The organism is Amycolatopsis vancoresmycina (genome assembly GCF_000716785.1).
GTDB classification, from domain to species: Bacteria; Actinomycetota; Actinomycetes; order Mycobacteriales; family Pseudonocardiaceae; genus Amycolatopsis; species Amycolatopsis vancoresmycina.
Genome location: NZ_JNYY01000017.1, coordinates 57,672 through 115,342, shown reverse-complemented (window position 1 = coordinate 115,342; position 57,671 = coordinate 57,672). Strand labels below are relative to the sequence as shown.

Here is a 57,671-nt window from a genome sequence, read left to right as displayed (position 1 = left end):
CTTCGGCCTCGGCAGCCGGGTGGTGGTGCCGGTCGGCTGGCGCTGCCGTGAGGTCGACCAGCCGCAGCGCCGCCTCCCCGGGCGGGAGGTACCGCTGGCTGCCGCCGGCTTCGAACACCGTCCGCAGCGCGGGGTGCCGGGCGACCAGGGTGGTGAGCGCCCGGCGCAACGCCGGGACGTCGAGCGGGCCGGTGAGGCGGGCCGCGAGCGGCACGTTGTAGGCCGGGGACTCGGGGGCGTATTCGGCGAGGAACCACAGGCGTTCCTGCGCCGAGGACAGCGGGAACGGGCCGTCGCCGGGCAGCACCGGGACCGGGTCGGCGGGGCCGGCGGTCCGGGCGCGCGCCCACCCGGCCAGCGCCGCCGGGCTGGGGTGTTCGAACACCGCCAGGACGGGGATCTCCACGCCGAGCGCGGCCGACAGCCGGGTCGCGGCGCGGGCGGCGTCGAGGGAATGGCCGCCCGCGGCGAAGAAGTCGTCGCCCGCGGCCAGTGACCGGCCCAGCACGTCCGACCAGATCTCGACGACGACGGCTTCCAGCCCGTCGCGCGGCCCGGGGTCCGCGTCGGCCGCCGGCCGCCGGATCGGCCTTGCGGCCAGCGCGGTGCGGTCGAGTTTCCCGTGCGGTGTCAGGGGGAACTCCGGCAGCGGCAGCAGCAGGTCGGGGATCAGGTAGGCGGGCAGCAGGGTGCCCAGGTGGGTCTTCAGCACACCCGGGCCGACGTGCCCGCCGGAAGCCGGATCGGGCAGGTAGTAGCCGACGAGCCGGCCCTCGCGGGCGACGACGGCCGCGGCCGGCACGCCGGGGTGCGCGGTGAGGGCGGCTTCGGCCTCGGCGGGCTCGACGCGGTGGCCGCGGATCTTCAGCTGCGCGTCCGCGCGCCCGAGGTGCCGCAACCGTCCACTGTGGTCGAAGCGGGCCAGGTCGCCGGTGCGGTACCAGCGTTCGCCGCCGTCGCCGGGCACGAACCGCTCGGCGGTCGCGGCGGGGCGGGCGGCGTAGCCGAGGGCCACGCCCGCCCCGGACAGCCGGATCTCGCCGACGGCACCGACCGGGACCCGCGCCCCGGTGGCGGTCGTCAGGGCCAGGGTGGTGCCGGGGATCGGCCGTCCGATGCCGATGGGTCCGTCGCCGACGCGCCCGGCCGTCGACCACACGGTCGTTTCGGTGGGGCCGTAGAGGTTCCACAGTTCGGCGCCGTGCGCGCGGAGTTCGGCCGCCAGGTCCGCGGGAAGCGCCTCGCCGCCGCACAGCGCGCGGAAGCCCGGCCAGGGCCGCCACCCGGCGTCGAGGAGCAGCCGCCAGGTGGCCGGGGTGCCCTGGAGCACGTCGCAGTCGGCGGCCTCCAGCAACCGGGCGAGCGCGACGCCGTCGTGCGTGGTGGCCGGCTCGGCCAGCGTGACGCAGGCGCCGGCGGTGAGCGGGCCGAAGAGTTCGAGCGCGGCGATGTCGAAGGTGAACGGCGTGACGGCGACCAGGCGGCTGCGCGCGGTCAGGCCGGGCTCGTGGCCGGTCATCGCGGCCAGAAACGCGGTCAGCGCGGAGTGCGGGACGGTGACGCCCTTGGGTTCGCCGGTGCTGCCGGAGGTGAACAGCACGTAGGCTGGGCCGTCCACTTCGGACACGGATGGCGCAGCGGTGCCGCCGTCGGATCCGGCGTCGACGGGCAGGACCGGCGCGAAGGTGATGCGCCCGGCCGATTCCGCGTCCGCCAGCACCACGGCGATTCCGGCGATCTCCGCCATCCGCGCCAGCCGGGCTTCCGGGGCGGCCGGATCCAGGGGCACGTACGCGGCCCCGGCGAGCCCGCAGCCCAGCAGGGCCGCGACCGCCGACGCGGACCGCCCGGCGCAGATGCCGACCGCGGCCCCCGGCGTGACGCCCGCCGACCGCAGCCGCGCGGCGACGCCGGTGGCGGCCTGCCAGAGCTGCCCGTAGGTCTGCACCGAGCCGTCTTCGGCGGCGATCGCCGGGCGGTCCGGGTCGGCCGCGGCCGTCCGCGCGACCGCGGCCGGCACCGATTCCCCCGCCCACGGCGCGGATCCGCCGCCCCAGGTGCGCAGGCGCCGGGCGTCGGCGTCGGTCAGGACCGTCTCGAGCACGACGTCCGGGTCCGCGGTCATCGCGGTCAGCAGCTCGGCGAAGTGCGCGAGCATCCCGGCCACGGACTCCCGGTCGAACAGCGCCGTGTCGTACTCGGCGAACCCGCCGATCCCGCCGTCGTCGCCGTCGGCGAGCCACAGCGCCAGGTCGAACCGCGCGACCGGCAGCTCGGCGGCCACCGGCCGCACCCGCAGGCCGGGCAGGGCCGGCCGCGGCGGGGTGGCCGTGTTCAGCGCGAGCAGGGTCTGGACCACCGGATTGCGGGACAGGTCCCGCTCCGGCGCGAGCGCCTCCACGAGCTTTTCGAACGGCAGGTCCTGGTGCGCGAACGCCGCCAGGCACGTCCGCCGCACCCGCGCCAGCAGGTCCCGGGCGGTCGGCTCGCCGGACAGGTCGGCCCGCAGCACCACCGTGTTGGCGAAGCTGCCCACCGTGCGTTCGACGTCGGGGTGCGGGCGACCGGCGACCGGCGTCCCGAACAGGACGTCGTGCTGCCCGCTGTAGGCCGACAGCGTGGCGGCGAACGCCGCCGACAGCACCATGAACTCGGTGCAGCCCGCGGAGGCGGCCAGCGTCCGGATGCGGGCGGCCGTCCCGGCCGGGATCGTGACCGGCACCGAAGCGCCCTCGAACGACTGGCGCGGCGGCCGCGGCCGGTCGGCCGGCAGCTCCAGCACGAGCGGCGCACCGTCCAATGTGGAGCGCCAGAAGCCGGTGAGGGTGTCCAGGGCGGTCCCGGTCAGCCGGTTCCGCTGCCAGTGCGCGAAATCGCCGTACGGCACGACGGTGCCGAGCGTCCGGCCGGAATAGGCCGCGCCCAGCTCGTCGGCCAGGATCGCCACCGACCAGCCGTCCGCCGCGATGTGGTGGACGACGACGGAGAGCACGTGCTCCTGCTCGCCGACGCGGGCCAGCAGCGCCCGGACCGGGACGTCGTGCGCGAGGTCGAACGGCCGCCGCGCGAAGCCGGGGTCGGGCTGCTCGGCGTACTCCAGTGTGGCCGGTGCGGCGGGAACGGCGAACAGCCCGTCGTCGCGTTCCTCGATGACCGAGCGGAGGGCTTCGTGGCGGGCCATGACCGTGTCCCACGCGCCGGCCAGCCGGGCGGCGTCGAGCGGCCCGGTGATCCGGACCGCCAGCGGCAGGTGGTAGGCCGGGGAACCGGGTTCCAGGCGCGCCAGGAACCACAGCCGCTCCTGGGCGTGCGACAGGGGCGCCGGACGCGGTCCCGGCTCGATCGCCCCGGCCGACGGCGCCGGCCCGGCCGCCGCCACGACGTTCGCCAGCGCGGCGAGCGTCGTGCGGGTGAACACTTCGGCCAGGTCGACCTCGGCGCCGAGCCGGGCGGCCAGCCGGGAGACCAGGCGCGAGGCGAGCAGCGAATGGCCGCCCAGGGCGAAGAAGTCGTCGTCCGGCCCGATCGCGGCCGGGTCCAGGTCCAGGAGTTCCGCCCAGATCCGCGCGACGGCGTCCTCGGTCCCGGTCCGCGGCCGCCCCGGCCCGGCGTGCTCGGCCCACTGCGGTGCGGGCAGCCGGGCCGGGTCGAGCTTGCCGTTTCGGGTCAGCGGAAGGGCGTCGACGACCGCCAGCGAGGCGGGGACCAGGTAGGACGGCAGCACCTCGGCCAGCCAGGGCCGCAGATCCCCGCCGCCGTCGGTGACCACGTACGCGGCCAGCCGGTTGTCCGTGGGGGAGAGCCGGTGCGGGACCACGGCGGCCGCGAAGACCGCGGGGTGCCGCGTGAGCACGGCCTCGATCTCGCCCGGCTCGACCCGGTGGCCCCGGATCTTGACCTGCGCGTCGACGCGGCCGCGGAACAGCAGCGTGCCGTCGCCGAGCTCGCGGGCCAGGTCGCCGGTCCGGTACCACCGGCCGCCGTCCGGGCCCGGCACGAACCGCTCGGCCGTCTGAGCCGCCTGGCCGGTGTAGCCGCGGGCCAGTCCGGGACCGCCGAGCCACACCTCGCCGACCGCGCCGGGCGGCACCGGGTAGCCGTCGGCGTCGCGCAGCTCCACCCGGCTGCCGTTGACCGCGCGCCCGATCGGCACGCCCGGCAGCCCGCTGTCCACTTCGGACACCGGATGCGCGGTGACGCAGGTGGTGGCTTCGGCCGGCCCGTACCCGTTGATCACGGTCAGGCCGGGCGCGGCCGCCAGTGCCCGCCGGACGTGGGACACCGACAGCGCCTCGCCGCCGATCAGCACGGTCCGCAGGCCGCGCAGCGCGGCCGGGTCCTCGTCCACGATCGCGTGGAACAGCGCGGTGGCCATGACGGCGGCGGTGACGCCGTGCGCCCGGACGGCCGCGCTGATCGCCTCGGCGGTGAAGGCCAGTTCGGGGTGCACCACGCCGCGGGCGCCGTGCAGCAGCGTCCCCCAGATTTCCCAGGTGGCGGCGTCGAAGGACACCGACGACAGCCAGAGCAGCGTCCGGTCCGGGCCCAGCCCGCTGTAGCCGCCGGGCCGGACGAGGTCGACGACGCCGCGGTGGGTGAGGGCCACGGCCTTGGGACGGCCGGTGGAACCGGACGTGAAGATCTGCGCGGCCAGGGTGTCCGGGTGCACGAAGGTTTCCGGCGCGGTGTCCGGCTGCCCGGCCCATTCCCCGGGCCGGTCGATCGCCAGGGTGCTGGTCGCAGCGAGGAACTCCGGGACCGGCGAGGCGGTGATCGCGTGGGTGATCCCGGCGTCGGCGAGCATGCGGTCCAGGCGCTCGCGCGGCTGACCGGCGTCGAGCGGGACGTAGTGGCCGCCGGCCTTCAGCACGGCCAGGCAGGCGACGGCGAAGTCCGCGGACCGCGGCAGGCACACCCCGACCGGGGTTTCCGGGCCGGCGCCGCGGTCGCGCAGTGCCCGGGCGATCCGGTTGGTGAGCCGGTCCAGGTCGCGGTAGGCGAGGGTGCGGTCGCCGTCGACGATCGCCGTCGCGTCCGGGTTCGCGGCGACCACCTCGGCGAACAGGCCGACGACCGTCCCGGTCACCGCCGTGGGGGGTTCGGCCGGGTCCGGCGTCAGCGGCAGCGCACCGAGCGGCCGGTCCGGATCGGCCACCGCTTCGGCCAGCAGCGCGGTGAAGCAGGCGGCGATCGAGCCGACGGTGGCCGCGTCGAGCAGGTCGGCGCGGTACTCCCACGCGAGACGCAGGGTGTCGCCGTCCGCCTCGACCAGGCAGCCGAGGTCGAACTTGGCCTCGGCGGCGTCGAGCGGCACCGCTTCGGCGCGCAGCCCGGCGAACAACCCGGCGACGTCGAGGCGGGGTTGCAGGGTGAGCCCGACGTCGAACAGCGGCGCCCGCCCGGGAAGCCGCTTCGCACCGCTCTCGGCGACAATGCGCTCCAGCGGTGCCGCCTGGTGGGCGAGCGCCTCGCGGGTGCGATCGCGGACCTGCTCCAGCAAGGCCGCGAAGCCGCTGTCGGCGGCACAGGACGTGCGCAGCGGCAGCGTGTTGACGAAGCAGCCGACCAGCGCGGCGGTTTCGGGCCGGGTGCGGCCGGAGACCGGGACGCCGATGATCTGGTCGCGGGCGCCGGTGAAGCGGTGCAGGACGGCGGCCAGCCCGGCGTGCAGCACGGTGAACACCGTGGTCCGGGCGGTGCGGGCGCGGTCCCGGAGCTGCCGGGTGAGGGCGGGCGGGAGTTCGGTGCGGTGCGTCGCGGCCGGGCCCGCCTCGGTCACCGGACGCGGGTGGTCGGCCGGGAGGTTCAGCGGCTCGGGCGGGTCCGCGAGGGCGCGCCGCCAGTACCCGGCCGCCGCGTCGGCCTGCGCGCGGGCGTCGGCGCCGGCCTCCCAGACCGCGTAGTCGCCGCACTGGACCGGAAGCGGCGCCCGGCTTTGTTCGCCGCGGTAGGCCGCGGCGAGGTCGGCGAGCAGGATCGGCAGCGACCAGGCGTCGGCGGCGATGTGGTGCACGGCGACCAGGAGCAGGTGCTCGCCGGGCGCGACCGGCCACAGGATCGCCCGCACCGGCGGGGCGGCGGCGAGGTCGAAGGCCTCCGCGGCGGCCACCCGCAGTGCGTCGGCCGGGGCCACGCCGTTGGGCTCCCGGACCTCCAGCCGCAGGCTCGCCTCCGCGTGGACGCGCTGCACCGGAACCCCGTCCATCGCGGGGAAAACGGTGCGGAGCGCCTCGTGCCGGGTGGCGACCGCGGTCAGCGCACGCCGGAGCGCCGGGACGTCCAGCTCGCCGTGCAGGCGCAGCGCGGCCGGCATCGTGTAGCGCGAGCTGTGCGGCGCCAGCCGGTGGAGCAGCCAGATGCGGCGCTGGGCGGCGGTCGCCGGGAACGTCGTGACGCCGCGCTCGGCGTCGGCCCGCAGGCGCTCGGCCAGCAGGCGCCGGGGAACGGACAGGTCGGTCATGCTCCACTCACCTCGTCGGTCAGCAGCCGGACGACGTCGCCGGGCAGCGCGGCGATGCGCGCGGCGAGGGCGGCGGGGTCCTCGTGGGCACGGGGCAGGGCGGTGATCGGCGCGACCGGGACGGCCACCGCGGGCAGGGCTTCGACGAGCCCGGCGACGGTCGGGTGGCTGAACAGCGCGACCACGGGCACGTCGAGCCCGAGCGCGCCGCCGATCTGCAGCGCGGCCTGCGCGGCCAGCAGCGAATGCGCCCCGAGGTCGAAGAAGTCGTCGTGCCGTCCGACGCGGCGGCCGCCGAGCAGCTTGCCGAGGATGCCGGCCACGGTGCGTTCGCGGTCGCCGTCCGGGGGTTCGAAGCCGGGCCCGCGCACGGATTCCGGCAGCGGCAGCGCGCGGCGGTCGAGCTTCCCGTTGACGGTGACCGGCCAGCCGTCCAGGACGACGACGGCCGAGGGCACCATCGGAGCCGGGAGGAGCGCCCGCAGGCGCGCCCGGAGGTCGGGCGGGCCGCCGGGACCGGCGGGGACGACGTACCCGACCAGCACCGGCTGCCCGCCGATCCGCCGCAGCGTCACCAGCGCCGAGGCCACTTCCGGCTGCGCCGCCAGCGCGGCCTGCACCTCGCCGAGCTCGATACGCACGCCGCGCAGCTTCACCTGCTGGTCGCGGCGGCCCAGGAACCGGAGGAACCCGTCCGGCCGGTACCGCACGACGTCCCCGGTGCGGTACATCCGGGCGCCCGGCCGTCCGGCGAACGGATCCGGCACGAACGCCTCCGCGGTGGCGGCGGGCCGCCCGAGGTAGCCGCGGGCCAGGCCGGCGCCGCCGGCGAAGAGCTCGCCCGGCACGCCGACCGGGACCGCCCGGCCGTCGGCGTCCAGCACCCTGACCGGGCAGTTCGGCACCGCGCGGCCGATCGGCACCATGCCGGTACCGGTGCCGTCCGGGTCGAGTTCGTGCACGGTCGCGAAGATCGTGGCTTCCGTCGGGCCGTAGCCGTTGACGACCGACAGCCCCGGCGCCGCGGCGGCGATGCGGCGCAGCAGCGGTTCGGGGGTCGGCTCCACGCTCACCACGAGTTTCCGCAGCGACAGCCGCGAAACCCGGGCCTCCAGCGCGTTCAGGGCGAAGGGCGGGACGTAGGCGTGGGTGATCCCGCGTTCGCCGAGCCAGTCCACGTACCGCTCGGCGTGCGGCCGGACCGCGGCGGGCACGACGTCGACCGTGGCCCCGGCGCGCAGGGCACCGAAGATCTCGAACACGGAGACGTCGAAGCCGCCGCTCGTCCACCACGCGCAGACGTCGCCGGCTTCGCACGCCAGAGCGTCGAGCAGGTTGACGACACCGGTGTGGGTGACGCAAACCCCCTTCGGTTCGCCCGTGGAGCCCGACGTGTACATGACGTAGGCGGCGTTGTCCGGACGCGCGATCTTGCGCGGCGCATCGAGTTCGAAGTCCGGCTCGGTCCAGTCCACAGTGGACACTCCGCCGATGCGGCCCGCCAGTGCGGCCGCCTCCGGTCCGGGACCGGCGAGCAGGCTGATCCCCGCGTCCCGGGCGAGGGCCACGAGCCGGGCGGCCGGGTGGTCGGGGTCCAGGGGAACGTAGGCCGCGCCCGCCTTGAGCACCGCGAGGACCGCCGCGACGAACTCGGCGGAGCGGCCGGCCAGGACCCCGACCCGGTCCTCCGAGCCGGCGCCGAGCTCGCGCAGGCGGGCGGCCAGGGTGTCGCTCCAGCTCTTCAGCCGCCCGTAGGAGACGGCACGGTCGCCGTCCCGGACCGCGAGGGCGTGCGGATCCTGCCGATCGACCGCTTCGTGGAAGAGTTCGCCTGATACCGCGGTGCGCGGCGCGTTCCAGGTGGTTTCGACGGCGGTGCGTTCGGCGGGCAGCAGCAGGTCGATCTCCGCGGCGGTGGTCGCCGGGTTCGCGACGGCCTGGCCGAGCAGCGCGGCGAAGTGCCCGGTGAACCGGGCGGCGGTGTCGGCGTCCCAGAGCGCGGTGTCGTAGGTGAGCCCGCAGCGCAGCGTGCCGGCCGTGCGGACGAGCTCCAGTGACACGTCGAGCTGCGCGCCGGTGACCGCGACCGGCCGCGGGGTGAGCCGGAGGCCGCCGGCCTCGGCGGATCCGGCGTCGAGCAGCAGCGCGGCCAGCGGGTCGCCCGCCGGGGCCTGCTGCAGCGCGAACAACGTCTGGAACAGCGGGCTGCGGCCGGGATCCCGGTCGGGCTGGGCCAGCTCGACCAGGCGCGGCAGCGGGATCCGCTGCCCGGACAGGGCCTCCCGCACGCGGGCCGCGACGTGCCGGACCGTGTCGAGGAACGTGCCGCCGGTGGTGAGCTCGCACCGCACCGGCACCACGTTGACGGCGAGCCCGAGCACCCCGGCGGTGTCCCCGGTCAGCCGGCCCGGCGCCGGCGCGCCGACGACGAGGTCGGCGGCACCGGTGTAGGCGTGCAGGAGCCAGGTGTAGGCAGCGAGCAGCACGGTGTAGGGGGAGACGTGCTCCGCCGCGGCCAGCGCGTCGACCGCGCGGGCCGTTTCCGGCGGCAGGTCCTGCAGGTGCCGTGCCCCGGCGAACCCCTGGACCGCGGGCCGGGGCCGGTCGGTGGGCAGGTCGAGCGGTTCCGGGGGATCGGCCAGGCGACGGCGCCAGCGTTCGTGCGCCAGCCGGGCCTCGGCGGTGGCCAGGTAGGCGCGTTCGGCCTGGACCGCGGCGGTCATGGCCGGCGCGGGTCCGGTGTCCGGCACGCCTTCGAGGAGCTCGCGGACCAGGGCGGTCAGCGACCACAGGTCCGCGACGATGTGGTGGACGGCGAGCGCCAGCACGTGCCGCCCGGCGTCCAGGCGCCAGTGGCGGATCCGCCACAGCGGCCCGGTTTCCAGGTCGAAGGGGGCGTCGGCCATGGTCCGGAGCAGACTGTCCACACGGGACTCGGGCCACCCGGCGGCGTCGATCGACGCCCAGTCCACAGAGGACTCGCCGGTGATCCGGTGCGGTTCGCCGTCGCGCACGCCGAAGCGGGTGCGCAGGGCGGCGTGCCGCGCGATCGCGGCGTCCAGGGCGGCGGCGAAGCGGTCTTCGTCGAAGGGACCGGCGATGTCCACCGCGTGGCCGATGTGGTACGCCGTGGACTCCGGGGCCAGGCGGTGCAGGAACCACATCGCGCGTTCGCCCTCGGTCAGCGCGCCGGTGACGCGGTCGGCCGGGGTGGCCTCGGCCGCCGTCGCGGAGGCGGCGAGGGTGCGCAGGTCGGCGCCCGCCATCAGGTCCGGCAGGTGCAGCCGGACACCGGCCGCTTCGGCCCGCACCGCGAGCTCCGCGGCCTTGACCGAGTCGAGCCCGAGCGCGGCCAGCGGCACGTCGGGGTCGAGGTCCGCCAGGCCCAGCACCGTCGCGGCGGACTCCCGCAGCCCTTCGGCGGCCGGGTCGTCGTCGAACAGCACCGGCAGCTCGCCCGCCGCCAGCGCCCGGCGGCACTCGGCGCGCCGGACCTTCCCGCTCGACGTCTTCGGCAGGCCGCCCTTGCCCAGCAGCACGATCCGGCGCACCGCCACGCCGTGCTCCGCGAGCACGGCGGTCCGCACCGCGTCCGCGATCCCGGTCAGCGGCACCGGTTTCGGGCCCTGCACTTCGTGCACGACCGCCAGTGCCTCCTCGCCGCCGAGCTCGACGGCGATCGCCGCGCCGCAGCCGGGCCGCAGCGCCGGGTGCGCGGCCGCCGCCGTGAGCTCGACGTCGTCCGGGGCGATGTTGCGGCCGCGGACGACGATCAGGTCCTTGTGCCGCCCGGTGACGTACAGCGCGCCGCCGTGCCGGAACCCCAGGTCGCCGGTGCGGACCCGGCCGTCGGCGAACACGCCGTCGTCGCGGCCGCCCCAGTACCCGGCGGCGACCGACGGCCCGGAGACGGTGATCTCGCCGATCGTCCCGTCGGCGGCGGGCGCCCCGCTGGCCGGGTCGATGATCGCGACCCCGCCGTCGGACGGCGGCGTTCCGCAGGACACCAGCTGCCGCGCGGGGCCGCCGCCGGTGGCCGGCTGCGCGCGGCCGGTGGCCAGTGCACCGGCCGAGAACGCCGTGACCTCGGGATCCTCGTCGAAGCGCACCCCGGTCACCATGAGCGTCGCCTCGGCCAGCCCGTAGCACGGGAAGTACGCCCGCCGCCGGAATCCCGCGACGGCGAAGGCGTCGGCGAAAGCCTCCAAAGTGGCCGGACGCACCTGCTCGGCGCCGGTGAAGGCGACCGTCCACCGGCTCAGGTCCATGGCCTCGCGCTGCTCCGGCGTCGTCTTGCGGACCGCGAGGTCGTAGGCGAAGTTCGGGCCGCCGCTGGTGGTCGCGCGGTGGTCGGAGACCGCGCGCAGCCACCGCGCCGGCTCGCGCAGGAAGCTCAACGGCGACATCAGCGTCACCGGGAAGCCGGCGAACACCGGCTGCAGGATCCCGCCGATCAGCCCCATGTCGTGGTACGGCGGCAGCCAGATCACCCCGCGGCTCTCGGCGGTGTGCCCGAACCGGTCGCGGATGAAGGCGGAGTTGTGCAGCAGGTTGGCGTGCGTGATCACGACACCCTTGGGCTGCCCGGTGGAGCCGGAGGTGTACTGCAGGAACGCGATCCGGTCCGCGTTGTGCCGCACCCCCGGCCGGGCGCCGGCGGCCGGGGCGGTGTCGGTGGCGAGCCACGCCGCCGGCACCCCGGCTTCGCGCAGCACCGGTTCGAGCAGGGCGCGCGCCGGGTCCAGGAACGCCGCCCCGGTCAGCACCGCGGCCGGGGTGGCGTCGGCGGCGATCCCGGTCAGGCGCGCGGCCTGCCGCGAGTCGAGCGGGGGATAGGCGGGCACCGCGATGATCCCGGCGTACAGGCAGCCGAAGAACCCGGCGACGTAGTCGAGCCCCGGCGGGTACAGCAGCAGCGCCCGCTCGCCGGCGCGGCAGGTGCCGTCGAGCAGCGCCGCGATGGCCCGCGCCCGCGCGTCCAGCTCGGCGTAGGTGATTGCGGCCGCGGTGCCGTCGTCCCCCAGGAACGTCAGCGCTTCGCGGCCCGGCTGCTCGGCGCCGCGGCGGACGAGCAGCTCGGCGAGGGTTTCGGAAGGCGTCACAGTGACCTCAAGGTGTTGAGGCGGGAGCGTTCCAGCTGTTCCAGCACCCCGACGGCCTTGGCCGAGCTCGACGCGCTCATCCGCAGGCTGACGACGTGGTCGCCGTCGAACCGCGCGCAGACGCCCTTGTGGGCGTCGTAGGTGGCTTCGACGGCGGTGATGAACTCTTCGCGCCGCGCGGCCGGCGGCCCGGTCAGGGTCGGGAAGACCTCGCGCAGCTCGCGGAAGCGGCGGATGAGCAGGTCGTGGTCCTCGGACATGACGCCGGACAGCCCGACCGGCAGGTGCGGCGGCGCCATCGCCGGCCGGACCGCCCCGCGGTAGTCGCCGGGCGGGAAGTCGGCGGCGAACCGCATGGCGTCGCGGGACGCCGACATCGCGGCGGTCGCGAACTCCAGGGCCTCGTCGGCATCTTCGGCCCGGCCGGCGTTGAGGGCCGACTGGAAGCAGCCCAGCCCGAGCACGATGCCCTGGATCAGCGGGAAGAACACGTGGTGGCCGCTGCGCCAGCGCCGGTGCGGGTCCAGCGGGGCCGTCCCGGCCGGGGCCTGGGCGGGCCGCGGTGCGACGGCGGGCAGGCCGAGGGCGTAGGCGAGGACGGCCTCGATGCCGTGCCGCAGCCGTCCCCACTGCTCGTCGTCCAGCGTCGTGCCGCAGCGGACGGCCTCGCGCAGAACCGTGCGGTAGCCGACGAGCGCGCAGTGGGCGAGCAGTTCGGGCGCGGCGTCGGTGGCCCGGAAGACGCCGAAGAACCCGTCGTGCACGGCGAAGTGCTGTTCCTTGCGGGTCAGGACGCCGGTGAACGCCGACCGGTCCAGCTTGGTCCCCGGCGGCCGCACCGGAACGGCCGCCAGCCGGGCCAGCAGCCCGGCGTCGTCCAGCGCCCGGGTGGCGACGAGCGGGCCGAGCTCGGCGACGGCGTCGGTGACCGGCCCGGCCCGCAGCGAGCCGACGTCGGCGGGCAGGAAGGCCGGGCGCAGCATCACGAGTTTCATCGCCCGGCCTCCGCGACGTCCGGCAGGGCGGCCCGGTCGAGCTTGCCGTTCGCGTGCCGCGGCAGGGCCGCCAGCCGCACGATCCGCGACGGCAGGAACGAGACGGGCAGCCGCGGGGCGAGGTGCGCGCGGACGGCGGCGTCGGACAACCGGACGCCGGGCACCAGGCTGAGGTAGGCGACCAGGACCGGCTCGCCCGCCGTGGTGCCCAGCGCGGCGGCCGCCTCGGCGACGTCCGGGTGGGCGCGCAGCGCGGCCTCGACCTCGCCCAGCTCCACCCGGTGCCCGCGGACCTTGACCTGGGAATCGGCCCGGCCGTGGAACTCCAGGGCCCCGTGCTCGTTCCGGCGGACCAGGTCGCCGGTGCGGTACATCCGGGTGCCGGACCCGGCCGGGTCCGGCAGGAAGCGTTCGGCGGTCAGCCCCGGCCGCAGCTGGTAGCCGCGGGCCACGTTGCCGCCGCCGAGGAACAGCTCCCCGACCTCGCCGTCGGCGACCGGGGCGAAGGCGTCGTCGAGCACGTGGGCGTGCGTGCCGGCGATGGCGTGCCCGATCGGCACCCGCCCGTCGGGGACGTCGTCGCGGATCAGGTGCGTCACGGCCCAGACGGCGACCTCGGTCGGCCCGTAGTTGTTCTCCAGCAGGCACTCCGGCAGCAGGGCGCGGTGCCGGGCGGCCAGCGACGGCGGCAGCACTTCGCCGCCGACGATCGCGCAGCGCAGGCCGGCCAGCGGCGCCGGGTCGGTGCCGAGGACCAGGTCGTAGAGCGCCGGGGTGCAGTCGAGGTGCGTGGCCCCGTACAGCTGGATCAGCTCCCGCAGCCGTCCCGGGTCGCGGTGGTCGCCGTCGGCCGGGACGATCAGGGCGCCGCCGCTGGTCAGGGTCCACCACAGGCCGACACCGGAGGCGTCGAAGGAGAACGAGATCGGCAGCAGGAACGCCTCCGGCCACGGCCGGTCGGGCACGCGCTGGGCGAGCGTGGCCAGCGCGAGCTGCCGGTGGGTGACCATGACGCCCTTGGGCGTGCCGGTCGAGCCCGACGTGTAGAGCACGTAGGCCAGGTTGTCCGGGGTGGCCTCGCGGGACGGCGGCTCGTCGGCGACCCCGCCCGCACCGTCGGCCGCGACCAGCCGGCGCGGGCCCACCGGGATCTGGCCGAGCAGCCGGCCGGGGGCGACGACCACATCGGCTCCCGACTCGTCCAGCATCAGCACGGTCCGCTCTTCGGGCAGCGCGGGATCGACGGGCACGTAGGCGGCCCCGGCCTTGAGCACGCCGAGCAACGCGACGACGGTGTCGGCGCTGCGGTCGGCGACGACGCCGACCCGGTGCTCGGGCCGGACGCCCTCGGCCCGCAGGGTGCGGGCCAGGTGGTTGGCGCGCCGGTCCAGCGTGCGGTAGTCGAGGACGTCGTCGCCGGCGATGACCGCGACCGCCGTGGGCGTCTTCGCGGCCTGCTGCTCGAACTGCCGGTGGACGAAACCGTGGGTGTCGTCGGGGACCTCGTGGGTGAGCGGGCAGGTCTCGTACATCGCCCCGCCGTCGGCGTCGCTGATGTAGTACTGCTTCCACTCGAAGTTCGACGGGTCGCCGTAGTTGCCCATGAACGGGTGCGGTTCGATCGTGTCCCACGCCGCGAGCCGCTCGCGGATCCGGCGCCGCGCGACCATCCCGGCCGGGCTGCCGCCTTCGATGCCCGCGAAGACGTTGCGCGGCTGGAACAGCATGACCAGGCCGTCCCCGAGGTTGCGGCTGCGGCGGGCGACGTGCGTCGGGGCGGCGGCGAAGACGAACATCGGGACGCCGTGGAAGGAGAACTCCCAGCGGCTGTGTTCCGGCGCCACCGGGATCTCGTCGGGCCACGGCCGGTCGTCGGTCTCGGCCAGCCGGCGCAGCACGGTCCAGAACCGGCGGCCGTGCTCGGCGTGCCCGGCGCCGGGTTCGGGGGCGAAGAAGGCGGCCAGCGCCATCCGGCGGTGGGCGAAGGGCCGGGAGGCGTCCAGGAAGGCGACCAGGTCGTCGCGCACCGCGGACAGGTCGCCGTCCTCGCCGACCCAGGTGCCGAACAGCTCGCCCAGGTGCAGGGCGTTGCGGCCGAAGTGGCAGGGGTACTCGGCGTGCCCGACGTCGGCGCGGAACACCTCCGCGGACCGGACCAGCCACGCCGGGGCGTCCTGCGGCAGCTCGGCCCGGTCGGCTCTGAACAGCCGCTTGCCGGGGATCTCGGGCAGCAGGACGCCGGCGGTCCGCTCAGCCATAGCGCTGGTCCAGCTCGGCGGTGATCACGGGCTGGTGGTAGACGCATTCGCCGGACAGCACGACCGAGCCGTGCAGGCGGTGCTTGGGGATGAACAGCTTGTCGCCGGCGCGGAACTTGTGCATGCCGGAGAAGCAGTTCCAGAACTCCATCTCGCCGCTTTCGATGACCAGCAACCGGTCGTCGTCGTGCACGTGGGTGGTGGAGCACTCCTCCCAGGACTCGACGAACGTGTCGAGGGCGACCGGGACGTGGTGCTCGTCGATGGCGGCCTGCAGCCGTTCGGCCTTGGCCCGGTAGGCCTCGGCGCTGTCGATCCAGCGCAGCTGCACGGTCAGGTCGTCGTGGTGGACGTCCAGCAGGAGCGCGTATTCCCGGGCACCGCGGTCGAAGGCGGCCAAAGCCGCCGGGCCGAAGCGGTGGGACAGCGGTTCGAGGACGGTGCGCGTGATCGCTTCGACGGTTGCGGCGGTCTCCGCCTCGGGCGCGGTGCGGGCCATGGCGGCCTCGGTGCGGGAGGAGTCCGCCGGGCCGGCGAGTTCGGCCAGCCGGGCGCCGTGCCCGCCGATCAGCGCCAGCGAGTCCAGGGTGCGCACGCACATGGCCCCGAGGAATTCGAAGACCCGGCCGGGATCGCGGGCGGCGCCGCTCAGGTGGTTCATCGCGGCCAATGTGGACGGCAGGTAGTACTGGTAGTAGCGGTGCGGTTCGAGGCCGAACCCGCACGCGTCCAGGACGGCACCCAGGACGTCGTCGATCGGGTGCGGCTCGCGGCGCGCGCTGGTCATGGCCGCGAGCGCGTTGCCGGCCGGGATCATCAGCGGGCTGACCCGCAGCGGGGCGTTGAGGGTGCCGGCCAGCAGCTGGACCGCCGTCATCTTCGCGGCCTCGCCGGCGGCTTTCGCCCCGGCCACCAGGCCGACGAGCGCTTCGGCGGCGGTGCCGCGCCGTTCGGCCAGGTCGGTCAGCAGGCCACGCAGGCCGGCCACGTCCGGCTCGGGCCGGTCGGCGGCCTGCTCGGCGACGGCCTCCCGGACGAAGCCGAACAGGTGCTCCTCCAGCAGGGGCCGCACGAGCTCGCCGAGCACGCGGTTGCGTTCGCCGTAGAACAGCCGGTGCTCGTCCCACCGCTCGGGAGTCATGTCCGCCGCGTACATCGGCTTGGCGGTGTCGTGGATGTTCAGCAGCATGCGGTGCCCGATCAGGGCGGACAGCTGCGAGGCGTCGGCGCGCCCGAAGGGGCGGTCGAACCGCAGGAAGCTGAGGTCCTCGGGCCGCACCGGCCGGCGGTAGGGGTCGTCGTCGATCTCGAGTTCTTCGAATCGCGCGCTGCGGAAAAGGGGGTTGGCGCAGTAGGCGGTGAGGTAGTCGGAGAGTGCACCCGCGGAGAATTCGGCGGGCAGCTCCGCGGAGTAGTCGCCGGGCTTCGTCTTGAGAATCAGGGTCACGGTGTCCCCCTTGCGATGTCTGCGGAAGGTTGCCCGATCGCGCCCCGGCGGCGGCTCGCCCCCGGCACGAAAGGTATGTTCACCAGCGCTTACGTTGGACAGCAAGGGTTTGCCCACTAGTGGACAACTTCGGCGGGCGGGCCGGTATTGTCCACTAGTGGGCACGGTGGGACGGATTTTTACGGCTAATATCCAGGGCGGCGGGGAATGGTTCAGTCGTCCGGGATGCCGGGGCCGCTGAGGGCGGGCACGGTGGCTTCCGGCCGCCACAGGGAGCGAGCCGCGGTGCGGAACTGGGCGAGTTTCGCCAGCACTGTTTCACCGGCCGGGGTGTGGCCCCAGACGCTGATCCCGCGGTGGGTCGCCGGCTCCCAGGTGCGTTCGTCGACGGTGACCGGGTTCCAGCCCACCTCCCATTCGAACCCGGACGGCGTGCGGGCGTAGTAGGACAGCTCGCGGTCGTTCGTGTGCTGGCCGACCGAGAGCGCCATGCCGAAGCCGAGGTCCCGGACGCGCTGGTAGGACCGGGTGAGGTCGTCGAGCTCGGCGACCTGGATGTTCAGGTGCTGCACGCGGGTGCGGACCGGGTCGATCCGCAGCCCGCGCGTGGCCGCGATGGCGACGGAGTGGTGGCGGTGGTTCACGCGCAGGAACCGGATCTTCAGCTTGACGCCGCTGATGGTTTCGTCGATGTAGTCCGACAGCCGGGCGTCGAAGACCGTGTCGTAGTACCCGCGCAGCTGGTGGGGCCGGGTGGTGGTGAGCGCGACGTGCCCGAGGCCGCCTTCGCCGGTGACGAACCCGGCCGAGCGCAGCACCGGCGGGGCGGCGGCGAGCACCGGCGCCACGAAGATCTCCTGCGCGAGGCCCTTCGGGCCGGGGAACCGCCAGAGCCGTTCCACCCCGCGCAGCGCGGCTTCCTCGGCGGTGCCCTCGGTGACCGGGACGCCGTGGCCGGTGACCCGGGCGAGGATCCGGTCGAACGTCTCGTGGTCGTCGACCTGCCAGCCGAGGGCGGTGACGTCTTCGGCGGGCCCGGACCGGAGCAGGAAACGGCACTGGCGCTCGTCGAGCCGGAACCGGAGCGCGCCGGTGTCGAGCTCGTCGGCGTGCATGCCGATGGCGTCGGCGCCGAAGCGGCGCCAGTCGGCGAAGCGGCGGGTCTCGATGACGACGTAACCCAGGTGGACGGCGCCGAAGACGGTCATGCGGGCTCCCCGGTGAGGAAGGCGGTGACGGCGGCGTTGAACAGCGGCGCCTGCTCCCACTGCACCCAGTGGCCGGTGCGGGGCACCAGCAGCAGCGTGCAGTCGGGGAGCGTGGTGGCCAGCCGGAACCCGCCGGACGGGCGGTTGACCCGGTCCTCGGTGCCCCACACCACCAGGGTTTTCGTCGGGAGGCGGCGCAGCCGCGGATCGCGGGTGAGGTCCGTCCGCCAGAGGGCGCGCACGCCGGCCGGGCGCCGCAGCGGCGGGTTGGCGACGACCTCGGGGTCGATGCTGGCCTGGTACCGCTGCTCGATCAGCTCGTCCGGCACCGAACGTCCATTGTGGACGAGATAGCCGCGGACGAACGCCTCGAGCTTGGCCCGCGACGGGCCGTCCCCGGTGTAGTAGGACAGCAGCCGGTTCAGGCCGGCGGTGGGCAGCTCGCGGGTGGTGCCGATGCCGCCGGGCCCCAGCAGCACCAGCCGGCCGACCCGCCCGGGGGTGTCCAGCGCCAGCCGCAGCGCGGCCGCACCGCCGTAGGAGTTGCCGACCAGGTGCGCGGTTTCGAGGCCGAGCGCGTCGAGCAGGCCGCGGACGCCGTCGGCCAGCGAGCCGAACGGATCCCGCCGGTCGATGTCCTTCGTGGACCGTCCGTAGCCGGGCAGGTCCGGGACGACGACCCGGAACCGCCGGGCCAGCGCCTCGATGTTGGCCTGGTAGTTGGCGGCCCCGGTGGCCCCGGGACCACCACCGTGCAGCAGCACGACGGCGGGCCCGGCCCCGGCTTCGGCGACGAAGATTTCGCGGTCGCCGGCGCGGACGGTGCGTTCGGTGCGGGTGGTCATGCGGGCTGCTTCCTCGGGACGGTGGTGGGTGGCGGGGCGAGCGGCCGGCCGGCGGCGTAGACGAAACCGTCGGGCCGGAGGGCGACGGTGTCCGTGCGGTGCCGGGCGAGCCAGGCGGTGAGGACGCCGTCGACGTCGACGAGGCATCCGGCGCGGGCGGCCGATCCCGCTGGCAGGACGGCGAAGGAGACCGTCCACTGAGGATCGGAGGCGCCGAGGACGACCCAGCGGCCCGCGGTCACGTCGTCGAGGCGGCGGCGCCGGCCGTCGGGGTCGAGGACCCACGGCTGGGGTACTTTGCGGCCCGCCGCCCGGTGCCGCGGGCCGAAGAACCCGTGCCGGTAGCGGGCTTCCGGCACCCAGCTGGACTCGACGAGCAGCCGGTGCACGAGCGGGACCCGGCCGATCCGGCGGCCCAGCAGGTCGCGGGCCTTCGCCACGGCCGGGCGCCGCTCGGTGATGACGCGGCCGACCCGGGCGGCCCGGCGGGTGACCGCCCGGACGTGCGGCCTGCGCTCGGTTTCGTAGGTGTCCAGCACCGCCGGGGGCAGCTCGCCGGTGATCACCGACGCGAGTTTCCAGCACAGGTTCGCCGCGTCGCGCACCCCCGCGGCCATGCCCTGCCCGATCCACGGCGGCATCGCGTGCGCCGCGTCGCCGGCGAGGAACACCCGTCCCGCGCGCCAGCGGGCGGCGCAGCGGAGGTGGTGGCGGTAGACCACCGCGCGCTGCAGCGTCACGTGCTCGCCGGTGATGCCGTAGCGGCCGAGCAGGCGCCACACCGCGGCGTCGCCCGCCAGCTCGGTCTCGTCCTCGCCCGGCAGCACCGGGAACTCCCAGCGGTGGTGGCCCAGCGGCGTCGGGCAGTCGACGGCGGGCCGGGCCGGGTCGCAGTGGAAGCGCAGCCGGTCGTGCCCGGGCCACGGGCGGCGCACCTGCGTGTCGACGACGACCCAGCGGGTTTCGTGGGTGCGCCCGTCGAAGCCGATGCCCAGCTGCCCGCGGATCGGGCTCGACCCGCCGTCCGCGGCGATCACCCAGGACGCCCGCACGCGCTCGAGGCGGTCCCCGGCGGCCAGCAGCAGTTCGGCGCCGCCGGTGTCCTGCCGGACGCGCAGGCATTCGTGGCCCAGCCGGAGTTCGACGTCCGGGAACCGGGTGACGCCCGCGCGCAGCGTCTGCTCCAGCGCGGGCTGGTAGAGGAACAGCTGCGGGGGATAGCCGTGCCCGGCGGTGCGGAACTTCGCGGCCAGGAACGGCTCGCCCGCCCGGTCGGTGAACTCGATCGGCAGGCCGGCCAGCATGTCGCGGGCCAGCTCGCCGGCGAGGCCGGTCTGCTGCCAGATCCGCAGCACCTCCTCGTCGGTGGAGATGGCGCGGGCCCGCGGGTGGATCTCGGCGTCGCGCTCGATCACCACCACCCGCAGCCCGCGGGCGCCGAGCAGGTTCGCCGCGGTGACGCCGGTCGGGCCGTACCCGACGACGGCCACGTCGTACGAGGGGATGTCGGACACTCGGCGCGCCTCCTGTAGTGATCACTCCGGTAACTAATGGAATGGTCGCTACAGTAAGCTCGGGTCCGGACCCGGTCAAGGAGGAAAACGCGATGCCCGACGAGCGCAGTGGACGGCGGCGGCGCGCCAACGGTGAGGAGTCCCGGCGGAAGATCCTCGACGCCGCGGCCGAGATCGCCGGCGAACGCGGCTACGACGGCACGAGCATCGCCCAGGTCAGCGCCCGCTGCGGGCTGCCGGCCAGCTCGATCTACTGGCACTTCAAGGACAAGGACGAGCTGATCGCCGCGGTCATCGAACGCAGCTTCGACCGCTGGCTGGCCGCGTTCACCCTGCCCGGCGGCGACGGGCCGCCGGAAGCCCGTGCCGTGGACCTGGCCGGCCGCATCGGCAAGGCGCTGCTGGACACCCCGGACTTCCTGCGCCTCGGCCTGCTGCTGACGCTGGAACGCCGTCCCGAGGAACCCAGTGCCCGCCGCAAGTTCCTCGAAGTCCGCGAAATCGCGCACCGGCGCCTGGTCGGGATCATCGGCGAACTCGCGCCCGGCCTGGCCGCCGGGCAGGCGCGGCTGCTGGCCGTCTACGCGATGTCGGCGGCCGACGGGTTCTTCATCGCCCGGGAGATCGGCGGCGACAGCGTCGACCTGAACGGGCTGTTCGAACTGCACGCCCGGGTGCTGCTCGACGCCGTCGCCCGGCTCGCCGCGGAGCACCCGGACGGCTGACGCGCGTCCGGGCTCACTCTTCGCTGGTCGCCGAAAGGTAGGCCGCGAAGTCGTCGGTGAACCGCAGGAGGAGGTCGTAGAAGGTCCGGCGGTCCTCCGGTGCCCAGCCGGACAGCGCGTCGCCGAACCAGCCGAGCAGCGTGGTGAAGTACCGGTCGGCGATCTCGGCGCCCTCGGGGGTCAGCTCGACCAGCCGGGCGCGCCGGTCGTCGGGGTCGGCGAGGCCGCGCACGAGCCGCCGCCGTTCGAGCACGTGCAGGTGCCGCGTGACGTGCGGCCCGGCGACCTGCATCCGCTCCGCGATCTCACCGACGCGCAGCGCCTTGCCGGTCATGTGCAGCGAAACCAGGATCGACAGCCCGGGCCGGTCGAGGTCGGCCCCGATCTGCCGCATCGCGCGTTCGCCGAGCCCGCTGCGGTTCATCAGGGTGCCCAGCTGCAGGATCCGGGGCAGCACGGACCGCAGCTCGCCGGTTTCTGTGTCGCCCATCACACCTCTTAGATAGCTAACTTAGGTATATAGTTGACCGGGTCGGGGGTGATCGAGGGGCATTGTCGCACCTCCACTTTGCATACCTAACTTAGCTAAAGGAGTTGCCGTGAAGAAGATCCTGATCTCGGGTGTGAGCATCGCCGGCCCCGCGCTGGCCTTCTGGCTGCGCCAGGCCGGCTTCGCGGTCACCCTCGTGGAGAAGGCGCCGCACCTGCGCGCCGGGGGATACCCGATCGACATCCGCGGCACGGCCCTGGACGCCGTCCGGCGGATGGGCATCCTGCCGCGCCTGCGGGACCTGCACATCTCCACGCGGCGGCTGACCTTCCTCGACGCCGACGGCACCGAAGTGGCGTCGCTGGACCCGAACGTGGTCATCGGCGGCATCGACGGCGAAGACCTCGAAATCCGCCGCGGCGACCTGATCCACGCGCTGTACGACCTGGTGCGCGACGACGCCGACGTCCGGTTCGGCGACACCGTCGAAACCCTTGCGCAGCACGGCGACGGCGTCGACGTCACGTTCCGGAGCGGCCGCGAGGAAACCTACGACCTGGTGATCGGCGCCGACGGCCTGCATTCGAACACCCGCGGGCTGGTGCTCGGCGACGAGGCGCAGTTCCACCGCTACCTGGGCTACAGCTTCGCCGGGTTCACCATGCCGAACGACTTCGGGCTGTCCCGCGAGGGCGTCACGTGGACCACGCCTGGCAAGGGCGCGGCGCTGTACGCGGTGCTCGACAGCGAGGAGGTCCACGGTTTCCTGGTGTTCGCCCGGCCGGAGGCGCCGATCGAGGCGTTCCGCAACCCCGAAGCCCAGCGCGACCTGATCACCCGGACCTTCGATGGCGACGGCTGGGAGGTCCCGCGCCTGGTACAGGCGATGCGCGAAGCCGACGACCTGTTCTTCGACGTCGTCAGCCAGATCCACCTGCCGCGCTGGTCGGCGGGCCGCGTCGCGCTGGTCGGCGACGCCGCGTACGCACCGTCGTTCCTCACCGGCCAGGGCACCAGCCTCGCCCTCGTGGGCGCGTACGTGCTCGGCCACGCACTGGCCACCATCCCGGACCACGAGGCGGCCTTCGCCGCGTACGAAAACCGGCTGCGGGACTTCGTCGAGCGCAACCAGGCGATGGTGGGCGAGGGCCAGGCGACGCTCTTCCCGGCGACGGCGGAGGCACTCGAAGAGCGCAACGCCGCGCTCCGGCAGCTGTCCTCGGCGCCGCAGCGCACGCCGCGGCCGGAGCATTCGGCGCTGACGCTGCCGGATTTCCCGGTGCGGGTGGGTTAGGGGCGCAGTGCGCCGACGATCAGGTCCAGCATCCGGCCGGTCCGTGCCGGGTCCGGTTCGCTCCCGGTGGACAGGAACACGCCCAGCAGGAGCAGCGTGACGTCCTCCGGGTCGGCGGCGCGCAGGGTGCCCGCCGCTGCCCCCGCGTCGAGGATCGAGCCGATCGCGGCCGTGATGCGCTGCCGCGTCACCGGGGTGGCGATGCGGCCCGACGCCACGCCGGCGCGCAGGACGTCCGCCATCCCGCGTTTGGTGGCCACGAACGCCGCGTAGCGGTCCATCCAGGCGCGGAGCGCCTGCTCCGGCGGCAGCTGCTCGAGCAGGGCCGGGGCGCCGGCCGTGACGTCGTCGAGCTCCGCGGCGTAGACGGCTTCGACCAGGGCCTCGCGGGTCGGGAAGTGCCGGTAGAGCGTGCCGATCCCCACGCCGGCCTCGCGGGCGACGGCTTCGAGGGCGACGGTTCCGTCGGCGGCGGCGAACGCGGCTCGCGCGACCGCGACGAGCTTGTCCCGGTTGCGGCGCGCGTCGGAGCGCACGGGTCGGCCGGGTTCGGACGACGGCAAAGCGGAGGCACCTCCGGTTGTGCTACGGTTCGGCTTGAACGGAGGTTCCTCCGCTTCACCCATCATCGCACGAGGACGGGGACACCCATGCCTTCCACCGCACGCGCCGCGCTCGCCGGCCGCACCGTCTTCCGCGTCGGCTTCGGCGCGATGCAGCTCGACCGCCTGAGTGACGACCGCGCCGCGGCCCTCGCGCTGCTGCGCCGCGCCGTCGAGCTCGGCGTCGACCACGTCGACACCGCCCAGTTCTACGGCAACGGCTTCGTCAACGACGTCCTGCGCGACGCGCTCCGGGCCGGCGACGACTTCCTGGTCGCCAGCAAGGTCGGCGCCGACCCGGACCCCGGCGCCCCGCGGCCGATCCGGCTCGCGCAGCACCCCGAAAACCTGCGCGCGAGCGTGGAGGACAACCTCCGCGCGCTCGGGCTCGACTGCATCCCGCTGGTGAACCTGCGCCGCGCCGACCGGGGGCCCGGCCTGCTCGCCGAGGGCGACCAGCTCGTCGACCTCGACGACCAGCTCGCGACGATGACGGCCCTGCGCGACGAGGGCAAGATCGGCGCGATCGGGCTCAGCAGCGTCACCCTCGACGTCCTGCGCCGCGCCCTGCCGGCCGGCATCGCCTGCGTCCAGAACGCCTACAGCCTGGTCAGCCGCGACGACGAGGACATGCTCGAGCTGTGCGTCGCGGAGGACATCGCGTGGGTCCCGTTCTTCCCGCTGGGCGGCGCGTTCCCCGGGCTGCCGAAGGTGACCGAGGAGCCCGCGGTGCAGGCCGCCGCGCGGGCCCTCGGCCACACCCCGGAGCAGATCGGCCTGGCGTGGCTGCTGCAGCACGCCCCGAACGTCCACCTGATCCCGGGCACCGCGAGCCGGCCGCACCTCGAAGCCAACATCGCCGCCGCCGGGATCGCGTTCGACGAAGACACCCTGGCCGCGCTGGACGCGATCCCGACCCGGTCGATGGACGCCGCTCTGGGCTGACCGTCAGGAAGCCGGGATCAGCAGGATGGGGTAGGTGCGCGGGACGACGCAGAGGGCGTTGGTGGCGAACATCGCGAGCGAGCTGCCGACGCACCGCAGCGGCACGGGCACGGGTTCGGACTGCGCCGAAGCGACGCCCTCCGCTCCGAAGAGGACTCCGGTCGTCAACACCAGGGCACCGATCGTGGCAGTGATGCGTCGCATGGCGATTCTCCTGTTCTGCAGCCGGTTTCCGTCCTGCGGGGACTGCCCGGGAACCGGCCCGGCGGAACGGAACCGCGCCCCAAGGCACCGAGTCGGGTGACCCCCACTCGAACCTCACCAGAGCGACGCCCAGCGGTCGTGAGTGGTAAGGCGAGTTAGAACTCGCCTTAACACTCACGACCACTCGGCCGGGCCGGCGCCGGTCAGACCTCCGAGGCCGATGAATGCTGGGCGGCGAAACCGGCCAGCTCGGCCCGGTCGCGGACCGACGTCTTCATCAGCAACGCCGCCACGTGCTTTTCCACCGTCCGCGGGGAAATGTGCAGCCGGGCCGCCAGCGCCTTGTTGCTGAGGCGGAACGCCAGCAGCTCGAAGACCTCGTACTCGCGCAGGGTCACGCCGATCGCGCGCAGGCTCTCCGGCACCCGTTCCGTCCCCGTGCGGCGCTGCTGCACCGAGGCCCCGGCCCGGCGCAGCAGGGCCCGGCACGCGCTGGCCGCCGGGATCACGTCCGCGCCGTGGAACCGGCTTTCGGCTTCGCGGAGCCAGTCCGCCGGTTCGCCCCAGCCGTGGTCGACCGCCGGTTCCGCGGCCAGGCGCAGGCCCAGCGGGCGGGCGATGCCGAACGGGGCGGCCGCCTGCGCCGCCCGGTGCATCGCCGTCGCGGCCGCCTCGGGTGCGTCGCCGCGGCCGTGCAGGACCGCCTCGGCCAGCAGGACGAACTGGCGGTTCCAGCGCATCCCGCCGGCCGCGCCGGCGGCGATGCGGCGGTGCTCGTCCCAGCCTGCGTCCCCGGCGATGACGTCGAGCAGCAGCTTCAGCCCGTGCGTGCCCGCCAGGTGGAACGTGCTCTGCTGGCGGGCCTGGTCGGCCGCGAGCGTCTCGAGTTCCGCGCGGGCCGTGTCGCGGTCCTCCTCCAGCAGGGAGCAGAACACCTGCGCGAGGCCGCGGGCGAGCGGCGCTTCGGGACCGGTGTCCCCGCCGTCGCGCCGGAACTCGGCGAGGGCGGACTCCATCCCGCGCCGGTCGCCGCGGTGGCCCGCCAGCACCGCCTGCGCCATCTGGACGTACCGGCTGACCGCGAACAGCTTGATCCGCGACGCCTCCGCGTAGCACGCGTCGAGCCGGTGCTCGGCTTCGCCGAACCGGCCGCACAGCACGGAATTGAGGCCCAGCACCGCTTCCGCGTTGTAGGCCAGGCTGATCCCGCCCGTGCGCAACGCCTCGGCGCGCGCGGTCTCCAAACCGGACGGGTCCGCTTCGGACAGCCAGGCGTTGCCGCCCAGGCCGACCAGCGCGTAGTTGCGCCAGTTCGTCAGCCGGTGGTCGGCGGCGCTGTCGAGCATCCGCCGGAAGCACTCGTCCGACTCGGCCATGTCCCGCTCGCGCACGACGAACCCGACCGCGTACAGCGCCTGGCACGCCGTCGACGGCGAGCCGATCCGCTCGGCGCCGTCGACCGCGCGGCGGGCCAGCTCTTCGCTGCGGCGCACCCGGTCGGGCGCCGGGCCGGACATCGACAGGTACGCGTCCACCGCGTCGACCGCGACGGACTCCTCGTCCAGCCCCGCTTCCGGGAGCAGCGCCCGGGCCGCGGCGACCTGCTCGAACCCCTCCGCCCAGCGGCCGGCGACCTGCGCCGCCCACGCCAGCCGCACGTGGACGCGGATCTGGCGGGCGCCGTCCCGGCCGTCGGCGGGCCGCAGCGAGCCGGCGACCTTCACCGCGCGGTCGAACTGGCCGGCCTCCGCCAGCGCGAACAGCAGCAGCTCCAGCAGGTCCCGGTACCGCCCGGACTGTTCGCCGCGGCGGCCGGCGTCGTCGCCGAGCAGGTTCACCGCGTGCTCCAGCACGGCGATCGCCGACCCCGGTGCGCCTTCGGCGAGCGCGCGGCGGGCGGCTTCGCGGTACAGGTCGGCGGCCGCCCAGCGGTCCCCGGCGCCCAGGCGCAGCGACGCGGCGAGGCTGCACAGCTCACCCGGCAGGTCGGGGTGCAGCTCGACCACGGCGTCGGCCGCCTTCGCCGACAGGGCCACGCGTTCGGCCGGGTTGAGCAGGGTCAGCAGGGCTTCGGCGGTGAGCGGGTGGCGGAAGGCGTACCAGTCTTCGCCGCGTTCGTCCGCGATGAGCAGCTGCGCGGCGACGGCGGACTGCAGGTGTCCGAAAAGGCTGTGGTCGTCCAGTTCGCTCACCCGCTGGACCACCGAAAGCGGGAACCGCCGGCCGAGCACCGCGGCGATGGCCAGGAGCTGCTTGCCGCGTTCGCCGAGGCGGTCGGCGCGGCGGGTGATGATGGTGACGAGGGTCGAGGGCACCGCGCCCCGGCTGTGCCCGGTGAACCGCCAGCCCGCCGCGCCGTTCACCAGCTCGCCCGCGGCCACCATGCTGTGCAGCAGTTCCTCGACGACCAGCGGGTTGCCCGCGCTGTCGGCGAAGAGACGTTCGGCCACCTCGGCGGACACCTGGCCCGGCTCGGCGCCGAGCGACGACGCCACCACCTCCCGCACTTCGGCGGGGCCGAGGCTGTCCAGCGGCATGAGGAACCCCTCGCCGCGCCGGGCGACGGCGTGGGCCGACTCCAGCGCGGGCGAGGGTTCGGCGCGCAGCGTGGCCAGGACGACCACGGGCTGCGTGCGGACGTTGGCGGCCAGGTACTCCACCACGGCGAGGGTTTCGACGTCGGAGTCCTGCAGGTCGTCGACGACGAAGAGGCAGCCGCGGCCCGCCCCGGCCAGCCCGGTGAGCCGCAGCGTCGCCTCGGCCAGCACGACCAGCGAGGAGTCGCCCGCGGTGTCGGCGCCGGCGGCCCAGTCCGGGATCAGCCTGCCCAGCACCGACCGGTACGGCCCGAGCTGCTCGACCAGCTCGTGGCCGCCGGTGCGGGCCAGTGACAGCAGTGCCTCGGTGAGCGCCCGGAACGGTACGGCGGGCCCGGTGGTGCTGCCGCGTCCCCGCAACACCACCAGCCCCGCGTCCAGGGCGCGGCCCACCGCTTCGGCGGCGAGCCGGGTTTTGCCTATCCCGGGTTCCCCCGTGACGAACACGGCCGAGCCGGACGAGCGGCGAGCGTCGGCCAACACCCGCTCGATCTCGTCGATCTCCGTTCCTCGGCCGACGAGAGCGGGGGCACGGGTGCGCATGCGCCAACCTTAGAGACCGGAGTCACGGATTCGGTGGTCTTCCGGTGGAGATTCCACTGTTCGGACGGCAAGATTTCGCATGTTGTCACGCTTTGTGCCGTTCCGCATACGTCACGCGTGCGTGTGGTTGCTCACCACGGTGCTGATGTCCATCGTGACCACCGCGGCGGTGGCCACGCCGAGGGTCAGGCCGGCGAGAATCCCCGCCCGGACACCGATCTTCGTTCTGCCGGCGGGCTCCGCGCCCGGGGTGGCGTCGCCGAGCGGGTTGTCCACCTCGGAGCCGGCGGAGGTCGGGTCGAATTCGCCGGCGTTGGTGTCGTTGCGCATCTGCACTCCCAGGATGAGGTGTTCCGAGGCAATTACTGAGGGCGTCCCGACGGCTCCAAGAGGAGAACCGACGGAACTTGTTCGGCAAAACCGACCCGCAACAACCCGAAACCGATACCCCCGGTTCCGGTCAGCAGGCCAGGGCTCGCTACGCCGTGCGGAGTACCGCACTGGAGCCCGTGTCCTTCGATGGCGCCCACGAGGCGCGAGGTCGCCCTCCGCAGCGCGGAGACCGACGGTTCGTGTCCCTGCCCGGCCAGCACCACGAGCGCTTCCAGGGTGCCGAGCTCGCCGTGGCAGAGGGATTGGTCGGCGGACGGCGGCCGGGCGGCCACCGCGGCCGAGAAGCTGTCCGCCGCCTGGGTGGCCGCGCCGGGCGGCGGCCCGGCGGCCCCGCGCGCGGCGGCCGCGGCGAGGATCCGGCCGGCCACGCCCGAGCACCAGCCCGGATCACCGGACACGGGATCCACCGCGGTCCGGCCGCCCCGGCCGAGTGCCCAGTCGACACCCGCCGCGCCCCACAGGAAGCCGGGGGAAGCCGGGCGCGGGGCACCGGCGAGGCGCCGGGCGAGCGTGGCGGCCAGTTCGGCCGCTTCCGCCAGCCCGCTTTCCGCGTGCACGGCGTGCATCGCGGCGAGCGCGCCCGCGGTGCCTTCGCCGACGCCCGCGGGCGCGGCCGTGTCGGCGGCGGCCGTCGCGGCGATCGCGGCGGGCAGGCAGGCGGCGAGGGCGCTGTCCCCGAGCAGCGACGCCAGGCGGGCGAGGGCGTAGCAGATGCCGCCCAGGCCGAAGAACCCGCCGGACCCGACTTCGCGGGCCAGCTCGGGGTGTTCGGCGAGCACCTCGACGAGCATCGGCAGCGTGCGCACGGCCTTCGCGGCCAGTTCGGAGTACCGGGCGGTGCCGGTCAGCTTGCCCAGCTGGGCCAGGAACAGCGCGGTGCCGCAGTAGCCCTCGGCGAGCCCGGCGCCCATCGGCAGCACCAGCCAGTGCCTGCCGTCCAGCAGTTCCAGGCCGACCCAGTTGGCCCGGCCGTCGTCGTGGGCGGCGCGGGCGACGAGGTCGTCACCGATCGCCGACGCCAGCGCGAGCAGGTGCTGGCTGTCGGGCACGACGGCGGCGACCGCGCCGGGCAGCGGCGCCCCCGCGCGGTGGCGGACCTCCGGGCGGCGGGTGGCGAGCGTGGCCTCGACGAACCACTCCTGCTCGCGCAGGTCCTCGGCGCACAGCTGCGCGATCTTCGCGCGGGCCTGGTCGAGGCCGCTGGCGGCGAGCAGGCCGGGCAGCACCGCGCCGGTGCCGGTGGTGACGTCGACCGACCCCGCGGCGGCGGTGAACACCGGCACGTCGCTGGCGCACAGCTCGGTGATCTCGTGGGGCACGAGCGCGGGCAGGTGGGCCTTCCCGTGGTCGTCGGCGAGCGAGGCGAACGCCTCGGGCCGGGCGGTGCCCCCGGTGAGGTGCGCCGGGTGCGTCGCGGCGGTCAGCAGCGTCGCGTAGACCTGCGTCGGCCGCATGACCAGGCGGATCTCCTCGCCGCCGAACGCGTCCAGCACGCCGCCGAGCAGCTCGTCGCGGCGGTCCACCAGGGACTCGTAGGCGGCGCGGAACCCGCTCAGCAGGCTCTGCCGGTACATCCCGGCGTCGACCTCGGTGCCGGCGAGCACCGGGCGGTTCGCGCCGCCGGCGTAGGGGAGCGGCCCGCGGGCCAGGCGCATGGCGTCGGTCCCGGCGCCGACCCAGTGCGGCACCTCCACCGGGCTCGGCTCGCCGTTGCCGCCGCCGAACGCCGACACGTCGAGCGCGCCGTGCTCGCCGAGCATCAGCGTGGGCAGCAGGGCGGTGCGGGCGACCGAGCGGCGCAGCGCGGCGGCGGCCGGGTCCGGGCCGTTGCGGGTGAGGGCGGTGAACGCCGGGTGGAACAGGGTTTCGACGTCGACGAGCATCGGCTGGTCGCCGGCGGCGATGAGGTTCTCGCAGTGCATGTCGGTGGCGTCGAGGGCGTAGAGGAGGGCGAGCAGCGCGCCCTGGCGGCGGTAGAACAGCTCGACCCCGGCCTGGTCGGCGCACGGCCGCGCGGGCACGTACTCGGCCCAGCCGTAGCCGTCGCGGGCCAGCACGCCCAGCGGTCGCGGCGCGAGCCCGGGCCGCGCCTGCGCGAACCAGCGCAGCAGGTCGCCCCACTTGGCGAGCAGGCCGAGCGGCCGCGGCTTGTAGACGAGCCGCCGTCCGTCGGCGAAGCCGAGCACGGCGACCGCGCGGCCGCCGGAGTGCACGTCGCCGGCGCCCAGCGTCAGCTCGGCCAGTTCGGCCGCGCTACCCGCCAGGAGGCCGGCGCGCAGGGCGTCGCGGTCCGCGGCGAACCGCGTGAGCAGCTCCGCGACGGCGTCGGCGGTGCGCAGGCAGGTCTGGGCGAGCAGCCGGGCCAGCACCGGGTGGCGGGCCAGCACACCGGTGAGGTGACCGCGGCTGCCGAGCAGGCGCAGGAAGTCGACGAAGCGGTCGCGCCCGGTGGCGCCGCGCAGCAGGCCGGCCTTCTTCGCGGTGTGCAGTTCCAGCACGAAGGTGCGGGCCGCGAGGGCGGTGAGCTGCCCGGCGAGCCAGCTCTCGACACCCGCCCACACGCGTTCCGCGGCGGGCACCCGCTGCACGAGGAGGACACGGGTGGCGGTCAGGAACGGAAGCACGGCGTGCCGGAAGACGAGGTGGTCGTCGGCGCCGGCCGGAGCGGGCCAGTCACCTTCGGCGGGCAGGGCGGCCAGGACCTCGTCGGCGAGCAGCGCCCAGGCGGGCCGCGCACCGGCCTCACCGGGGAGGCGGGCGGCGGTCCACCACGCCGGTGCCTCGCGGGGGGCCTGCTCGGGACGTTCCACTGTCTGGCTCACGCCGATGAGACTCGCATCCTGGGAGATGCGGGCGCATGGGTAACTCCTACCCAGATTGGGTACCCAGGTCTGGGGTCTGCCTTCGATCCCGGTCGCTCACCGCCGTCCCGCGAGCGCCGGTGCGGTGAGTTCGGCCAGGTCACGGCGGTGCACGGCCCGCACGGGCACGGTCGTGGCCAGCGCCGCCACGTGCCCGCCGGGCACCGGCAGCGACCGCAGATGCACGGGCTCCTTCGGCCATCCGGGGACCCCCGCACGGGCGAGGGGCCCCCGCACGTCCACCCGCGCCGGGGCGGCCGCCAGCCCCAGCCCGGCGAGTTTCATCGCCGCCTCCTTGCGCGTCCACGCCGTCAGCAGGCGCCCGGCCCGCTCCGCCGGAGGCGCGGCCGCGAACTCCCGGTGCTCGGCCGCCGACAGGACCACCCCGGCCAGCCCGGCCGGGTCGGCCGCCAGGGCCGGGTCCTCGATGTCCGCTCCGACCAGCCCGGCCGCCGCCGTCGCGAGCAGCAGCCACCGGCCGGTGTGCGACACCGAAAACGACGGGGCCCCGGCCAGCCGCGGCCGGCCGTGCGCGGGGTCGGCGCAGTGCTCGCACGACCGGTCGATCACCACCTCCGACGGCGGCACGCCGAGCACCGACGCGCCCCAGAGGCGTTGCAGCGCACGGGAAGCCGTGAACACGTCCGCGGCCGCCAGCCGGGCGGCGCGGGCGCGTTCGGACTCCGACAGCACCCCGAGCCACTCCGGCCGGGAGCGGACCGGCACCAGCCAGACGTCGACGATCATGGCGCCTGCGGCAGCAGCAGGGCGGCCCGCGGCACGGGCAGCTCGTCCGACGGTGAGCCCAGCTCCGCCAGCAGGTGCGCGACGGCCGCCGCGAGCTGGTCGTCCTCGCCCGGCAGGAGCCGGTCCGGGGCCGGCACCACGGCCAGGTCGGGCTCGACGCCGTGGTTCTCCAGCGACCCGCCCGCGTCGCCGAACCGGTAGCGGAACTCCGGCTGCGTCGTCACCGTGCCGTCGACCAGCCGGTGCCGCGGCCAGGTCGCGATCACCCCGCCCCAGCTGCGCCTGCCGATCAGCGGGCCCAGCCCGAGCGCGCGGAAGACGTGCGCGAAGATCTCGCCGTCGGACCCGGTGTGCTCGTTGAGCAGGGTCGCCATCGGGCCGCGGGGCGACTCCGTGGGGTACGGCGCCGTCCCGCTCCACCGGCCGTGCTCGGTGCCGGTGCGGCGCCGGGCCAGCCGGTCGAGCAGCAGCGGCGACACGTGGCCGCCGGTGTTGAACCGGACGTCCACGATCAGGCCGTCGCGGTCGAGCTCGGTCAGGAACCCGCGGACGAAGTCGGCGTACCCGCTGCGCGTCATGTCGGGCACGTGCAGGTAGCCCAGCCGCTCGCCCGACACCGCCCGCACGTAGGCGCGGTTGCCCTCGGCCCAGTCCAGGTACCGCGCCCGCGCTTCGCTCGCGCACGCCCGCACGACCACGCGGTGCTCGGCCGCGCCGCGCCGGACGGTCAGCTCCACCTCGCGGTCGGCCTGGCCGACCAGGAGCTCGCCCGGACCCGCCGGGCCGACCCGGCGGCCGTTGACCGCGACCACGGCGTCGCCCGCGCGGATGTCGGCGCCCAGCCGGGCGCACGGCGAACCGGCCTTCGGGTTCCACGGGTCGCCGCGCAGGATCCGCGCGATCCGCCATTGCGAGCCGTCCGCGGTGGTGTCCCAGTCGACGCCGAGGAAGCCCTGCGCCTCGTCCGGCCCGGTGCGGTACTCGCCGCCGCGCTCGAACGCGTGCGATGTGCCGAGCTCGCCGTGCAGCTCCCAGATCAGGTCCGAGAGCTCGGCGCGGCACGACACCAGCTCCGCGAGCGGCGCGTACCGGTCGTAGACGGCGTCCCAGTCGAGGCCGGACATCCGCGCGTCCCAATAGCCTTCGCGCTGCAGCCGCCACGCTTCGCGGAACATCTGCCGCCACTCCGCGGACGGGTCGAACGGCACCTTGACGCGGCCGAGGTCGACCCAGCCGGTGGCCGGGCCCGGTTCCTCGCCGTCGGGCGGGTCGCCGGCGGCGTCAGCGCGCAGCACCCGCAGCCGGCTGTCGGTGCGGTGCAGCACGACGTCGCCGCGGACGTCCAACTCGTCGACCGGGCCGAGGCAGCCCGCGGTGACCCGGCCGGAGGCCAGCTCCACCAGGGATACCGTGCCCTCGGCGCCGGAGTCCGGGTGTGCCGGGTCGGGCGCGGAAAGGGGCACCGACAGCAGCAGCACGCGGCCGGGGAGGGCGCCGATGTCGCTGTAGCGCCCTTCGGGCACCGGGAACGCCGCGACCCGCCGGGAAATGCCGTCGAAGTCGATCTCGACCCGGCCGTCGCCGCGCGGGGCGGGCAGGGCCTGCCCGGGCACGGCGGCCCGCGTCTCGAACGGCGACTCCTCGTCCGCCCGCAGCGTGATCAGGTACGGCCGCGACCCGAACGGGAACCCGACGTCGAATTGGACCTGGTCCAGCTCCGGCGTGAGGTCGCGCTGGCCGAGGAAGTACAGGTACCGCCCGGACGGGTCGAACGCCGGGCGCGCGTCGCGCACCACCGGCTCGGTGACCCGGTGGGTGCGCCCGGACGCGGTGTCGGCGAGCTTGATCGACGACGTGCGCGGCGACTCCGGGAACGTGTAGGCCAGCCAGCGGCCGTCGGGCGACCACGCGAGGTCCTCGATGCGCTCGTGCCGGCTCGCGTCGAGCAGCCGGGGCCGGGGGAGCACGTCGGCGGTGTCCACGATCCACACGCGCTGGCGGCTGGTCGCGAAGGCGACGAGCCCGGACGCGGGGGAGGCGGTCAGCTCGGTGATGTGCCCGACGCCGCCGGCCACGAGCACCGGGGCGTCCTCGCCGCCCTCGGCGTCCAGCAGCACGATCCGCTCGTCCGGGCTCTCGTCGGCGGCCACCGCGACCAGCTGCCGCCCGCCGGCCAGCCACCGCAGCAGCCGGTAGCGGACGCCGTCGGCGCTGCCGTGCCCGCGGACCGGCCCGGCCCAGTGCGCGAAGGTGAACGCCTTCCCGCGCGCGGTCACCGCGAGCCGGGTGCCGTCGGGGCTCAGGCGCGCGCCGTCGAGGTATTCGCCCGCGGGGGCGAACCGGCGGCCGCGCTGCGGCGCCGCGCCGCCCAGATCGACCTCCACCGGCCGCGCGCCGAGCTCGTCCAGCAGGTGCAGCCGGGCGCCCGCGGTGTAGACCAAGCGGGTGCCGTCGGTGGTGAGCCCACGCGCGTAGTGGTCGTGGTGGTCGGTGTGGCGGCGCAGGTCGGTGCCGTCGGGCAGGCACGAGTAGACGTTGCCGATGCCCTCGTGGTCGCTGATGAAGTGCACGCGGCCGCCGGCCCAGCACGGGTCGGCGACGTTCCCGGGCAGCGCGACGAGCCGCGTGAACGGCCCGGACTCCTGCTCGGCGTACCACAGCTCGCCGGTGCCGCCGCCCCGATAACGCTTCCACCGCGCGGGATCCGCGGTGTTGCGGCCGACGACGACCCCGCCGTCGCCGAAGGCGATCGTGTCGGCCGGGCCGAGCCGCAGCGGCCGCGCGGGACCGCCCGCCGACGGCACCGAGAACAGGCGCGCGCCGAAGCCGGACGGCTGCTCGGCGTCGGTCGCGTAGAGCACCTCGCCGGTGTGCGGGTGCCAGCCGACGGTGAGGCAGCGGCCCGCCTGGTGGGTCAGCCGCCGGGGGTGGCCGCCCTCGGCGGGCATGACGTAGACCTCGGCCGGCCCGTCGTCGGTGCCGACGAACGCGATTTCCGTGCCGTCCGGGGAAATCCGCGGCCGGCGCGCTTCGCCGGGGCCCGCGGTCAGCCGGTGCGCCCGGCCGCCCTCGGCGGGCACCGACCACAGGTCGTCCTCGCACGCGAAGTACAGGGTGCCGCCGGAGACCGCGGGCGTCCGCAGGTACCCGGCCCGCCCGGTCACGACCGGGCCTCGATGCGCTCGCGGATCCGCTCGGCCAGCTCGCGGCGGCGGTCCCCGGCGGACGCCTGGTGCGCCCGGACGTCCTCGTCGGACAGCGTCCAGTAGCACGCCGTGCGCCATTCGCCGACGGTGTAGGAATCCCGTTCGCACCGGACCTGGTGCTGGGCTTCGAGGGCCTCGGCGGACAGGAACATGGTGTTGTGCGTGAGGACCTGGTTGACGATCACGCGCATGTTCAGCTCGTCGCGCAGGTGCTGGTGCACGGCGTAGACGGCGAGCGCGCCCAGCCCGCGGTCGCGCGGCAGCACGCCGAAGGACAGCTCGCAGCGCTGCGCGCGCCAGTCGATCGAGGTGATCCACGCGAAGCCCATCACGCGGTCGCGCGGGCCGCACACGGTGAACATCCGCTTGGTGCGGTGCTCCTCGGTGATGGTGCGCAGCTGCCGGGCCTGCAGGCCGTCGTCGTCGGAGCCGACGGCGAAGTCGGTGAGGTTGGCCGTGAACCGCGCTTCGCGCAGCAGTTCCGTGCGCAGCGGGATGTCCTCCTCGGTGAAGTGGCGGACGGTCACGATCGGCATGACTCCTCCTTCACCAGGACCAGGACGTCGTGGAAGGCGTGGCCGGCGTAGCGGTGACCGGGCAGCACGCCGGTGCGCGCGAACCCGGCCCCGGTGAACGCGGCGGCGCCGGTTTCGGGGACCAGCGCGACGAACGACGTCCGGCGCTGGTAGGTGGCGAGGTGCCCGAGCAGCGCGCGCACCGGCTCGGGGCCGGCCGACGTGCTCGAGACGTACGCCTGGCGCGGCTGCGCCCGGTTCGGCACGCAGCCGACCAGCGCGCCGCCCGCGGCGTACACCTGGGCCTCGCGGCGGGTGAGCTCGCGCACGAGCAGGGCGTCGTTCTGGGTCACCGGGTCGGTGCCGAGGAACCCGCGCGCGGCGTCACCCGCGCGGCGCAGGCCCCGCGCGGCCTCGGCGGGCGAAAGCGGTCTCAGCTCAGTCATGGCGGTTCATCCCCCAGATCTCCCGTGCGGCGGGTGCGCCGTCGAACCAGACGGCCGCCGGGACGACCGCCTCGCGCCGGAACCCGGCCGCGGTCAGTGCCCCGGTGCCCGGCCGGGCGGCCGGGGTGACCCAGCCGTGCAGGCGGCGCAGGTTCAGGCCGGTGAAGCCGTGCTCGATCGCCCCGGCCAGTATCGCGTCCACATCGGACAGTCCGCTGTGGACACCGATTTCCAGGCGGGCCCGCCGGTGCACCCAGTCGATGCCGGTGTAGCGGACGAAAGCGTCGTCGGTGACGCACAGCTCCTCGTCGTGGCCGGCCGGCTCGGGGACCTCCGCCGGTTCGGCGAGGACGGGCCAGTCCGGCATCGGCAGGCCCAGCAGCTCGCCGGGGAGCCACGGCCCGGTCAGCAGGTCGCGGTCGGTGCCGCGGTATCCGCGCAGGTTCATGACTCCGCCCAGAGCTGGGAGAAGAAGACCGTGCCGCGGCGACGGCCTTCGTGGGTGGTCACGCCGGCGAGCGTGCCCTCTTCGGTGAGGCCGGCGGACCGCGCGAAGGCGAGCCCCACCGGGTCGAACTCGGGGAACCGGACCGAAAGCCGCACCACCTCGTGCCGCCACCGCAGGGCCCGCACGATCTCGCGGTAGGCGTCGCGCCACCAGTGCGCCGGCGCGCCGGCGCGCAGGCGCAGGTGCAGCAGGTAGTGGCAGCCGTGTTCGCTGCCCTCCTGTTCGAGGGCGTACAGGCCGGCGGGTTCGCCGTCGGCGAGGAGCACGCGCGTGTCGTCGCCGAGGAGCTCGAGGATCTCCCACTCCGGCCGCGTGGCGGGCCGGTCGGTGCGGAAGTAGAAGCCGGGTTCGGCGAACATCGCGAGCACGGCGGACCGGTCGGGCGCCGCGCAGGCGCGGGCCGACCAGCGCGGCAGCGCGCGGTCCGCCGGGGTGGCGGCGGGCGGTGCGGCGGGCGCGATCGAGGTCATGGCCCCTCCCGGGCTGGTGGACGAAGCTGGCGGGTGAGTGGTCTGCCGCGGCTGGTCGTGAGTGGGAAACAGGGTTAGAACACTGTTTCCCACTCACGACCCTCCGGCGGATCGGCGGGGCGGCGGCGCTTCCGGTGTGGTGCGCCGCCGACCCGCCGGGAGGTCACGCCTCCTTGACGGCGACCTTCGACGCTTCCTTGACCGCGACCTTGGACGCCTCCTTGACGGCGACCTTGGAGGCCTCCTTCACGGCGACCTTCGACGCGACCTTGCTGGCGACCTTCGAAGCTTCCTTCGACATGCGTGTTTCCTCATTCCGTTGATGGGATTCCCCGCAGATCCCGGTCCGCGATTCCTGCGTTCCGGTGGGGCCAACCCAGATTCACCGACGAACCGTTGCCGGTCAAGGAAAACTCCGCACCGACCGGTGTCATGTTCGTGCCACGGAGAACGTGCCACCGCCAGGGGCTAACCATTTCCGCCCTGGCCGCCCACCATCGGCGTACCACGACGATTCACGGTTGGAGGGTCGGATGCCTGTCGCGAAAAGCGCGAACCTCTGCTGGGGGCAGCACCACCACCTGCTGCGGTACCTGCGGGTGCCGGCGCAGTCGCGGCACGAGGCGCACATCGGCACCAGCTACCCGCTGCCCGCGGGCTGCACGGTCGCGGCCGTCCGCGCCACGCTGACGCACCTGGTGCGCCGGCACGAGGTCCTGCGCACGGTCTACGACCTGACCGGCACCGCGGCCGACGGGCGCGCCTGGCCGCGCCAGGTCGTGCAGCCGCCGGCCCCGCAGCCGGTGGTCGAGGCGACCGCGGAGGACGCCGTGGACGTCATCGCCCGCCTCACCCGTACCCCGTTCGACCTGGCCCGCGAGTGGCCCTTGCGGGCCTGCGTGGTCACCGCCGGTGGCCGGCTGGTGCGCCTGCACCTGGTCTTCAACCACCTGGCCTTCGACGACGTCGCCCTCGACCGCCTGGCCGCCGAGCTCGACGAGCTCCTGGCCGCGCGCACCGAGGGCAGGCCCGCGGTGCTGGACCCGGTCGAACACCAGCCGGTGGACCTCGCCCGCTTCGAGGAGAGCCGCACCGACGCCGACGTCGGACCCGCACTCGGCCACTGGCGCGATCTCGCCGGGAAGCTCCCGGCGGACGTCTTCTCGAAGCGCCGGAAGGCTTCCGGGGCCGCACACAGCGGCTCCCTCACCGTCCCGTCGCTGTTGCCGGCCGCCCGGGCGATCGCCGCGCGCGAGCACGTGTGGCCCTCGGCCGTGCACCTGGCCGCCTATGCCGTCACGCTCGCCGCGTACACCGGGGAAACGCTGGTCGCGCACCGGATGTACACCAGCCAGCGGGACGCCAGCGGCTTCGGCGGCGCCGTCACGTGCCTGTCCTACCCGACGCCGGTGCTCGCCGACCTCGGCGGCGATCCGCGGTTCTCGGCCGTGGTGAAGGAGTCCGCCACCCGCGTCAGCCAGGCGATGGCGAACGCGCACGTGCCCTACGACCGCGTGTACGAGCTGATCGCCGAGAAGGGCGTGCGCGTGGTCGCGGAGCTGAACTTCCTCGACAACGCCCCGCGGTCCTGCCGCACCAAACGCGACCGGTACGCGGTCAACGCGGCACCGGCCGACTGGGCACAGGCCGGTTCGGACAGCTACCTGCGCGTCTACGAATGGGCCGACGGCATCACCCTCGCCCTGCAGGCCCTGGACGCGGTGATGGACGCCGACGCCGTCGAGCAGTTCCTGCGCGGCTACGCCCGGCTCGTCGAGGCCCACCGCGACCCCGGTACCGATCTGCGCGTCAGCGAGGCCGCCGCGCTCATCGGCTTCACCCCGGCCACGCCGCAACCAGAGGCGCCCGCCGAACCCGAGCCGGCCGGAACCGCGCCCGCCGAACGCGTCCTCACCGAGGTCGTCGCGCAGGTCAACGGCCTCGGCGACGTCGACCCGGCCCGCAGCTACCTCGGCGCGGGCGGGCGCGTGCTGCGCCTGCCCCGCGTGGTCGAGGCCCTGCACGAGCGCGGCTGGTCGGCCGGGCTCGTCCCGTTCACCACCGCCCGCCCGCTGTCCGCGCTCGCGCACGAGCTCGTGCCGGCCCGCGGCTGAGCCGAAGATCGGAGGAAATCATGTCCCTGCTCGAAGCACCCCGCCTGGAACGGGTGGCGTCGTTCGTGCCGGAGACGAGCCTGCCGGTCGCCGACCTGGCCGGCCCGCTCGGCCTCGACGCGACGCAGCTGCGCTTCTTCACCCGCTTCCTCGGCCTCGACCGCGTCGCCGTCGCCGACGGCCTCGAACTGGCCGACCTGCTGGCCGGCGCGGGGGAGCGCGTGCTGGCCGGGGCCGACCGCGACTCGGTCCGGTTCCTGGTCCACGCGCACACCATGCAGCACGTCGCCGTCGCCACCCCCGGCCTGCTGGAGGACGTGCGGCAGCGGCTGCGGCTGCACCGCGCGACCGCGTTCAGCCTGTCGCACCTCAACTGCGTGATCGGGATCCACGCCCTGCACGTGGCCCGGTCCCTGCTGGCCACCGCGGCGCCGGGCGACCGCGTGCTCGTGCTGACCGGCGACAAGGTGCTGATGCACGAGGCCCGGCTGATCCGCGACACCACCATCCAGGGCGACGGCGCCGCCGCGGTGCTGCTCGGCCCGGACCCGCGCGGCGACCGCGTCCTCGGGCGCGCGCTCACCGTGCTGGGCCAGTTCTACCGCGGTATCGACTGCGACGAAGCACTGCAGCTGCAGTACAAGCACGTCTACCCGGACGCGCTCGCCCAGGTCATGCAGGACGCCCTCGACGACGCCCGGGTCGAGGCCGCGGACATCGCCGCCATCCTGCCGCACAACGTCAACAAGCTGTCCTGGAAACGCATCACCGGCGTGCTCGGCGTGCCGCGCGACCGCGTGTTCCTGGACAACGTCGGGAAGTACGCCCACTGCTACAGCTCCGACCCGTTCATCAACCTGGCGGCGGCGCGCGCGGACGGGCGGGTCGATCCGGGGGACCTCGTGCTGCTGGCTTCGGCCGGCCTCGGGGCGACCTTCGCGGCGGCCGTCGTCGAGATCGGAGAAGGGAACCAGGGATGAATTTCGTGGCACGGCTGAAGAAGGACCTCACCGGCGACGCCGGTGCGCGGTTCGTCTTCGTCAACAACTTCGAGGTGGAACGCAGCTGGGCGGTGGGCGAGCCGAAACTGCCCGGCGCCGGCATCTCGTTCGCGGGGGCCACGGTCAACCGCATGGAGGAGATGGGCGCGCTGCTCGCCGGCGAGGGCGACCTGGTGGTGCTCAAGGCACCCATGGACGCCGCGTTCGCCGGCTACCTCGCCCGGATCGGCGCGGCCGACGGCACCACGCTGATCGCCGAGCACAACGACCCGGACGCGATGGTGACCGAGGACGCGCTCAACTCGCCGGAGCTGCTGTCCCGGCTGCGGGAGCTGGCCGACGGCAACACCTACCTGATGCCGCTGGGCATCTCGGCGTCGGAGGAGGCGCTGGCCAAGGAAAGCGGCCTGCCGCTGGCCGGGTCGACCGCGCAGATCTGCAAGGCGGTCAACGGCAAGGTGTTCAGCCGCGGCCTGGTCGACTCGCTCGGCCTGCGCCAGGTGCCCGGCCGGGTGGTGCACACGGTCGGCGAGCTGCGCGAGGCCCTCACCGCGCAGCTGGCGCTGGGCGGCCGGGTCGTCGTGAAGGAGTCGCTCGGCGTCTCCGGGCGCGGCATGGTCGTGGTCGAGGACGAGCGCGGCGCGAACCGGCTGCTGCGCCTGATCGAGCGCCGCGGCGCCGACGCGCCCGCGAACCTGGTCGTCGAGTCCTGGATCGAGCACGCCCAGGACCTCAACTACCAGTTCGTCGTCTCCCGCACCGGCGGCGTCCGGTTCGAGACGGTCAAGGCCGCCGTGCTCAAGAACGGTGTCCACCAGGGCCACCGCTTCCCGGTGGAGCTGCCGCCGGTCGCCGCGCGCGAACTCGCCGAAGCCGTCGAGAAGATCGGGCGCTCGCTGCACGACGAAGGCTTCTTCGGCATGGTCGGTGTCGACGCGATGCTCGCCGCCGACGGCACGCTCTACCCGTGCCTGGAGATCAACGCCCGGTTCAACATGTCGACCTACCAGAGCCGGATCGCCGAGAAGTTCATCCCCGAAGGCCGGCACGCGATCGCCGCGACCTTCTCGCTGAAGCTGCAGCGCGAGCACACCTTCGCCGAGGTCGAGACCGCGCTCGGCGACCTGTTCTTCACCGGCGCCGGCGACACCGGCGTGCTGGTCAACAACTTCGCGACGCTCAACGCCGCGGCCACCGGCGAGGGCTCCTTCCACGGCCGTCTCTACGCGATCTGCGTCGGGGACTCGCCCGAGGAGGCCCTCGCCGTCCGGACCGAGGCCGAGCGCCGCCTGGCGGAAATGGCAGGAACCGAAGCATGACCGGCATCGACTACCAGGACCTGGCCGCGCGCTTCGGCACGCCGCTGTACGTCTACGACGGCGACGTCCTGCACGCCACCATCACCGGCCTGCGCGCGGTGCTGCACCCGGCGATCGAGGTCTTCTACTCCCTCAAGGCGAACCCGAACATCAGCGTCTTCGCGGCCCTGCACGCCGGTGGCGCGCGGGCCGAGGTTTCGTCCATTGTGGAGCTCCAGACGGTCCTCAAGGCCGGGGCCCGCCCGGACGACATCATCTTCCTCGGCCCGGGCAAGAGCCAAGAGGAGCTGCGGGCGTGCCTGGACACCGGCGTCTACGCGATCGTCTGCGAATCCTTCGACGAGCTGGACGACATCGAACGGCTCGGCGCCGAGCTCGGGAAGCAGCAGCGGGTGCTGCTGCGGATCAACCCCACCTGCGCGATCAGCGGGTCGCGGCTCACCATGGGCGGCAAGCCCCGCCAGTTCGGCATCGACGAGGCCCAGGTCCTCGCCGCCGGGCCGCGGCTGGCGGAGTACCGCCACGCCGACGTCGCCGGCATCCAGGTCTACATGGGCACGCGCATCCTCGACGCCGAGGTGATCGGCAAGAACACGCGCTACGCACTGGACCTGGCCGAGCGGGTCGTCGCGGAGACCGGGATCCGGCTGGAGGCCGTCGACATCGGCGGCGGCCTGGGGGTCGCCTACTTCGAGGGCGAGGACGACCTCGAAGCGGCCGCTGTGGCCGCGGAAATCAACCCGATGCTGGCGGCGTTCCACCGGGCGCACCCGGCGACCCGGCTGATCATGGAGTCCGGCCGGTTCCTGGCCGGCCGCGCCGGGGTCTACGTGCTCGGCGTCCGGTACGTCAAGGAGTCGATGGGGGAGCGGTTCGCGATCGCGGACGGCGGCACCCACCACCACATGGCCGCGGTCGGCATCGGCTCGTTCGTCAAGCGCAACTTCCCGGCCGTGCTGCTCACCCCGCGCGCGGCGGGCGACGACACCGACGACACCGTCGAGCCGGGCCCGTGGACCGTCACCGGCCCGCTGTGCACGCCCAACGACACCTTGCTCAAGCAGGTGAAACTGCCCGACCTGCGCCCCGGCGACCTGGTCGGTGTCCTGAACTCCGGCGCCTACGGGCCGTCGGCCTCGCCCGGGCTGTTCCTCAGCCACGGGTTCCCCGCCGAGGTGCTCGTCCGCGGGGGTGCGGCCTTCCTGGTCCGCGACCGCGACGAGCCCGCGGACCTGCTGCGCAAGCAGCACCTGCACCAGCCCACCACCAGCACGGAAAGCGAGCCGAGATGAACCGCACCGAGATCGTCGCCCACCTGGAGATCGCCCTGTCCGCCGTGCTCAACAAGGAGATCGGCGGCGTCACCCCGGAGCTGCGCCTGTTCGAGGACCTGGCGCTCGACTCCACCAGCGTCATCGAGCTGCTGATGAGCCTCGAGGACACGATCGGCCTCGAGATCGACCCGGACGAGCTCGGCCCGGAGGTCTTCCGCACGGTCGGCAGCCTGACCGACTACATCGAGTCGGCCTTCGCCAGGGCCGCCGCGGCGGTCTGAGCCATGTCCCTCCAAACGCTCGCGCCGCCGGGCCGGGCGGCGGTACCCCCGCGCCCGGCCGGGGTGCACCTGAGCGGCGTCACGCACCGGGTGTTCGCCGAACGCGCCAAGCCGGTGTTCGGGATGCGCCCGGAGCTGGCCCGGCTCATGGTCGAGACCTTCGGCGCCGCGGCGGACCAGGAGGACTTCCTGGCCCGCACCGGCAACGGGTTCATCGAAATGACCGAGGCCCTGCTGGCGGACGCGGACGCCCCGCTGCCGCCGCTGGACGCGGTGGTGCTCGCCTACCACTCGCCCGACCTGTACCACTCCGAGGTCGCGGGCTGCTACCTCGCCGGGCGCCTGCCCGGCAACCCGGAGCCGTGCTCGGTCGCCGGGCCGGGGCCGGGGGCGGCGTTCACCGCGCTGCGCCTGCTGGACGGCATGTGCCGGCTCGGCGAGGCGAGTTCGGCGGCGCTGCTGGTGTTCGACCAGAACGCCGTGCTGTGGGACAGCGGCCACCCGGCCACCCACCGGCCCGACGCGGCGGTGCTGCTGCGGGCCGGCGCAACTGGCGACGTCGCCGTGACGGAGCTGGCGGAGGTGCGGCTCGACGAGTCCGGGCCGCACACCCCCACCCTCGCCTTGGCCGACGTGCTCTACCGGCACCCGGGCGTCCGGGTGCTGGCCGGCGCGGGCCTGGCCCAGCGGCTCGCGGGCACGCCGTACGCGAGCCGCGTCGAAGCGGTCCCGGACCTGTGGTGCACCGGTGTGTGGGCGGGCCTCGCCCGCGTCTGGCCGCTGCGCGAACCGGTGCTGCTGGCCGACTTCGAACCGGCGGGCGGCACGTTCTGCAGCTGCCTGCTCGTGCCGGGAAGGGAGCACTGATGGACACGGGGCTGTCCCGGGTCGCCGTGCGGCTGCCCGGCCGCGTCGAGGCCGTCGACGACGTGCTCGTGCGGTCGGGCGCCAAACCCCTGGAGCGGCGGATGTTCGGCCGCATCTACGGCCTGCGCGACAGCCCGGTGCTCGCGCCGGGCGAGCGGATGGCGGACCACCTGGCCGAGGCCGGGCGGACCGCGCTCGGCGGCGGGGCGGCGAGCCTCGTGCTCTACGGCCACACCCTGCTCATCGCCGAGCTGGACCTGTGCGGGGAGTTCCCGGACCGGCTGCGCGACGCGCTCGGCCTGCCGGGCGTCCCGTTCTTCGGGGTCTCGCACGTGAACTGCACGTCGGTGCTGCGCTCGGTCGAACTGGCCCGGCGCTACCTGGCCCGCCCCGGCGCGGCCCCGGACGACCGCGTGCTCGTCCTCGGCGGCGACCAGGGCAGCGCGAGTGACCGCGGCCGCTACATCCCGGGCACGACCGTCGCGGGCGACACGGCCGCGGCGCTCGTCGTGTCCCGCGGCCCGGCGCGCTACCGCTACCTCGGCGGCGCGAGCGCCCGCGACACCCGGTTCCACCGCAGCCTGCGGATGACCAAGGAGGAGTTCACGCTCTTCGGCAAGGTCTGCTGCGAGCAGGCGGTGGCGGTCGTGGCCGCCGCGGCCCGCGCCGCCGGGCTCGGACTGTCCGATGTGGACTGGGTGCTGCCGGACCTGTCCAACCGGATGTTCTGGCGCACCTTCAGCGGCCTGTCCGGGTTCCCGTTCGAGAAGATCCCGCTGGACCTGGTCGCCGAGCGCGGGCACAACTTCGGGGTCGACTCGCTGCTCGCGCTGCAGCACGCCGACGCGGCCGGACGGCTGCGTCCCGGGCAGCGCTGCGCCCTGGTCTCCGTGGGCCAGGGCGCCTACTTCCAGTCGGTGATCGTCGAGGTCGTGGAGGAGAAGTGACCACCAGCCTGCTCGAATGCGAGCGAACCGCACGCAGCGACGGCCTCGCCGCCGGTCTCGCCGCGGCCCTGCCCGCCACCCCGGCCGACCGGCTGGCCCCCGGCCGGTACGCGGCCGTGCCCGCCGCGGCCGTGCCCGAAGGCGCCGAAGTGCGCACGCACAGCCTGGCCGATCGCGAGGACATCGTCTTCCTCGCCTGCCCGGGCCGTCCCCGCGAGGAGCGGGACGCGCTCGAGCTGGCCGACCTCGGCCGGCGCCTGGCCGCGGTCCGGCTGGGCGTGCTGCGCTCGGTGCTCGACCACGTCGTCGAGCACCTGTCGAACCGCACGTCGGGCGACGAACCGCTGATCCGCAAGCAGCTCGTGGCCGGCGCGATCGGCGACGTGATGGCCGCGGTGGAACGGCTGCGCGCCCAGGTGCGCTCGCAGCGGCACCCGGCCGCCGTCGCCGACGTCCACCGCGAGCTGGACGAACTGGGCTGGCGGGTGGCCCAGCACCTCGGCGCCTCGGGCTTCCTGGCCACCTCACCCGCGCGGTCGCTCTACGTCTCGGCCCTGGTGGCCGGCACCTGGGTGGACCGGGAACCGGAAGGAGAACCGGCATGATCGAGCTGAGCGAACGCGTCCGCGCGGTCCGCGACCTGAGCCGGGAGGCAGCGACGGACCTGCGGTCGCGCGCCCTGGCCATCGACGTCGACCCGGACGCGATGGAGGAGCACTACAACTCGCCGGTGTTCGAGATGGTGCGGCAGGCCGACACGCCGCCGCAGTACCGCGAGTCGCTGCCGTCGACGCCGCTGCTGCGCGCGATGGAACGCGGCTCGTGCCTGGAGAACGTGGCCGGGCTGATCGAGCTGGCCCGCGGCGACGTCGGCGCGATCCTGGCCTGCCCGTCACCGGGCCTGGCCGGGGTGTTCGTCGAGCTGCTCGGCACGCCCGAGCAGCAGGAGTGGTTCTTCACCCGGATGCACGGCGGCCGCCGCTGGTCGTTCTTCGCGATGACCGAGGAGAGCCGCGGCAACGACGCGACCGCGATGGAGACCCGCTTCGACCGCGACGGCGACGGCTGGCGGCTCAACGGCGGCAAGTGCTACGTCGGCAACGCCGCCCGCGGCAGCGTCGGCGTGGTGTTCGGCCGCACCGGCCGCGGCGCGCTGTCGATCCGCGCGGCACTGGTCGAGGTCCCGGCGGCCGGCTGGCACGGCGAGAAGCTGGACATGATCGGCCTGCGCGGCGCGTACATCAGCCGGCTGTCCTTTTCGGACGTGTCCATTCCCGCCGGCCGCCTGCTCGGCGACCACCTGCCGGTGACGCGGCGCGGGATCTTCGCCGCCATCACGACGTTCAACCACATGCGGGTCCGGATCGCCGCGTCCGCCGTGGGCACCGCGCTGGCGATGGTCGAGTACGTCCTGGAGCACCGCAAGAACGCCCCCGGCGGCCAGCTCGCCCTCGCCCGCGCCGAAGCCGGGCGGGAGCTGGTGTACGAGGCGGCGGCGCGGATCGACCGCGACCCCGAGCGCGGCTACCTCTCCAGCGCGGCGAAGCTCGGCGCGGTCGGCCTGGCCGTGGGGACGGCGCACTGGGCGTCGGCCGCGCTCGGCCCGGCCGGCCTGATCGAGCACCCGCTGCTGGAGAAGTGGACGCGGGACGTGCACGCGTTCGAGTTCATGGAGGGCACCAGCAACATCCACCGCCTGCACGTGGCGCGCGGGTACCAGGCGGGAGACGCCGATGCCTGAGCTCGGAATCGACACGATCGCGTTCGCCGCGGCCCGGCGCGAGGAGTACGTGCCGCTGTCGGCCCTGCCCGGCGCCGCCGACCTGGTGCCGCCGGAGCGGCTCGCCGCCGCCGGGATCCCGTTGTCCCGGCTGATGGTCCGGATCCCGGAGGACGACGACGTCGACGTCGCGGCGGAGGTGCTCGCCGCCCTCGGGCCGCCCGCGCTGCCGCAGCCGCTGTTCTTCGTGCGGTCCGGGCCGCTGCGCGACCCGAACGTGGCCGCGCTGGCCGGGCTGGTGCACCGCAGCGGCTGGGCGGGCGACGACGTCGGCCTGTCCCACCTCGACGAGCTCGGCGGCACGGCCGTCTTCGGGCTGCTGGAGTGGGCGGTCGAGACGGAGGCGACGGCGATCGTCTGCGACGAGCCGCTGTTCGCCGACTCCGACGGCGGCCACCCGCGGTTCGCGGCGGTCGGCCTGCGGGTACGGCGCGGCGCCGCCGCGCTGACGGTTTCCGGCTGCGGCGAAGGAAAACCGGCGTTGCCGGGAGACCACCGGTTCACCGGCCGCGGCCCGTGCGACGCGTGGCTGGCGTTCTGCGCGGCGCTGGCCGAAGGGGTGGTCGCCGACGGCGACCGCGTCCTGCTGCACACGCGCGGGCCGATCCGCGAGGGCTGGCTTTCGCTGCTCGCGGTCGACGTCTCCGCGCTGCGGCTGGTCCCGGCGGCCACGGCGAGCCTGCTCGGGGGGCGGAGTGGATGAGAATCGGCGTGGACCTGATGTCGATCCCGCGGTTCGCGGAGGTCGCGGCGCACCACCGGTACCGGACGCTGGTCTTCACCCCGGTGGAGCTCGAGCAGGCCGCCCGGATGGGTGCCGAACGGTCCCTGGAACGGCTGGCCGGGCGGTTTTCCGTCAAGGAGGCCACGTGCAAGATGCTGGGCCGTGGCTTCGGCCAGGGCCTGCGCTGGCGTGACATCGAGGTCACCAACGACGACTGGGGAGCGCCGTTGGTGACCCTCGGCGGCGGCGCGGCGGAGATCGCGGAAGAGGCGGGCTTGGAGGAGATCGTGGTGACGTTGAGCCACCAGGCCGACCTGGTGGTCGCGGTCGCGGCGGCGGCCTGTGCCCGCCCACCACGGCCGTTCCGCCGCGCGGCCACGCCTTCGCTCGCCGCGCCGGTCCCGGCCCGGTTCGACGAACTGGCGGCCTTGGCCGCCGACCTGTTCTCGGTCGCCCCGACCGAAGTGGCCGCTGCGGCATCGTTCGCGGGCGATCTGGGGGTCACGTCGGTGGTGGTGATCGAGCTGCTCGCCCGGATCGAGAGCCGGTACGGCATCCGCATCCCGGAGGCCGGCATCTACCGGATGACCGACCTGGAACGCACCTACGGTGTGGTCGCCGAGGCGGCCGGATGGTAGGGCGGGCAGAGAGAAGGGGCCTTCCGCGAGCGGAAGGCCCCTTCTCGTGTGGGCGCTGCGGCGAGTCCGGCCGGGCAGCGACGTCGCGAATGACTCATTCGGGACGTGCGAGGTCCCGAATGAGTCATTCGCGACACTCGACGAGCGGGCGTCTCAGGCGAGTGTGAAGCGGGAAGCTGCCTGCACCCCGGCCTGGAACCGCGACACCGCGTCCAGGTTCTGCAGCATCGCGGCGATGTGCCGCCGGCACGTCCGCACCGACATCCCGAGCCGCCGCGCCACGACCTCGTCCGTCAGCCCCTGGGCCATCAACCGCGCGATGGCCTGCTGCAGGTCGTGGGCGATCTCGCCGCTGTAGCCCTGGTCCTCGGCCGAGAACGGCGTCGCGCCGTCCCACAGCTGGTCGAACAGGCCCAGCAGGAACCGCACCATGCCCTGGTCGCGCACCCGGCGGGCGGACAGGTCGGCGACGTCCAGCGTCACCGCCAGCGACCGGTCGAAGACCACCGCGGCTTCCGGGACCCGGCTGAGCGTGCGGATGCGCGCCCCGCGGTCCGCCAGCTGCGTCAACCGGGCGCGGGCCGCGTAGCCGGCGCGGCTGCGGTGCGGGCACACGACCCGCACGCCGACGCCGTCGCCCAGTACCGAACAGCACGCGTCCAGCAGCTCGTCGACCAGGTCGTCGGCCGCCTCACCCGGGTGCAGGACCACCAGCTCGTCGCGGCACACCTCGGCCGCCAGCTTGATCAGGCCGCGGATCTCGGCGACACCCTCCACGCGGTCGAGAGTGCCCGCGGCACCCGCCGGGGCCCGGGTGATGCCGTCGATGCGCTCGCGCAGCCGGTCGGCCATTTCCCGCCGCTCGTACATCGCGCGCTCCAGCGGCGTCACGACCAGCTCCGCGGCCGCCGACGGTTCCCGGGGGACCAGGCCGCCGTCCGCTCCCGGCCGCAGCAGGTGCAGCTCGACCAGCCGGGCCGCGGCCGCCTGCACCGTGTCGGCCGGCAGGCCGAGGTGGGCGGCCGCGGTGTCCACGGACGAGATGCGGCCGCAGCGGGCCGCGTAGCGGTACAGCTCGGCTTCGGGATCGGGCTCGGGCACGGAAAACGCCCCGGGCGGCGGGAGAGTGGCCGTCGACATCGTGCCTCCAAGGGTCTGGCTTCTGCGCTTCCCACCGTCGCAGCCGCCCTTCTCGGTGCACTCTCACCCCGCTCTCGACCGGCAGTGGCGGGACGAGAGCGGCGTGATGGCCCGGTGAGTCCGGCCGGTGGTGTCCTCGGGAGGACAACGGTTGACCGCCGAAAGCGAAGCAGGGTGACGAAATGCCTGACACACTCCCCATCCCGCCGGGGTTCCTCGAGATCCTGATCGCGCACCTGCCCTACGCGCTCGGGGACCGGATCGCCGAGGACGACGACCTCGCCGCGCTCGGGCTCGACTCGATGGGCGTGGTGCAGCTCGTCACCGACCTGGAGGAGACCTTCGGCTTCGAGCTGCCCGACGAACTGCTCACCGAGGACACCTTCGCCACCGCGGGCAGCCTGTGGGCCGCCGTCGCGGAGTTCGTCGCCCCGGAGCCCGCCGATGTCTGAGGCCGCCGCCCCGGTGCGGCTCGACCAGCTGCTCGCCCGCGGCGCGGCCGGCGACCCGGCCGTGACGTACAAGGACCGGACGCTGACCTACGCCGAGCTCGCCGACCAGGTCACGCGGGTCGCCCGCGGCCTGCACCGGCTCGGCGTGCGCCGCGGCGACCGGGTGGCCGTGTACGCCGAGAAGCGGCTCGAGACCGTCGTCGCGCTGTTCGCCGCCGCGGCCGCCGGTGCGGTCCTGGTGCCGCTGAACCCGCTGTTCAAGGCCCGGCACATCGCCCACGTCGCCACCGACTGCACGCCGAAGGTGGTGCTCACGACCGCCGAGCGCCGGGCGACGGTCCGCGAGGCGGTGCCCGAGCGCACCCCGGTCGTCGTGTTCGGCGAACCCGCGTGGGACGCGCTGACCGCGGCCGAGCCGGAAGCGGTGCCCGGCGCGGTGATCGACCAGGACCCGGCCGCCATCATGTACACCTCCGGCAGCACCGGCGGCCCCAAGGGCGTCGTGCTGTCCCACCGCAACCTGCTCGCCGGGGCCGCGAGCGTGGCGGAGTACCTCGGCCACACGCGCGACGACGTCGTGCTCGCCGCGCTGCCGCTGAGCTTCGACGCGGGGTTCAGCCAGCTCACCACCGCCTTCGCCGCCGGCGCGCACGTCGTGCTCGTGAACTACCTGCTGCCCAAGGAAGTCGTGCGGCTCTGCGCCCGCCACGGCGTCACCGCGCTCACCTGCGTGCCGCCGTTGTGGCTGCAGCTGGTGACGCAGGAGTGGCCCGCCGAGGCGACCGCGCGGCTGCGGTACTTCGCCAACACCGGCGGCCGCATGCCGCGCGCCACGCTGACCCGCCTGCGCGAGATCTTCCCGAAGGCACAACCGTTCCTGATGTACGGCCTCACCGAGGCGTTCCGCTCCACCTACCTCGACCCGGCCGAGGCGGACCGCCGTCCCGGCTCGATCGGGAAGGCGATCCCGAACGCCGAAATCCTCGTGCTGCGCGCCGACGGCTCGCCCTGCCTGCCCGGCGAACACGGCGAACTGGTGCACCGCGGCGCGCTCGTGGCGCTCGGCTACTGGAACGACCCGGGCCGCACCGCGGAACGCTTCCGCCCGGTGCCGGGCCCGGACGGCCTGGTGCGTCCCGAGATCGCCGTGTGGTCGGGCGACACGGTCTACCGCGACGAGGACGGGTTCCTGTACTTCGTCGGCCGGACCGACGAGATGATCAAGACGTCGGGCTACCGCGTCAGCCCCGCCGAGGTCGAAGAGGCCGCCTACGCGACGGGCCTGGTGGGGGAGGCGGCCGCGTTCGGGGTGCCGGATCCGGTGCTGGGCCAGCGGATCGTGCTGGCGGTCGCGCCGGAGGCCGACGCCGAAGCGGTGTCCCGCGCGCTGGCGAAGGAACTGCCCGCGTACATGCTGCCGCGGCGGATCGAGGCGCTGCCGAAGCTGCCCCGGTCGGTCAACGGCAAGTTCGACCGCGTGGCGCTGCGCGAGGCGCTGAGCGCGGTGCCCGCCGGCACCGAATGACGGCAGTTTCCTGCCACCGCGGGAGCCCGCTGCTCCCACCGTCCTCGTGCGACAGTGCAAGAGCCGTGAATCGCAAGGAGCGATCCCTATGTTGCAAGCAATCGACCTCCGGAAACGCTACGACGAAGTGCAGGCCCTCGACGGCTTCAGCCTCGAGGTCGCCGCGGGCGAGATCGTCGGACTGGTCGGCCACAACGGCGCCGGCAAGACCACGTTCGTCGAAATGGTGTCCGGGCTGCTGCGCCCGGACAGCGGAACCGTGCTCGTCGACGGCGAAACGCCGACGCGCGCCCGCGACCGCATCGGCATCTCGCCGCAGCACATCGCGCTCTACCGCCCGCTGACCGTGCGCGAGCACCTCGAGCTGTACGGCCGCCTGGCCGGCCTGCGCCGGGCCGCGCTGCGCACGGCGATCGACGACCTCACGGCCGCGCTGCGGCTGGAGACCTTCCTGAACCGCACCTGCGGCCTGCTCTCGGGCGGCCAGCAGCGGCGGGCGCAGGCCGCGACGGCGCTGGTGCACCGGCCGGCGCTGCTGCTGCTCGACGAGCCGACCGCCGGTGCCGACCCCGAGACCCGTCAGGCGCTGCTCGACGTGGTCAAGCAACGAGCAGGCGAGGGAGCCGCAGTGGTCTACACCACCCACTACCTGACCGAACTGACCGACCTGCAGGCCACCATCGCGGTGGCCGCCGAGGGCCGCGTGATCGCCCGCGGCGGCGCGGACGAGCTGCTCGCCGGCCTGCCCGGCGAGGTCCGCGTGCGCACCGCCGACGAGCAGCTGACCGTCTCGACCACCGACCCGACCGGCACGCTGCTGGAGCTGCTGCCGAAGGTGGAGCGGCCGGTCGAGTCCGTCGAGCTGCGCAACCCCAGCCTGGACGACCTCTACCACTCCCTGGCGGTGACGACCGATGTCGACGCGCACTGACTCCCTCTCCCGGGCCGGCGCCCTCGTCCGCTACAACGCGATCCTGCGCCTGCGCGACCCCTCGCAGCTGATCAGCTACCTGATCACGCCGATGATCTTCATGGTGCTGTTCCAGCCGCTGTACGTGAAGGCGCTGGGCACCGGTGCCGTCGAGGCCGTGACCGGGCAGCTGGTGATGTTCTCCGTGTTCGCGATGGCGATCGTGGGCAACGCGATCTTCGTCGAACGCGAATGGCGCACCTGGGACCGGCTGCGCGCCAGCCGGGCCGCCCGCGCGGAACTGCTGATCGGCAAGGCGATCCCGGTGTTCGTCGTGCTGCTGGTCCAGCAGGGCGTGCTGATCGTCTACGGCTGGCTCGTGGTCGGGATGCCGTTCCCGGTGTCGCCCGGCCTGGTGTTCGGCGCGATGTGCCTGTGGGGGTTCATGCTGCTGGCCATGGGCGCGGCACTGTCCACTGTGGTCCGCAGCCGCGGCGACCTGATCGTCGCCGTCGACCTCGGGGCGATCACCATCAGCTCACTCGGCGGTTCGCTGCTGCCGGTCTCGCTGATGCCGTCGTGGGCGCAGGCGATCGCGCCGTTCTCCCCGGGCTACTGGGGGCTGTCGCTGATCCGCGCGGCCATGGCCGGCAACGCCGAAGCGATGCTGCGCCCGGCGCTGATCGTGCTCGGGATCGGGCTCGCCACCGGCGCGTTCGCCACCTACCGGCTGGCCCACGGCTGGGGCCGCAGCCACCTGCTCTGAAGCACCGAAAGGACCTGCTGTGACGGAACCGGCACACGAATCCGCCGTGGCGCTCGTCGGGATGGCGGGGCGGTTCCCCGGCGCCGCCGACGTCGAGCAGCTGCGCCGCAACCTCGCGGCCGGGATCCCCGGCCTGCGGGACTTGACCGGCGACGAGCTCGCCGCCGCGGGCGTGGACCCGGCCACCCCGGGGCACGTCCGCGTCGGCGGGCCCGTCGCCGGCGGTGTCGAGACGTTCGACGCCGCCGCCTTCGGGCTTTCCGCGCGGGAGGCGGAAACCCTGGAACCCCACCACCGGCTGCTGCTGGAATGCTCGTGGGAGGCCCTGGAACGGGCCGGCTACCGGCCGACCGAGCCCGGCGTGCCCGTCGGGCTGTTCGCCGGCTGCGCGTTCCCCGACTACCTGACCCGCAACCTCGGCGGCCTCGCCGCGGAACCGGACGGCAAGCCGTTGCTGTCCGCGGGCGTGGAGCGCGATTCGCTGACGTCGCTCGTGTCGTACAAGCTGGGCCTGCGCGGCCCGGCGATCACCGTGCAGACGTACTGCTCGACCTCGCTGGTCGCGGTGCACCTGGCGTGCCAGAGCCTGCTGACCTACGAGTGCGACCTGGCCCTGGCCGGCGGCGCCGCGCTGCCGCTGCCGCAGGCCGGCGGCCACGTCCACGCCGACGGCGACATCCTTTCCCCCGACGGCCGGGTGCGCGCCCTCGACGCGGACGCGAACGGCACCGTGATGGGGTCCGGCGCGGCCGTCGTCGCCCTCAAGCGCCTGGAGGACGCCCTCGCCGACGGCGACGTCGTGCACGCGGTGATCCTCGGCTCGGCGGTCAACAACGACGGCCGGGACCGGGCCGGCTACCCCGCCCCCGGCGTCGCCGGGCAGGCCGCGGTGGTGGACACCGCGCTCGCCGTGGCCGGGGTGAAGCCCGAGACGGTCGGGTACGTCGAGTGCCACGCCGTCGGCACGCCGCTGGGCGACTCGATCGAGCTCGCCGCGCTGAACCGGGTGTTCGGGCCGGGGCGGGCCGCGCCGTGCGTGCTGAGCTCGGTCAAGCCGAGCATCGGGCACCTCGACCGGGCGTCCGGCGTCACCTCGCTCATCCGGGCGGCGCTGAACCTGCGTGACGGTGTCCTGCCGGGCACCGCCGGGTTCCGCACGCCCAACCCCGCGCTCGGCGACCGGTTCACCGTGCTGCCCGCGGACGTTCCGTGGCCCGAGGACGGCACCCCGCGCCGGGCGGGGGTCAGCTCGTTCGGCGTCGGGGGGACGAACGCGCACGTCGTCCTGGAACAGCCGCCGGTGCGGGAGCCCCGGCCCGCCGACGGCCCGCAGCTGCTCACCTTCTCCGCCGGTGACGCCGCGGCCCTGGACGAGGTGACCTCGCGGCTGCGTGCCCACCTCGCTGCGCACCCCGACCTGGACCTCGGCGACGTCGCTTTCACGCTCCAGGTGTCGCGGGGGCACTTCGCGCTCCGCCGGGCCGTGGTGGTCCGGGACGTCCCGGACGCGGTGGCGGCGCTGGCCGACCCGGGCCGGTGGATCGACGGCGAGACCCGTCGCCGCGACCCGCGGTTCCGCCTGGCCGCGAGCTCCGGCGCGGAGTGGGGCGCGGCGGCCGCGGCGGCCCACCGCCTGCTGGCCGGGGCCGGGGTTCCGGCACCGGCGCCCACCCGCGAGGGGGCGCTGGCGGCGTTGACCGCCGGACTGACCCGGCTGGGTGTCCGGCTGGACGAGAGCGCCACCGACACGATCGTCGTCGAGGGCGGTTCGGCCGGCGAGTGGGTCCTCGAGACACTGGCCCGGCTCTGGCTCGCGGGCTGCGCGGTGGACTGGCCCGCCCTGCACCGCGGGGAAGGACGGCGGGTCGAGCTGCCCCCGTATCCGTTCCAGCGCAAGCGGTATTGGGTCGATCCCGGACGCCCGGCGCGTCCGGCTGCGCACGTGCCGTCGTGGCGGCTCGACCCGCAGCCGGTGACCGGGTTGGAGCGCCGGGTGCGCGCGGCGGGGCCGTGGCTGGTGTTCGCCGCCGACCCGGTGGCCGAGGCGCTGGCCTCCCGCATCACCTTGGCGGGGGGCGAGGTGACCACCGTGCGGCCGGGGTCCGGCTTCGCGTTCCTGGACACCGGCGACTTCGTCGTGGGGCCGGGCGACCTGCCCGAGCTGCTGCGCTCGCTGGTGGTCGTCCCGCGTACGGTCGTGCACGGCTTCGCCCTGGGCGGTTCACCGGGGGAGGCCGAGGTGGCGGCCGGGCTGTGGCCCGGGATGGTGACGCTGACCGCCGGCGCCGTGGGTGTCCTCGGCCCCGACCTGACCACGCCGGCGCACGCGGCGCTCACGGCGCTGACCCCGCGGCACGTGGACGTGGGCGCCGACGCCGACCTCGACCAGGTCCTCGCCGCCGTCCTGCACACCGAGCCCTCGCTGGCCGTCCGCGGAGACCAGTCGTGGCGGCTGCACCACGAGCCGTACGAGCTGACCGGGCACGCCGAGGCCGAGGTGCACCGGGACGTGCCGGACCTGGGCGGCGGCCGGGGAATCCTGCTCGTCCGGCCGGATCCCGCCGGACGCGCGCTGGCGGCCCACGCCCGCGTGGCCCGTCTCACCGGCCGCGGACGGTGGACCACCGTCGTGTCCACTTCGGACCCCGCCCCGGCGGTGCTCGCCGCGGTGGCCGCGGCCGACCAGCTGACCGAAGTGGTGCTGTCCGGTGTTCCGTTGCTCCAGCCGGTCCGAGCCACGGAGACCGTCCGGCTGACGGCGGCGGCGCGGCCCCGGCCGGCGCTGGGCACGCCGTTCGTGGAGCCGGAACCGGGCCTCGAGCAGGAGGTGGCAGCCCGCTGGGCGACGGCACTGGGCTACGAGGAGATCGGCGCGGACGACAACTTCTTCGAGCTGGGCGGCCGTTCGGCGGGCGCGGTCCGCATCGCGGCCCACTGGAACCTGCCCGCGACGGCGGTGGTCGAGCTGCCGACGGTCCGGTTGCTCGCGGCGCGGATCGCCGAGCGGGGTTCCTGAACCGGGGCCGAGCGCGTCACGTCCGCGCGCTTTGCCTGAGGCACGGGGAAAGGGAGAGCCACCACCGCGCCGAGGCACGAATCCGCACCGGGAGGTCGGGGGTGGCCGAGACCCGGCTCAAGGCGCCGTCCGCGCCGGCCATCCCCATCGCGTAGACCAGCCGGTCGAGGACCGAGATCTCCGGCTGTCCCGCCGTTGTGTGGTAGTTCAGCCGGGTGGCAGCCAGGGCCGTGACCCAGAAGGCGTCGGGGCTGGTCCCGCCGACGTGCCCGAGCGCGGACGCGGCGGTGTCCCGGACGGCGGCCGGCAGGGCCCGGTCCAGCACGAGCAGCTCGATGTCGCGGCGCTCGGCCGGACCGCCGATGACCCGCAGCGCTTCGACCAGGGGAACGGCCCAGTCCTTGTCGCGGCGCCGGTGGCGCAGGGCCGCACCCAGTTCCCGCGCCACCGGGGCCCGGCAGGGCGTGCTGTAGATCATGAACTGGGCGTACAGGCGCTGGTCGAAGACGTCGGCGAAGAGGGCTTCGCGGATCAGCTCCCGCAGGACGGCGTCGTCCCACGCCTCGGTGTCCGTGGCCGCCACCGCGGCCGCGATCTCGTCGGTCGCCGACCACTCCGGCGGCCCGGGCAGCTCGGCCGCGAGCACGTTCCAGATCCGGACCGGGACACGCTGCCGCAGGCCGAGGGGCAGCTGCCGGAGGATGGCCCCGGCCAGTGCCGCGGAGCCGGCGGAGACCGGCCCGCCCAGCAGGTCGGTCAGCAGGTCGGAGACGACGACCAGCTGCCCGCTCCGGAAGTGGCCCTGGCCGACTTTGCGGAAGCAGGCCAGCAGCGCGCCGGCGAACGTCCGGTCGGTCAGCGGCGAAGCCAGGTGACCGACCACGAGGCCGGCGGCCGCGGGGGCCGCGGTCGAGTCGAAGACCGACACCGTGCCGACCATGCTCTGCACGCCGAGATCGGCCGACGCGGACGCCGCGGCCGCGATGGCCGCGGCGCCGCCGACCGGGTGCGCCATCAGCCGCTGGAAGGCCTCGGCGCGGTGCATCCACTTGACCCCGTCGGAAATCGCCATTTCGGTCAGCAGCCGTTCCGACAATGTTTCCCAGGTGCGCTTCGGGCTGAGGATTGCGTACGGCGTCCGGCAAAGGAGCGCGGTCAGTTCGTTCCATTCCGGACCGCTGACGTTCCCGCCCGTCACGGCCAGGTCGACGAGCGTGTCCAGCCGTCGCGCGGCAATGTCGTCGGCGATCTCGCACCGGGCGAGCCGCGGCGCCGCGTCGGCCGTACCGCGGTAGTACCTGGCGACGGTGTCGGTGATCGCGACCAGGGCTTCCCCGCGGATGCCGAGCATGGTCTCGTAGCGGCGGACGGCGGCGTGGGGGACGAGCGCGGTGCTGTTTTCCCACCGGGACAAAATGTCGATCGACGGCGGAACGCCCGGAAAAACCGCGGCCCACGTCTCGGCAAAACCCCGTAATCGTCGCATTTCCGGTTCCGGCGCGTGAATGCGATTGGCGCGCAGCAACCAGCTGATCCGCTGCGCAAGGCGGAGTGCTTCGGCCGGTCTTCGCGGTGACGTCACGCTATTCTGACTACCCTGGCCGGCCCGGTGGCGAAAGCCGCCATTGGAGTCGGGTGATGGGCCCGCCGCCAGGGGTATTGGCGGCGGACCCACCACGTTGTGGGGGCGGTACCCCGATTCGCGAGGTTTCACACGTGATGCCCCGCCAATCACGCGTGATGCCCCTCCGGACACGCGTGATGCCTCGTCAAGCACGCGTGATGCCTCTTCAGGACCAGGGGCGGAGGGCGGTGGCCAGGTGGGCCAGCGTCACGTCCTCCTGCTCCAGCACCGCGAAGTGGCCGCCCTCGAGGACGTGCCCGCGGAACGGGCGGACCGTCTGCTCCCGCCACGCCAGCACCGACTCCACGCTCGCGCGCACGTCCGACGTGCTCGCCAGGGCCGTCACCGGGACCTCCAGCGGCGGGCCGGCCACGTACCCGTAGGTGTTCTTCACCGTCAGGTCCGCCCGGATCGGCGGCAGGATCAGCCGCAGCACGCGGGGGTCGTTCAGGAACACCTCCGGCGTCCCGCCCAGCGTCCGCAGCAGCGAAACGATCTCCGCGTCACCCATGCCCGCCACGATCGGGTCGTCCGGGGTCAGCCACTGCGGGGCCGGGCAGCCCGACACCACCAGGTGCACCGGCAGCTCGGCCCCACGGCGGGAAATCTCCCGCACCAGCTCGAACCCGACCAGCGCCCCCAGACTGTGGCCGTAGACCGCGTACGGCCCCTCGGCGGACAGGACGAAATCCGCCAGATCGGCGACGTACGAGGACATCGACGTGTGCGGGGCATCCCGCTGCCGCGTCTCGCGGCCGGGCGGCTGGACCGGGCACACCGTCACCCCGGGCAGCCGGCCGATCCACGCGCGAAACGCCGACGCCGAGCCGCCCGCGTGCGGCAGGCAGTACAGCCGCACGTTCCCCGCGGTCGCGGGGAACGGCAGCCAGCGGCTCGCGACGGCCGTCGTCACGACTC

44 protein-coding genes (2 of these 44 cut by a window edge) are annotated in these 57,671 nt (G+C 74.6%); 19 read left to right on the top strand and 25 right to left on the bottom strand.

Features of this window, described 5'->3' with window-relative positions:
* From OO60_RS34030 to OO60_RS33995, 8 genes are all read right to left on the bottom strand, one after another.
* A protein-coding gene (locus OO60_RS34030; RefSeq protein ID WP_037329507.1) for a non-ribosomal peptide synthetase crosses the window boundary here: on the bottom strand, positions 1 to 6,460 show its 5' portion. It extends 2,945 nt beyond the left edge of the window; the window shows 6,460 of its 9,405 coding nt (coding positions 1–6,460); the start codon lies at positions 6,458 to 6,460; its stop codon lies off the left edge, out of view.
* Complete coding sequence (locus OO60_RS34025) at positions 6,457 to 11,562, bottom strand: non-ribosomal peptide synthetase (RefSeq protein ID WP_051767848.1); 5,106 nt, start codon at positions 11,560 to 11,562, stop codon at positions 6,457 to 6,459. Before OO60_RS34025 ends, OO60_RS34030 begins: the two co-directional genes overlap by 4 nt.
* Positions 11,559 to 12,557, bottom strand: a complete 999-nt coding sequence (locus tag OO60_RS46980) for a hypothetical protein (RefSeq protein ID WP_003091532.1) — start codon at positions 12,555 to 12,557, stop codon at positions 11,559 to 11,561. Before OO60_RS46980 ends, OO60_RS34025 begins: the two co-directional genes overlap by 4 nt.
* Positions 12,554 to 14,815 carry an amino acid adenylation domain-containing protein gene (locus tag OO60_RS45175; protein WP_003091531.1) on the bottom strand — a complete coding sequence of 754 codons (2,262 nt, stop codon included), beginning with the start codon at positions 14,813 to 14,815 and terminating at the stop codon, positions 12,554 to 12,556. Before OO60_RS45175 ends, OO60_RS46980 begins: the two co-directional genes overlap by 4 nt.
* Positions 14,808 to 16,262: a cupin domain-containing protein gene (locus OO60_RS34010; protein WP_003091529.1), complete on the bottom strand. Its 1,455-nt coding sequence runs from the start codon at positions 16,260 to 16,262 to the stop codon at positions 14,808 to 14,810. The genes OO60_RS45175 and OO60_RS34010 overlap by 8 nt, the downstream gene beginning before the upstream one ends.
* 212 nt (positions 16,263 to 16,474) lie before the next feature.
* Positions 16,475 to 17,470, bottom strand: a complete 996-nt coding sequence (locus tag OO60_RS34005; protein WP_003091527.1) for a VOC family protein — start codon at positions 17,468 to 17,470, stop codon at positions 16,475 to 16,477.
* On the bottom strand, positions 17,467 to 18,315 hold the full coding sequence (locus tag OO60_RS34000) for an alpha/beta fold hydrolase (RefSeq protein ID WP_003091525.1): 849 nt from the start codon (positions 18,313 to 18,315) through the stop codon (positions 17,467 to 17,469). The genes OO60_RS34005 and OO60_RS34000 overlap by 4 nt, the downstream gene beginning before the upstream one ends.
* Positions 18,312 to 19,829 carry a bifunctional 3-(3-hydroxy-phenyl)propionate/3-hydroxycinnamic acid hydroxylase gene (locus tag OO60_RS33995; RefSeq protein WP_003091523.1) on the bottom strand — a complete coding sequence of 506 codons (1,518 nt, stop codon included), beginning with the start codon at positions 19,827 to 19,829 and terminating at the stop codon, positions 18,312 to 18,314. Before OO60_RS33995 ends, OO60_RS34000 begins: the two co-directional genes overlap by 4 nt.
* 92 nt (positions 19,830 to 19,921) lie before the next feature.
* Between OO60_RS33995 and OO60_RS33990 the strand changes: the two genes are divergently transcribed.
* Positions 19,922 to 20,554, top strand: a complete 633-nt coding sequence (locus OO60_RS33990; RefSeq protein WP_003091522.1) for a TetR/AcrR family transcriptional regulator — start codon at positions 19,922 to 19,924, stop codon at positions 20,552 to 20,554.
* Positions 20,555 to 20,567: 13 nt separating this feature from the next.
* On the opposite strand, the gene OO60_RS33985 is transcribed toward OO60_RS33990, so the two are convergent.
* Entirely contained in the window at positions 20,568 to 21,044 is a 477-nt protein-coding gene (locus OO60_RS33985; RefSeq protein ID WP_003091519.1) for a MarR family winged helix-turn-helix transcriptional regulator, read from the bottom strand.
* 109 nt (positions 21,045 to 21,153) lie between these two features.
* Between OO60_RS33985 and OO60_RS33980 the strand changes: the two genes are divergently transcribed.
* On the top strand, positions 21,154 to 22,338 hold the full coding sequence (locus tag OO60_RS33980) for an FAD-dependent monooxygenase (protein WP_003091517.1): 1,185 nt from the start codon (positions 21,154 to 21,156) through the stop codon (positions 22,336 to 22,338).
* Here OO60_RS33980 and OO60_RS33975 read toward each other — a convergent pair.
* Positions 22,335 to 22,901: a TetR/AcrR family transcriptional regulator gene (locus OO60_RS33975; protein ID WP_003091515.1), complete on the bottom strand. Its 567-nt coding sequence runs from the start codon at positions 22,899 to 22,901 to the stop codon at positions 22,335 to 22,337. The genes OO60_RS33980 and OO60_RS33975 overlap by 4 nt on opposite strands.
* An 87-nt stretch (positions 22,902 to 22,988) precedes the next feature.
* Between OO60_RS33975 and OO60_RS33970 the strand changes: the two genes are divergently transcribed.
* A complete protein-coding gene (locus tag OO60_RS33970) occupies positions 22,989 to 23,885 on the top strand; it encodes an aldo/keto reductase (RefSeq protein ID WP_003091514.1) in 897 nt (298 codons plus the stop codon).
* 3 nt (positions 23,886 to 23,888) lie between these two features.
* On the opposite strand, the gene OO60_RS46705 is transcribed toward OO60_RS33970, so the two are convergent.
* The 11 genes from OO60_RS46705 to OO60_RS46700 form a co-directional block, all read right to left on the bottom strand.
* Complete coding sequence (locus OO60_RS46705; RefSeq protein WP_003091509.1) at positions 23,889 to 24,089, bottom strand: hypothetical protein; 201 nt, start codon at positions 24,087 to 24,089, stop codon at positions 23,889 to 23,891.
* A gap of 203 nt (positions 24,090 to 24,292) precedes the next feature.
* Positions 24,293 to 27,229: an ATP-binding protein gene (locus OO60_RS33960; protein WP_033262881.1), complete on the bottom strand. Its 2,937-nt coding sequence runs from the start codon at positions 27,227 to 27,229 to the stop codon at positions 24,293 to 24,295.
* A 111-nt stretch (positions 27,230 to 27,340) separates the two neighbouring features.
* Entirely contained in the window at positions 27,341 to 27,559 is a 219-nt protein-coding gene (locus OO60_RS33955) for a hypothetical protein (RefSeq protein WP_033262880.1), read from the bottom strand.
* Positions 27,560 to 27,591: 32 nt separating this feature from the next.
* Entirely contained in the window at positions 27,592 to 30,444 is a 2,853-nt protein-coding gene (locus OO60_RS33950; protein WP_081911292.1) for a type 2 lanthipeptide synthetase LanM family protein, read from the bottom strand.
* A gap of 96 nt (positions 30,445 to 30,540) precedes the next feature.
* Positions 30,541 to 31,230: a 4'-phosphopantetheinyl transferase family protein gene (locus OO60_RS33945; RefSeq protein WP_003080623.1), complete on the bottom strand. Its 690-nt coding sequence runs from the start codon at positions 31,228 to 31,230 to the stop codon at positions 30,541 to 30,543.
* Positions 31,227 to 34,394, bottom strand: coding sequence for a S41 family peptidase (locus tag OO60_RS48270; RefSeq protein ID WP_033262879.1), 3,168 nt, complete (start codon positions 34,392 to 34,394; stop codon positions 31,227 to 31,229). Before OO60_RS48270 ends, OO60_RS33945 begins: the two co-directional genes overlap by 4 nt.
* On the bottom strand, positions 34,391 to 34,972 hold the full coding sequence (locus OO60_RS46975) for a GNAT family N-acetyltransferase (RefSeq protein ID WP_003080620.1): 582 nt from the start codon (positions 34,970 to 34,972) through the stop codon (positions 34,391 to 34,393). Before OO60_RS46975 ends, OO60_RS48270 begins: the two co-directional genes overlap by 4 nt.
* Complete coding sequence (locus OO60_RS33930; protein ID WP_003080616.1) at positions 34,960 to 35,397, bottom strand: hypothetical protein; 438 nt, start codon at positions 35,395 to 35,397, stop codon at positions 34,960 to 34,962. Before OO60_RS33930 ends, OO60_RS46975 begins: the two co-directional genes overlap by 13 nt.
* Complete coding sequence (locus tag OO60_RS33925) at positions 35,390 to 35,845, bottom strand: GNAT family N-acetyltransferase (RefSeq protein WP_003080614.1); 456 nt, start codon at positions 35,843 to 35,845, stop codon at positions 35,390 to 35,392. The genes OO60_RS33930 and OO60_RS33925 overlap by 8 nt, the downstream gene beginning before the upstream one ends.
* Entirely contained in the window at positions 35,842 to 36,375 is a 534-nt protein-coding gene (locus OO60_RS33920) for a hypothetical protein (RefSeq protein WP_033262878.1), read from the bottom strand. Before OO60_RS33920 ends, OO60_RS33925 begins: the two co-directional genes overlap by 4 nt.
* Before the next feature lie 163 nt (positions 36,376 to 36,538).
* Complete coding sequence (locus tag OO60_RS46700) at positions 36,539 to 36,676, bottom strand: hypothetical protein (RefSeq protein ID WP_156081341.1); 138 nt, start codon at positions 36,674 to 36,676, stop codon at positions 36,539 to 36,541.
* 232 nt (positions 36,677 to 36,908) lie between these two features.
* Here OO60_RS46700 and OO60_RS48265 point away from each other — a divergent pair, with 232 nt between their 5' ends.
* Genes OO60_RS48265 through acpS form a run of 11 tightly spaced genes read left to right on the top strand, consistent with a single transcriptional unit; the run spans position 36,909 to position 47,320 of the window.
* On the top strand, positions 36,909 to 38,489 hold the full coding sequence (locus OO60_RS48265) for a condensation domain-containing protein (protein WP_033262877.1): 1,581 nt from the start codon (positions 36,909 to 36,911) through the stop codon (positions 38,487 to 38,489).
* Between the two features lie 20 nt (positions 38,490 to 38,509).
* Positions 38,510 to 39,469 carry a ketoacyl-ACP synthase III family protein gene (locus OO60_RS33910; protein WP_003100555.1) on the top strand — a complete coding sequence of 320 codons (960 nt, stop codon included), beginning with the start codon at positions 38,510 to 38,512 and terminating at the stop codon, positions 39,467 to 39,469.
* Positions 39,466 to 40,809 carry a preATP grasp domain-containing protein gene (locus OO60_RS33905; RefSeq protein WP_003100553.1) on the top strand — a complete coding sequence of 448 codons (1,344 nt, stop codon included), beginning with the start codon at positions 39,466 to 39,468 and terminating at the stop codon, positions 40,807 to 40,809. The genes OO60_RS33910 and OO60_RS33905 overlap by 4 nt, the downstream gene beginning before the upstream one ends.
* Positions 40,806 to 42,101, top strand: a complete 1,296-nt coding sequence (locus OO60_RS33900) for a type III PLP-dependent enzyme (RefSeq protein WP_003100551.1) — start codon at positions 40,806 to 40,808, stop codon at positions 42,099 to 42,101. The genes OO60_RS33905 and OO60_RS33900 overlap by 4 nt, the downstream gene beginning before the upstream one ends.
* Positions 42,098 to 42,364, top strand: coding sequence for an acyl carrier protein (locus OO60_RS33895; RefSeq protein ID WP_003100549.1), 267 nt, complete (start codon positions 42,098 to 42,100; stop codon positions 42,362 to 42,364). The genes OO60_RS33900 and OO60_RS33895 overlap by 4 nt, the downstream gene beginning before the upstream one ends.
* A 3-nt stretch (positions 42,365 to 42,367) precedes the next feature.
* Positions 42,368 to 43,231, top strand: a complete 864-nt coding sequence (locus OO60_RS33890) for a hypothetical protein (RefSeq protein ID WP_063749443.1) — start codon at positions 42,368 to 42,370, stop codon at positions 43,229 to 43,231.
* Positions 43,231 to 44,178: a 3-oxoacyl-[acyl-carrier-protein] synthase III C-terminal domain-containing protein gene (locus tag OO60_RS33885; protein WP_003100544.1), complete on the top strand. Its 948-nt coding sequence runs from the start codon at positions 43,231 to 43,233 to the stop codon at positions 44,176 to 44,178. The genes OO60_RS33890 and OO60_RS33885 overlap by 1 nt, the downstream gene beginning before the upstream one ends.
* Positions 44,175 to 44,783, top strand: a complete 609-nt coding sequence (locus tag OO60_RS33880; RefSeq protein WP_051767846.1) for an acyl-CoA dehydrogenase family protein — start codon at positions 44,175 to 44,177, stop codon at positions 44,781 to 44,783. Before OO60_RS33885 ends, OO60_RS33880 begins: the two co-directional genes overlap by 4 nt.
* Positions 44,780 to 45,919 (top strand): acyl-CoA dehydrogenase family protein, encoded by a 1,140-nt coding sequence (locus tag OO60_RS33875; protein ID WP_033262875.1) that lies wholly within the window; start codon positions 44,780 to 44,782, stop codon positions 45,917 to 45,919. Before OO60_RS33880 ends, OO60_RS33875 begins: the two co-directional genes overlap by 4 nt.
* Positions 45,912 to 46,661 carry a hypothetical protein gene (locus tag OO60_RS33870; RefSeq protein WP_004559812.1) on the top strand — a complete coding sequence of 250 codons (750 nt, stop codon included), beginning with the start codon at positions 45,912 to 45,914 and terminating at the stop codon, positions 46,659 to 46,661. The genes OO60_RS33875 and OO60_RS33870 overlap by 8 nt, the downstream gene beginning before the upstream one ends.
* Positions 46,658 to 47,320: a holo-ACP synthase gene (gene acpS / locus OO60_RS45570; RefSeq protein WP_063749442.1), complete on the top strand. Its 663-nt coding sequence runs from the start codon at positions 46,658 to 46,660 to the stop codon at positions 47,318 to 47,320. Before OO60_RS33870 ends, acpS begins: the two co-directional genes overlap by 4 nt.
* 153 nt (positions 47,321 to 47,473) lie before the next feature.
* Here acpS and OO60_RS33860 read toward each other — a convergent pair whose 3' ends face one another.
* Positions 47,474 to 48,460, bottom strand: coding sequence for a helix-turn-helix transcriptional regulator (locus tag OO60_RS33860; protein ID WP_004559814.1), 987 nt, complete (start codon positions 48,458 to 48,460; stop codon positions 47,474 to 47,476).
* Between the two features lie 182 nt (positions 48,461 to 48,642).
* On the opposite strand from OO60_RS33860, the gene OO60_RS33855 reads away from it, so the two are divergent.
* The 5 genes from OO60_RS33855 (at position 48,643) to OO60_RS48260 (ending at position 55,129) form a co-directional block, all read left to right on the top strand.
* Positions 48,643 to 48,912: a phosphopantetheine-binding protein gene (locus tag OO60_RS33855; RefSeq protein ID WP_004559815.1), complete on the top strand. Its 270-nt coding sequence runs from the start codon at positions 48,643 to 48,645 to the stop codon at positions 48,910 to 48,912.
* On the top strand, positions 48,905 to 50,437 hold the full coding sequence (locus OO60_RS33850) for an acyl-CoA ligase (AMP-forming), exosortase A system-associated (RefSeq protein ID WP_033262874.1): 1,533 nt from the start codon (positions 48,905 to 48,907) through the stop codon (positions 50,435 to 50,437). Before OO60_RS33855 ends, OO60_RS33850 begins: the two co-directional genes overlap by 8 nt.
* Before the next feature lie 88 nt (positions 50,438 to 50,525).
* The gene (locus tag OO60_RS33845) at positions 50,526 to 51,368 is read left to right on the top strand and encodes an ABC transporter ATP-binding protein (RefSeq protein ID WP_004559817.1); all 843 of its coding nucleotides are present in this window, start codon (positions 50,526 to 50,528) and stop codon (positions 51,366 to 51,368) included.
* Positions 51,352 to 52,113 carry an ABC transporter permease gene (locus OO60_RS33840; RefSeq protein ID WP_004559818.1) on the top strand — a complete coding sequence of 254 codons (762 nt, stop codon included), beginning with the start codon at positions 51,352 to 51,354 and terminating at the stop codon, positions 52,111 to 52,113. Before OO60_RS33845 ends, OO60_RS33840 begins: the two co-directional genes overlap by 17 nt.
* A 19-nt stretch (positions 52,114 to 52,132) precedes the next feature.
* On the top strand, positions 52,133 to 55,129 hold the full coding sequence (locus OO60_RS48260; protein ID WP_051767845.1) for a beta-ketoacyl synthase N-terminal-like domain-containing protein: 2,997 nt from the start codon (positions 52,133 to 52,135) through the stop codon (positions 55,127 to 55,129).
* Positions 55,130 to 55,145: 16 nt separating this feature from the next.
* On the opposite strand, the gene OO60_RS33830 is transcribed toward OO60_RS48260, so the two are convergent.
* The 3 genes from OO60_RS33830 to OO60_RS33820 all read right to left on the bottom strand — a co-directional run.
* On the bottom strand, positions 55,146 to 56,543 hold the full coding sequence (locus OO60_RS33830; protein WP_003066151.1) for a hypothetical protein: 1,398 nt from the start codon (positions 56,541 to 56,543) through the stop codon (positions 55,146 to 55,148).
* 376 nt (positions 56,544 to 56,919) lie between these two features.
* Entirely contained in the window at positions 56,920 to 57,666 is a 747-nt protein-coding gene (locus tag OO60_RS33825) for a thioesterase II family protein (protein WP_003066154.1), read from the bottom strand.
* A protein-coding gene (locus OO60_RS33820; RefSeq protein ID WP_003066156.1) for an HAD-IIIC family phosphatase crosses the window boundary here: on the bottom strand, positions 57,663 to 57,671 show its 3' portion. The gene runs 1,059 nt beyond the window's last position; 9 of the gene's 1,068 nt are visible here — the last part of the coding sequence; its start codon lies off the right edge, out of view; the stop codon is at positions 57,663 to 57,665. The genes OO60_RS33825 and OO60_RS33820 overlap by 4 nt, the downstream gene beginning before the upstream one ends.

What these genes read in the sequence shown, in the direction of transcription:
- OO60_RS46980 (WP_003091532.1), bottom strand. Translation starts at nt 12,557, where the DNA reads ATGAAACTCGTGATGCTGCGCCCGGCCTTCCTGCCCGCCGACGTCGGC.
- OO60_RS45175 (WP_003091531.1), bottom strand. Translation starts at nt 14,815, where the DNA reads ATGGCTGAGCGGACCGCCGGCGTCCTGCTGCCCGAGATCCCCGGCAAG.
- OO60_RS34005 (WP_003091527.1), bottom strand. Translation starts at nt 17,470, where the DNA reads ATGACCGTCTTCGGCGCCGTCCACCTGGGTTACGTCGTCATCGAGACC.
- OO60_RS34000 (WP_003091525.1), bottom strand. Translation starts at nt 18,315, where the DNA reads ATGACCACCCGCACCGAACGCACCGTCCGCGCCGGCGACCGCGAAATC.
- OO60_RS33990 (WP_003091522.1), top strand. Translation starts at nt 19,922, where the DNA reads ATGCCCGACGAGCGCAGTGGACGGCGGCGGCGCGCCAACGGTGAGGAG.
- OO60_RS33985 (WP_003091519.1), bottom strand. Translation starts at nt 21,044, where the DNA reads ATGGGCGACACAGAAACCGGCGAGCTGCGGTCCGTGCTGCCCCGGATC.
- OO60_RS33970 (WP_003091514.1), top strand. Translation starts at nt 22,989, where the DNA reads ATGCCTTCCACCGCACGCGCCGCGCTCGCCGGCCGCACCGTCTTCCGC.
- OO60_RS46705 (WP_003091509.1), bottom strand. Translation starts at nt 24,089, where the DNA reads ATGCGACGCATCACTGCCACGATCGGTGCCCTGGTGTTGACGACCGGA.
- OO60_RS33960 (WP_033262881.1), bottom strand. Translation starts at nt 27,229, where the DNA reads ATGCGCACCCGTGCCCCCGCTCTCGTCGGCCGAGGAACGGAGATCGAC.
- OO60_RS33955 (WP_033262880.1), bottom strand. Translation starts at nt 27,559, where the DNA reads ATGCGCAACGACACCAACGCCGGCGAATTCGACCCGACCTCCGCCGGC.
- OO60_RS33945 (WP_003080623.1), bottom strand. Translation starts at nt 31,230, where the DNA reads ATGATCGTCGACGTCTGGCTGGTGCCGGTCCGCTCCCGGCCGGAGTGG.
- OO60_RS46975 (WP_003080620.1), bottom strand. Translation starts at nt 34,972, where the DNA reads ATGCCGATCGTGACCGTCCGCCACTTCACCGAGGAGGACATCCCGCTG.
- OO60_RS33930 (WP_003080616.1), bottom strand. Translation starts at nt 35,397, where the DNA reads ATGACTGAGCTGAGACCGCTTTCGCCCGCCGAGGCCGCGCGGGGCCTG.
- OO60_RS33925 (WP_003080614.1), bottom strand. Translation starts at nt 35,845, where the DNA reads ATGAACCTGCGCGGATACCGCGGCACCGACCGCGACCTGCTGACCGGG.
- OO60_RS33920 (WP_033262878.1), bottom strand. Translation starts at nt 36,375, where the DNA reads ATGACCTCGATCGCGCCCGCCGCACCGCCCGCCGCCACCCCGGCGGAC.
- OO60_RS46700 (WP_156081341.1), bottom strand. Translation starts at nt 36,676, where the DNA reads ATGTCGAAGGAAGCTTCGAAGGTCGCCAGCAAGGTCGCGTCGAAGGTC.
- OO60_RS48265 (WP_033262877.1), top strand. Translation starts at nt 36,909, where the DNA reads ATGCCTGTCGCGAAAAGCGCGAACCTCTGCTGGGGGCAGCACCACCAC.
- OO60_RS33910 (WP_003100555.1), top strand. Translation starts at nt 38,510, where the DNA reads ATGTCCCTGCTCGAAGCACCCCGCCTGGAACGGGTGGCGTCGTTCGTG.
- OO60_RS33905 (WP_003100553.1), top strand. Translation starts at nt 39,466, where the DNA reads ATGAATTTCGTGGCACGGCTGAAGAAGGACCTCACCGGCGACGCCGGT.
- OO60_RS33900 (WP_003100551.1), top strand. Translation starts at nt 40,806, where the DNA reads ATGACCGGCATCGACTACCAGGACCTGGCCGCGCGCTTCGGCACGCCG.
- OO60_RS33895 (WP_003100549.1), top strand. Translation starts at nt 42,098, where the DNA reads ATGAACCGCACCGAGATCGTCGCCCACCTGGAGATCGCCCTGTCCGCC.
- OO60_RS33890 (WP_063749443.1), top strand. Translation starts at nt 42,368, where the DNA reads ATGTCCCTCCAAACGCTCGCGCCGCCGGGCCGGGCGGCGGTACCCCCG.
- OO60_RS33885 (WP_003100544.1), top strand. Translation starts at nt 43,231, where the DNA reads ATGGACACGGGGCTGTCCCGGGTCGCCGTGCGGCTGCCCGGCCGCGTC.
- OO60_RS33875 (WP_033262875.1), top strand. Translation starts at nt 44,780, where the DNA reads ATGATCGAGCTGAGCGAACGCGTCCGCGCGGTCCGCGACCTGAGCCGG.
- OO60_RS33870 (WP_004559812.1), top strand. Translation starts at nt 45,912, where the DNA reads ATGCCTGAGCTCGGAATCGACACGATCGCGTTCGCCGCGGCCCGGCGC.
- acpS (WP_063749442.1), top strand. Translation starts at nt 46,658, where the DNA reads ATGAGAATCGGCGTGGACCTGATGTCGATCCCGCGGTTCGCGGAGGTC.
- OO60_RS33860 (WP_004559814.1), bottom strand. Translation starts at nt 48,460, where the DNA reads ATGTCGACGGCCACTCTCCCGCCGCCCGGGGCGTTTTCCGTGCCCGAG.
- OO60_RS33855 (WP_004559815.1), top strand. Translation starts at nt 48,643, where the DNA reads ATGCCTGACACACTCCCCATCCCGCCGGGGTTCCTCGAGATCCTGATC.
- OO60_RS33850 (WP_033262874.1), top strand. Translation starts at nt 48,905, where the DNA reads ATGTCTGAGGCCGCCGCCCCGGTGCGGCTCGACCAGCTGCTCGCCCGC.
- OO60_RS33845 (WP_004559817.1), top strand. Translation starts at nt 50,526, where the DNA reads ATGTTGCAAGCAATCGACCTCCGGAAACGCTACGACGAAGTGCAGGCC.
- OO60_RS33840 (WP_004559818.1), top strand. Translation starts at nt 51,352, where the DNA reads ATGTCGACGCGCACTGACTCCCTCTCCCGGGCCGGCGCCCTCGTCCGC.